We start from the raw sequence: 53,905 nt of genomic DNA on the forward strand, positions 1-53,905 counted from the left end.
TCTTCCCGAGGGGACCGAGATGGTCATGCCCGGCGACAACATAAGCATAGACGTGGCGCTCATAACGCCGATAGCGATGGAAGAGGGCCTGAGGTTCGCGATCCGCGAGGGCGGAAGGACGGTCGGCGCGGGCGTCGTTACCAAGATAACCGAATAACAAGCTCGAAGAATCGGGCCAGGAACAATAAGTTACGGAGTTAAACAGGGTGGACAACCAGAAGATCAGGATAAGGCTTAAGGCGTTCGACCACAGGCTTCTCGACAAGTCCGTGAAGGAAATAGTTGACACCGCGAAGAGGACGGGTGCTACCATAAAGGGTCCCATACCGCTCCCGACCAGGATCAACAGGTTCACGGTCCTCAGGTCCCCGCATGTCGACAAGAAAAGCCGCGAGCAGTTCGAGATCCGCACGCACAAGCGGCTTATGGACATCATGGAGCCCACGCAGACTACGGTCGACGCTCTTATGAAGCTAGACCTTCCGGCTGGCGTGGATGTGGAGATAAAGCTCGAGTAGTCCCCTCCGGGAAAAAACGGCTTAGCCTTTCTTAATACCTTAACGCGCGCAAGCACCCGTTCTACAGGGGGCCTCTGCGGCAGGGAAGCTCAAAATGATCGAAGGAATCGTAGGAAAGAAGATCGGAATGACCCACGTCTACTCCGAAGGGGGCGCGATGGTGCCTGTTACGGTCATAAAGACCGGCAACACCGTCGTGCAGAGAAAGACCAGGGAAAAGGACGGGTACGACGCGGTACAGGTAGGCTTCCTGGAGAAGAAGGAGAAGAGGGCGAGCAAGCCCCTCAAGGGCCACTTCAAGAAGGCCGGCACCCCGTGCTTCTATCACCTCACAGAGCTTAAGGGCGCCGAGCTCGAAGCATACAATCCTGGCACCGTCGTCAACGCAGCCGATGTCTTCAAGCCCGGCGACTGGGTGGACGTATCCGGGAAATCCAAGGGTAAGGGCTTCATGGGCTCCATGAGGCGGCACCACTTCAGGGGCGGCTCCGAGTCCCACGGCTCCATGCACAACAGGGCCCCTGGCTCCATTGGATCGAGTTCTGATCCGTCTCGCGTCTTCAAGGGAATGAAGATGGCCGGCCACATGGGCGCGGCGAACGTCACAGTGCAGAACCTTCAGGTCGTCGCCATAAGGCCCGAGGAGAACGTCATCCTGGTAAAGGGCGCGGTCCCTGGGGCGATCAATGGCGTGGTTGTAGTAAAAAAGGCGCTCAAAAAGAGCAATAAATAGCGTTTTCTTCTTGAGAAGTTCCCAACTTTTGTATATAGTAACTGTTTAACCGAAAATTCAAGGGATTAGGCTGATGAACGTAGAGGTTCTGGACACGAACGGCTCAAAAATCTCCGAGCTGGCCCTTAATGACGAGGTCTTCTCGGGAGAGGTCAAAGAGCACCTCTTTTATGAGGTCGTGAAGATGCAGCTCGCCAACAGGCGCTCGGGCACCGCCTCGACCAAGACCAAGGGAGAGGTAAGCGGCGGCGGCATAAAGCCCTGGAAGCAGAAAGGCACAGGCCGGGCAAGATCGGGCTCGAACAGGTCGCCCGTCTGGAGGCACGGCGGCACCGTATTCGGCCCGCATCCGAGGGACTATTCCTACAAGCTCCCGAAGAAGGTCATGAAAGAGGCCTTGAAGAACGCGCTCCGGCTCAGGCTTCAGGAGGGCAGGCTCAAGGTGCTTTCCAACATAGAGCTTGCCGAGCCGAAGACGAAGACGGCCCTGGACCTCCTTAAGAAGCAGGGGCTTCAGAACGCACTGATCGTCGTCGACGGCCCGAACAGGAACCTCGAGCTCGCGGTAAGGAACCTGAAAGATTTCCAGGTGCAGATGGCGGGCGGGCTTAACGTCTACGACATACTGAGCTATGACAACCTGGTGATGACCAGGGGCGCGCTCGAGAAAGTAGAGGCGTTGGTGCAATGAAAAACCATTATTCCATACTCAAGTCGCCGGTCATAACCGAGAAGAGCACTGCTGCCGCAGCCGACGGAAAGGTCGTCTTCTGGGTGGACGTGAACGCCACCAAGAAGGACATAAAGGAGGCGGTCGAGAGCATATTCAAGGTAAAGGTGCTCGACGTCAACACGCACAGGCTCGCGGGCAAGATAAAGCGCATGGGAAAGTACGCGGGGCAGAGGCCCACCCGGAAGAAGGCGTACTTAAAGTTACGCGAGGGCGACCGGATAGAGATATTCGAGGGCGTTTAAGGGTAGAGGGCTGAGGCCCGAGACCTCTCAAATTAAATCGAGAAGAGAAAGACGATGCCAGTAAAAAAGTACAACCCTACGTCGCCGGCCATGAGAAAGAAGACGACGCTTGTCCACGACGTTGCCAAAAAGAGGCCGGAAAAGGGCCTTACCGCGCCGGTAAAGAAGACGGGCGGCAGGAACAACTTCGGCAGGGTCACGAGCCGCTGGATAGGCGGGGGCCATAAGAGGCTTTACAGGCTGATTGACTTCAAAAGGGACAAGGTCAATATCCCCGCGAAGGTCGCGGCCATAGAGTACGACCCGAACAGGACCGCAAATATCGCTCTTTTGAACTATGCTGACGGCGAGAAGCGCTACATACTCGCGCCGGTAGACCTTAAGGTAGGCGATACGGTAGTAGCGGGCCCGGAGGCTGATATAAAGCCGGGTAACGCCCTGCCGCTCCGCTCTATACCGGTCGGCACCTTCGTCCATAACGTGGAGATGAGGAAGGGCAAGGGCGGACAGCTCGTAAAGAGCGCAGGGTCATATGCGCAGCTTATGGCCAAGGAAGGCGCCTACGCCACCATAAAGCTTCCTTCGAACGAGGTCAGGTACGTCCTTCAGGACTGCTACGCGACCGTGGGCCAGGTCGGCAATATCGACCACGAAAACGTGACCATAGGCAAGGCCGGCAGGTCCCGCTGGCTCGGAAGGAACCCGAAGGTCAGGGGTGTTGCCATGAACCCTGTAGACCATCCGCACGGAGGCGGCGAAGGCAAGAGCAAGGGCGGCAACCACCCGACCAACCCCTGGGGCGTGCCGACCAAGGGATATAAGACCAGGCGGCGGAAGTACACCGATAAGTTTATAATTACCAGGAGGAAATAGCGTTGCGTTCCTTAAAAAAAGGCCCGTTCGTGGACTCGCACCTGATGGAGAAGGTAAACGCGGCTGGCGATGCCAGGCAGCGGAAGGTCATAAAGACCTGGTCAAGGCGTTCCATGATAGTCCCCGAGATGGTGGGTTTCACGATAGCCGTACATAATGGAAAGAAGTTCGTGCCGGTCTTCGTGACCGAGAACATGGTCGGGCACAAGCTCGGGGAGTTCTCCCCGACCCGCACCTTCCACGGCCACTCGGGCGTAAAGAAGGCCAAGGTACCTGGGGCAAAGGGTTAAGCTGGGCTTGGGCCCGGGCAAGCGTTCCGGGGCCGTGGAATCCAAGCTGCAATTCATCGGATTCAGGCCCGAGCTGAACATTCAAAAAAGGCAATAGGGAGCCGGTAATAGAAATGGAAGCCAAGGCAGTTCTCAGATACTTGAAGACCTCACCGCAGAAGACGCGCCTGGTCATCGACCTTATAAGGGGCAGGAAGATCGACGAGGCGCTTACGCTCCTCGGCCACAGCGACAAGGCCGTGAGCAGGGACCTCATCAAGCTCGTAAAGAGCGCGATGGCGAACGCCGAGAACACCAAGAACCTGAACGTGGACAAGCTCTACGTCAAGGCGGCTTATGTCGACGGCGGGCCGGTATTGAAGCGCACTCACGCGAAGGCGATGGGCAGGGGCTCCCTCATAAGGCGAAGGACGAGCCACGTAACCGTGGTCCTCGGAGAGGCATAAAGGGCCGCGAATAAGGGCGGCGATATTATTCCGAATCGAAGAACTTAGAACGGAGGTCTTTTTTTGGGTCAGAAGGTACATCCAATAGGATTCAGGCTCGGTATTTCCAAGGGCTGGAACTCGAGATGGTACGGCGAGAAGAACTACGCCGCCTTCGTGCACGAGGACCTGGCCCTCAGGAAGTTCGTCAAGAAGAAGCTCTTCCACGCCGGCATATCCTCGATAGACATCGAGAGGACCGCGAACCGGGTGAAGGTCATCATAAGGACCGCAAGGCCTGGCATAGTCATCGGCAAGCGCGGCTCCGAGATAGACGTAATGAAGAAGCAGCTCGCGAAGCTGACGGGCAGGGACGTTGACCTTGACATAGTCGAGGTGAGAAAGCCCGATACTGACGCGCAGCTCGTTGCCGAAAACGTCGCCCTGCAGCTCGAAAGAAGGGTCTCGTTCAGGAGGGCGATGAAGAAGGCCGTTACGACGTCGCTCCGGATGGGCGCGAAGGGCATAAAGATAATGTGCGCCGGCAGGCTCGGCGGCGCCGAGATTGCAAGGAGCGAATGGTACAGGGAGGGGAGGGTGCCTCTCCACACCCTGAGGGCGGATATAGATTACGGCCAGGCCGAGGCGCTCACCACTTACGGGATTATAGGCGTCAAGGTGCTCGTTTACAAGGGCGAGGTCCCGGTACAGAGGGCGGCAGCCGAAGAGGCCGCAGCAACTAAAGGGTAGGTTTCAGCCATGTTGATGCCGAAAAAGGTAAAATTCAGGAAACAGCAGAGGGGCAAAAGAAGGGGTCTTGCCTCGAGGGGAGCAGAGCTCGCGTTCGGGAACTTCGGGCTCCAGTCCACCGACTGCGGGTGGCTTTCCACCAGGCAGATAGAGGCAGCCAGGATCGCCATGACCCGTTTCATCAAGAGGGGCGGCAAAATCTGGATAAGGGTCTTCCCGGACAAGCCCATCACCAAGAAGCCTGCCGAGACCAGGATGGGCAGCGGAAAGGGCGCGCCCGAGGACTGGGTGGCAGTAATAAAGCCCGGACGCGTGCTCTACGAGATGGAGGGCGTGACCGAGGCGGTGGCCAGGGAGGCCTTCAGGCTTGCATCGCACAAGATATCGCTTGGCACCAAGTTCATCAAAAGGGAAGAGATATGAAACCGGCAGAACTGAGGGAAATGACGCTGGAGGACGCCAGGGCCAAGGAAGGGGAGCTTACGAAGGAGCTCTTCAGCCTGCGTATGCGCCATGCCACCAACCAGCTTGAGAACCCGCTGAGGCTACGCGCCCTCAGGAGGGATATTGCCAGGGTGAAGACCGTCCTGGCTGAGAAGGAGAGGGGGGCAAAGAAATAGATGGCTTCTGAAGCAAAGACTCCTCATAAGAAGACGCTAGTCGGGAGCGTTATGACAAGCGGCAAGATGGACAAGACGGTCGTCGTCTCCATCGAGAGGCTCGCGAAACACCCCTTCTACGGCAAGTACGTAAAGAGGCGCGTAAAGTACACGGCCCATGACGAGAAGAACGAATGCGGCGCAGGCGACAAGGTCGTGATCGTCGAGACCAGGCCGCTCAGCAAGACCAAGAGATGGCGCGTTAAAGAAATCCTGGAGAAGGCAAAATGATACAGATCAGGTCAATCCTCGGGGTTGCCGACAATTCGGGGGCCAAGAAGGTCTCCTGCATAAAGGTAATCGGCGCGTCCAACAAGCTCATCGCCAACATCGGGGACGTCATCATCGCCAACGTCAAGGAAGCGGTATTCGACGCGAAGGTCAAGAAGGGCGAGGTGGTGAGGGCCGTCGTCGTCCGTACCAGGAAAGAGACCAGGAGGCCTGACGGTTCCTACATAAGGTTCGACGAGAATTCCTGCGTCATTATAAACAAGGAAAACGAGCCGGTAGGCACCAGGATTTTCGGTCCTGTCGCCAGGGAGCTCCGCGCAAAGAAGTTCATGAAGATAGTCTCGCTCGCGCCCGAGGTCCTGTAAAAAGAGGCGCCCTAATCCAGACAAGGTTGGTTGAAACATGGCATTGAAGATCAGGAAAGACGACCAGATAATGGTCATAGCCGGCAAGGAGAGGGGCAAGACCGGCAAGGTGCTCAGGGTTGACCCCGACAAGGCAAAGGTCTATGTCGAGAAGCTCAACGTGGTGAAACGCCACCAGAAGCCCTCGCCAAAGTACAAGCACGGCGGCATAATCGAGAAAGAGGCCCCCATACACGTCTCGAACGTGATGATACTCTGCGAGAAGTGCAAGGGGCCGGTCAGGGCCGGCAAGAGGCTCGAAGGGGACCGCAGGGTGAGGTATTGCAAAAAGTGCGGTGAGGTGCTGGATAAATGATCCCGAGACTCAAGGAGAAGTTCGATAAAGAGGTCGTCCCCGCGATGATGAAGGAGTTCAGCTACTCCAACGTCATGCAGGTGCCGAAGCTCGAGAAGATAGTGCTCAACATAGGCCTCGGCGAGGCCGTGAAGGAGATAAAGATCATCGACGCGGCCTCCCGCGACCTCGCGGCCATAACCGGCCAGAAGCCGGTCGTTACGAAGGCCAAGAAGTCGATAGCCACCTACAAGCTCAGGGCCGGGATGCCTATCGGCTGCATGGTAACGCTCCGGGGCGCGAAGATGTTCGAGTTCTTCGACCGTCTCGTGAGCTTTGCGGCGCCCCGGATAAGGGACTTCAAGGGCATGCCCGACAAGTCCTTCGACGGCAGGGGCAACTACACCATCGGCGTCAAGGAGCAGATAATATTCCCTGAGATAGAGTACGACAAGATAGACAAGATCAGGGGACTCAACATAACCATCAACACCACAGCCAAGAGCGACGAGGAGGCCAAGGCCCTCCTCAGGCACCTGGGAATGCCTTTCAGGAGCTGAGGCTCGGTTCTAAACGGAGGTTTTTAATTGGCTAAGAAGTCACTCATCGCCAAGGCCAAGAGGAAGCAGAAGTTCAAGGTCAGGGAGTACAACCGCTGCCCGATATGCGGCAGGTCGAGGGCCTACTACAGGAAGTTTAACATGTGCAGGCTGTGCCTCAGGAAGATGGCCCTCAAGGGCGACCTCCCCGGCGTGGTCAAGGCCAGCTGGTAATAATTCAGACACGGAGAAACTCAAGATGTCTATGACAGACCCGATCGCGGACATGCTCACCAGGCTCAGGAACGCGATCCAGGCGAAGCACCAGGAAGTCGTGATACCCTCCTCAGGCGTGAAACTCGAGATCGCTAAGATCCTCAAGGAAGAGGGCTACATAAAGGACGTGTCCTCCTTCAAGGAGGGGGTCAGGAACTTCCTGAAGATTCAGCTTAAGTGGAATGCCTCCAAAAGGAGCTCCATATCCTCCATCAGGAGGACGAGCAAGCCCGGCCTCAGGAAGTACGTGGGCAAGGACGAGATCCCCAGGGTATTGAACGGGCTTGGCATTGCGATAGTCTCCACCTCCAAGGGCGTTATGACCGACAGGAAAGCCCGCGAGCTCGGAGTGGGCGGCGAGGTACTCTGCACGGTCCATTAATCTCCGGCGCAGGTGCGGTTAGAAACGGCTGGGAAAAAGGAATACACGGCGCCGGGCTTAACGGGTGAGGCCGGGACCACAAAATACCCCGCTGTCAAGCGCGTATAGAAGAAGCACAGTACAGCGCACTATAAAGAGAAGGACGCTCAGTATGTCAAGGATAGGTAAGCAAACGATAGCCGTTCCGGCAAATGTAAAGATCTCTCTCGAAGGGAAAAAGGTCAAGGTGACCGGCCCGCAGGGCGCACTCGAGATCTCGGTGAGAGACGAGATAACCGTAGAACTCAAGGACTCCCAGATTACCGTGAAGAGGGCGGACGACTCCAGGACCGCCAAGTCGCTCCACGGGCTTACGAGGACTCTCATAGCCAACATGGTAAAGGGCACCTCGGAGGGCTTCCAGAAGAGGCTCGACATAGTCGGCGTAGGTTACAAGGCCGAGGTGCAGGGAAACTTCCTTAATATGGCGCTCGGCTATTCGCACCCTGTGAAATATGAGCTCCCCAAGGGCATAAGCGCCGCGGTTGAAAAGCAGACTGGCGTCACCATAAAGGGCGCGGACAAGCAGCTTGTCGGCCAGGTCGCGGCGGACATAAGGGCGTTCAGGAAACCCGAGCCGTACAAGGGCAAGGGCATAAAGTATGCGGACGAGGTAATACGGAGAAAGGCCGGCAAGGCTGGCAAAGCCGGGGGTAAATAAGAGAGATGAGCGGCAGGATAGAAAAGCAGAGCGGCTTTGAGAGAAGGAAGGCGCGCGTAAGGAAGAAAATTAGGGGCACCGAAGAGCGCCCGCGCTTGAACGTACGCAGGTCCAACAAGCACATATACGCGCAGGTCATAGACGACGCCGCCGGTAAGACGGTAGTCGCGGCATCGACTAAGATGAAGGACTTCGACGGGGCAGGCTCGAAGAAGGTTGATGCGGCCAAGAAGGTCGGCCAGGCCATCGCCAGGCTCGCCCTCGAAAAAGGCATCGAAAAGGTAGTCTTCGACAGGTCGGGCTACATATACCACGGCAGGATCAAGGCGCTCGCGGAGGGCGCAAGGGAAGGCGGGCTCAAGTTTTAGACCGTTCAAGATAAAAGCGCAGATTTGGGGTTTCCTCCAAACCAGAACCAGCAAGGAGGCTTTTTTTTGGAGAAGATAGACGTAAACGCCCTCGAGCTTAAAGACAAGCTCGTATACCTCAACAGGGTCGCCAAGGTCGTCAAGGGCGGAAAGAGGTTCAGCTTCAACGCCATAGTCGTCGTAGGCGACGGCAAAGGATACGTGGGGATAGGCCTGGGCAAGGCAAACGAAGTGCCCGAGGCCATACGGAAGGCGATAGAGCAGGGCAAGAAATCGCTCATCCGCGTACCCATAGTAGATGACGGCACCATACCTTACGAGGTGATGGGCGCTTTCGGGGCTGGCAGGGTCTTCCTCCGGCCGGCCTCGCCCGGCACCGGCATAATAGCCGGCGGCGGCGTGCGCGCGGTCGTCGAGTCGGTCGGCATAACGAACGTGCTCACGAAGTGTATCGGAACCAACAACCCGCATAACGTCGTCAAGGCTACGATGAACGCGCTCTCGCAGCTCAGGAGCCCTGAAAACATCGCGGAGCTTCGCGGCAAGCAGCTCCAAGAGGTAAAGTGACATGGCAGGCAAGATAAAGGTTACTCTGAAGAAAAGGCCGGCTACCGAACGGCTCCGGGTGATACTCAAGGGAATGGGTCTCAAGAGGACCAACAGCACAAGGGTGCTCGAGGACACCCCCGCTATAAGGGGCATGGTCGACAAGGTCTCTCATATAGTGTGCGTTAAAGAGGACTGACCTGTCGCTCTCGCATCAATGCCGGATTTCAAGCCCGGCGGATTTAAATCGGACCACAAGAGGAACCTAAAATGCTCAACAGGCTCAAGGCGCCCAAAGGCGCCAACCAGAAGAAGACCAGGCGCGGACGCGGCGAAGGCAGCGGCCTCGGCAAGACCTCGGGAAAGGGCGGCAAGGGCCAGACCGCGAGGACCGGCGGGAACGTGAAGCCGGGTTTCGAGGGCGGCCAGATGCCGCTCCAGAGGAGGCTCCCCAAGAGGGGCTTCACAAACATATTCAAGACCGAGTACCAGATCGTGAACGTCGGCTCCATTGCCGAGGCGTTCAAGGCCGGAGAGACTGCCGACCCGGCAGCCATGCTGGAGAAGGGCCTTTTGAAGAGGAAGCTCCCGCTCAAGGTCCTCGGCGAGGGCGAGATAAAGACCGCGATCACCGTGAAGGCATCGAGCTTCAGCAAGTCCGCCATCGAGAAGATAAAGGCAGCGGGCGGGAGTGCGGAGGTAATCTGATTTGGCGGCAATCACTCCGAACATAAGCAAGGTACCGGAGCTCAACCGCCGCATACTCATAACTTTAGCGATGCTGGCCGTCTTCCGGATAGGGGTCTTCATCCCTACGCCCGGTGTGGACAGCGAGGCGCTGGCCGGGTTTTTCAGGGCCACGAGCGGCACCCTACTCGATTTCGCCACCATGTTCACCGGGGGCGCGCTCGAGCGCTTTTCCATTTTCGCGCTGGGCATAATGCCCTACATAAGCGCCTCCATCATCATCCAGCTCCTGACGGCCGTTGTCCCGCACCTTGAGAAGCTCCAGAAAGAGGGCGAGCCCGGCAAAAAGGTCATAACCCAGTACACGCGCTACTCGACCATCGGCCTGAGCATAATCCAGAGCCTAATGATAGCCGTGGGACTGGAGTCGATGAGGGGACCGGCCGGGGAGCAGATCGTGCTCAACCCGGGCTGGGATTTCAGGCTCCTCACTATGATCACCCTGACCACCGGGACATCGTTCCTCATGTGGCTGGGCGAGCAGATTACCGAAAGAGGGGTCGGTAACGGCATATCCCTCATCATATTCGTCGGCATAGTGGCCAACATGCCCTCGGCCCTGTACAACACGATACTCCTTGTGCGGGCCGGGGAGATGAGCCTTTTTGTCATACTCTTCCTGCTGCTCCTCATGGTGGCTGTGGTCGCCTTTATCGTCTTCATGGAGACTGGGCAGAGGAGGATACCGATACAGTACCCGAAGAGGGTGGTTGGCCGGAAGGTCATGGGCGGGGGCACGCAGCATTTGCCGCTCAAGGTTAACACCTCAGGCGTCATACCGCCCATATTCGCGTCCTCGATAATAGTATTCCCGGCAACGGTCGCGAGCTTCATCGAGGTGCCGTACCTGGGCTGGGTCGCCAACAGCATGAACCCGGACGGGTTTCTTTACAACGTCCTGTATGTCGCGCTCATTATATTTTTCACGTACTTCTACACCGCTATACAGTTCAACCCGAAGGATGTTGCGGAGAACCTGAAGAAGTACGGCGGTTTCGTCCCTGGAATAAGGCCGGGGGCGAACACGGCGGATTACCTGGACACGGTACTTACGAGGCTCACGTTCTGGGGGGCGCTATATCTCTCGGCCGTTTGCGTGTTACCCTCGTTCCTGGTCATTGAGTTCAACGCGCCCTTTTACTTCGGAGGCACGGCCCTTCTCATAGTCGTCGGCGTCGCGATGGACACAGCCCAGCAGATAGAGTCGCACCTCCTTGCAAGGAGTTACGAGGGGCTCCTTAAAAAGGGAAAAATCAAGGGCAGGGGCCTTTAGCATGAATATCATTTTGTTGGGGGCCCCGGGCGCTGGCAAGGGCACGCAGGGCAAGAGCCTTTCAGAACGGTTCGGGATACCGCAGATATCGACCGGCGATATCCTCCGCGCAAACGTTAGGAACAAAACGCAGCTCGGCCTTCAGGCCAGGGAATACATGGACAGGGGCGCGCTCGTCCCCGACGAGATAGTCGTCGGAATGGTCGTGGACCGAATCAAGGAGGACGACGCAAGGAGCGGTTCCATACTGGACGGTTTTCCCCGGAATATCGCGCAGGCCAGGGCGCTTGAGGCGACACTCGATTCGCTCGGCAAGAAGATAGACGCCGTTATAGGCATGGAGGTAGACAGGAAAGAGCTCGTAAGGAGGCTTTCCGGACGGCGCGTCTGCAGGAAGTGCGGCGCGAGCTACCATGTCATATTCAACCCGCCGGTCAATATCGGCATGTGCGATTCCTGCGGCTCCGAGATCTACCAGCGTGACGACGACAAGGAAGAGACGATAGAGGCCAGGCTCAAGGTCTACGAAGAGGAGACCCTGCCGCTCGTGCGTTATTATACCGAAAAGGGCCTTTACAGGGGCATAAGCGGGAAGGGGCCGGTTGACCAGATCACAGAGGCAATCGTGAGCGCCATTGAGCAGGGAAGCGATAATAATAAAGTCTCCTGATGAGGTCCGGACCATGCGGGATGCCGGCCGGATTGTGGCCGAGGTCCTCGAGGTCCTGAAAGAGAAGGTCAGGCCAGGGGCAACCACCCTGGACCTTGATAAGATAGCGGAAGAAGAGACCAGGAAGAGAAGGGCCGTACCCGCCTTCAAGGGCTACAAGGGATATCCTCACACGCTCTGCACCTCGGTTAACGAGCAGGTAGTGCACGGGATGCCCTCCAAAAGGGTGCTTTTCGAGGGCGACATCCTTAGTATCGATTTCGGTGTTCTCTTCAAGGGTTTTTACGGGGACTCCGCGGTTACGCTACCGGTCGGGAAAGTCTCAGATGAGGCGAGCCGCCTCATGATGGTGACCGAAGAGGCTCTCGGAAAGGCCATTGATGCTGCCCGCCCCGGAAACAGGCTCGGCGACGTATCAGCGGCGGTCCAGACGCACGTTGAGGCGCACGGTTTTTCTGTCGTAAGGGAGTTCGTCGGGCACGGCATCGGCAGGGAGTTGCATGAGCCCCCCCAGGTGCCGAACTTCGGCATACCGGGCCGCGGGATAAAGCTAAAGGCCGGCATGGTCTTCGCAATCGAGCCGATGATAAACATCGGGGGCTGGGCCGTAAAGGTCCTGAACGACGGATGGACGGCGGTAACAGCGGACGGGAGCCTGTCCGCTCATTTCGAGCATATGGTGGCCGTGACGGAGAGCGGGCCGCAAGTGCTCTCCAGTTTATAGCAGGAACGAGGGGGAATGGCAAAGGAAGAACCGATACAGGTAGAGGGGACAGTCATCGAGACCCTGCCGAACGCGATGTTCAGGGTGGAGCTCGAGAACGGGCACAAGGTCCTCGCGCATGTCTCGGGGAAGATGAGGATGCATTTCATAAAGATACTGCCCGGAGACAAGGTCACGGTAGAGCTTTCTCCCTACGACCTCACCAGGGGCAGGATTACATACAGGGCCAAGTAGTTAAACAAAGCGAGGATTGAGATGAAGGTAAGAAGCTCGGTAAAAAAAATTTGCGCCAAGTGCAAGATCATAAAAAGGAGCGGTGTAGTCCGCGTGGTCTGCACAAACCCCAAGCATAAACAGAGGCAGGGCTAAGGCCCTTCTGCGTTTTTCTTTCAAAGGAGGAAGAAGTTGGCAAGGATCGCGGGTGTAGACCTTAAAAAGAATAAAAGGATAGATGTGGCGCTGACCCAGATCTACGGCATAGGCCAGGCCTCTTCGAGGAAGATACTCGAGAGGGCCGGGGTCGAGTCCTCGATAAAGGTCCAGGACCTCACCGAGGCCCAGGTCGCGACCATAAGGAAGGTCATAGACGGAGAGTTCAAGGTGGAGGGCGATCTCAGGAAAGAGGTCTCCATGCACGTCAAGATGCTCACAGACATGGGTTCCTACAGGGGGATACGCCACAGGAAAAACCTTCCGGTACACGGCCAGAGGACCCACACGAACGCCCGTACAAGGAAGGGCCCGAGGAAGGGTGTGGTAGCCGCAAGGAAGACCGAATAGTGCCCCTGAAATAATACTGGATTTCAATACTGATTCCGGGGCATAATATCTGTTTGCGGTTGCCCTCGGGCCGTACATAATAAGCCAGCGTGACGGAAGCGAACCGGCCGTCGCTGAATGCCCATAAGTCGATAATATTTTTGAATAGCCAGTTTCGGAGGAGTTAAATGGCAAAGGCCAAAAAGGAAAAAAGGTCCGTATCCAGGGGGGTCGCCCACATAAAGTCCACCTTCAACAACACGATCGTGACCATCACCGACCCCGCAGGGAACGTGATCGCATGGTCGAGCTGCGGCGGGCAGGGCTTCAAGGGCTCGAGGAAGGGCACCCCGTTCGCCGCCCAGGTTGCGGCCGAAACGGCGGCCAGGAAGGCGATGGACAGCGGCGTCAAGACCGTCGAGGTCTTCATAAACGGCCCCGGCGCCGGCAGGGAAGCGGCGCTCCGTGCGCTCCAGGCTGCCGGGTTCAGCATAAGCCTCATAAGGGACGTAACGCCGCTTCCGCACAACGGTTGCAGGCCCCCGAAGAGGCGCAGGGTATAAAAGAAAAAAAGAATTTTGCATATTCGGCGTAAACGCGCCGAGACAATGGAGGATGCAAGTTGGCAAGGTATACTGAATCTGTTTGCAAGATCTGCAGGCGCGAGGGGATGAAGCTCTTCTTCAAGGCCGAGCGCTGCTACACCGACAAGTGCGCTTTCGAGAGAAGGAGCTATGCGCCGGGTCAGCACGGCCAGGCCAGGAGCAAGGTCTCCGAGTACGCACTGCAGCTCCGCGAGAAGCAGAAGGTCAAAAGGGTATACGGACTCATGGAGTCCCAGTTCAGGACGACTTTCAAGGACGCTGACAGGTCCAAGGGCATCACGGGCGAGAACCTGATATCGCTTCTCGAGAGCAGGCTCGACAACGTCGTATACAGGCTCGGGATTGGCGGCTCAAGGAGCGAGGCCAGGATGATGGTGACCCACGGCTACTTCCGCGTGAACGGCAGGAAGGTGGACATCCCGTCCTACAGGGTCAGGCAGAACGATATAATTGAAGTCACGGAGAAGAGGAAGAAGGAAGCCAGGATCGCCGATAACCTCAAGGCGGCCGAGAGCAGGCATGGGATACCGGAGTGGCTTTCGCTCGACAAGGACAACCTCAAGGCCACGGTGACGAGGCCCCCGAGGAGGGAAGACACTACGCTTCCGATGCACGAGCAGCTCATAGTCGAGCTCTACTCCAAATAATCAGTCCTTAAGACCTGCCGCCGGCGGAGTCTCCGCCGGCGGAAACCCATTTTTTCAGGTCACTACAATTTAAAAAAGGATGGGTAAACCATGCAGAAAAACTGGCGTGAACTTATCAAACCGAAGAAGTTGGAGGTAGAGAAAGACACGCTTACCCCGACATACGGTAAATTCGTCGCCGAGCCGCTGGAGAGGGGCTTCGGCGTGACGATAGGCAACGCCCTCAGGAGGATACTCCTTTCCTCGCTACAGGGCGCGGCGATAACATCAGTAAAGATAGACGGCGTACTTCACGAGTTCTCCTCGATCCCCGGGGTCAAGGAGGACGTTTCCGATATAATACTGAATCTCAAGCAGGTAAAGCTCAAGCTCCACGGCGAGGGGCCCAAGACCCTGAGGATGAAGTCCAACGGCGAAGGGGTGCTCACGGCCGGGGACATTATAACAGATCCAACGATAGAGGTACTGAACCCCTCGCAGCACATAGCCACCGTCTCCAAGGACGCGAAGTTCGACTGCGAACTGGCCGTAAACACCGGGAAGGGATATGTCCCCTCAGAGAGGAACAAGCTCCCCGAGATGCCGATAGGGACCATCCCCATCGACTCGGTATTCCAGCCGGTGAGCAGGGTAAATTTCAACGTGACCCACGCAAGGGTAGGGCAGAGGACCGATTATGACAAGCTCGTCCTTGAGGTCTGGACGACCGGCGCCATAGACCCGCAGAGCGCGGTCGCCGTGGCGGCAAAGGTGCTCAAGGACCAGCTTAGCGTCTTTATAACCTTCGAGGAGACCGAGGAGGCCCCGTCCGAAAGGGGAGAGGGCAAGCCACAGTTTAATGACAACCTGTTCAAGACCGTGGATGAGCTCGAGCTCTCCGTGAGGTCGGCCAACTGCCTCAAGAACGCCGACATAAAATACATCGGCGAAATGGTCCAGAAGACCGAGCAGGAGATGCTCCGCACCAAGAATTTCGGCAGGAAGTCTCTGAACGAGATAAAGGAAATACTCCGCGGCATGGAGCTGGATTTCGGCATGAAGATCGAGAACTTCCCGTCGAGAAAAGAGCTCGACGCCATGCACTCGGAACACAAGGAAACCGCCTAAGGGGATTGAGTAATGAGACATAACAGGGACGAAAAGAGGTTCGACAGGAGCTTCAGCCACCTGAAGAGCATGCTCGCCAACATGACGAACGACCTCGTCATGCACGGGAGGATAAAGACCACAACCCCAAAGGCAAAGGTCTTGAGGCGCTATGCCGAGAGGATGATAACGCTCGGTAAGAACGGCAGCCTCGCTTCGAGGAGAAGGGCCATGGCCTTCATGAGGAGCAAGGTGGCGGTCGATAAGCTCTTCTCGGACGTCGCCCCGCAGTACAAGGAGCGGAACGGCGGCTACACGAGGATCTTGAAGCTGGGCAACCGTCCCGGCGACAACGCCCCGATGTCTTTTATCGAGCTCGTGGAGGGGGCCGCGGCAGCAGCCGAGGCGCAGCAGCCGGCAAAGGCGGCGAAGAAGACGACAGTAAGGAAGGCAAAGGCTCCGGCCAAGCCGAAGGCGGCTTCAGGCGAGAAGAAGGCAGCCGCAAAGAAAGCGGCCCCGGCCAAGGCGGCGGAAGGCGCAGACGCTCCCGCAGCCAAACCCAGGGCAAGGAAATCTCCTGCCAAAAAGGCCGAGAAGAAAGAAGAGTAAGCGCGAGGGACGGGGCTAAAGCCCCGTCTCCTTTTTTTTCGGCATTTGATTTCACGCCGAATTCATCTATAATTGTGTTAACAAATCCGGGGTGCCCGGCATCCCGGGAGACATAAGGACCGCAGCCCTGTCTTACCGCCCGCCGGCCCAGACCGGCAAAAAATCCGCAGGAACCGGAGGTGTGTATGTCGAAGTCCATGACCAAGTCGCAGATAGAGGACCATCTCGCAAGGGAGACGGGCGTTCCCAAGAAATCGGTCAAGGATGTGCTGACCAAGATGGCGGAACTGGCGTACAGCGAAGCCAAGAACCAGTTCACCGTGCCCGGCTTGGGGAAACTGGTGCTGGTCGACAGGCCTGCCAGGACCGGCAGGAACCCGAGGACCGGCGAAGAGATACAGATACCGGCCAAAAAGGCCGTGAAGTTCAGGCTCTCGAAGGCATGCAAGGACGAGGTGCTTAAGAGGGCTACGGAATAGGTCTTTCCCCCGCTAATATAGGTATTATCTGAGGACATTATCTCCCTGGAGGACCCTCCAGGGAGATTTTTTTTTGCCAACAAGCTTTTCGCGGAAAACGCGCGGACCGGGCGTGGTCCCTCTAGCCGCGTCCGCAAATGCGCCAAATCGGGAGGCGCTCAGTTCTCGGAGCTCTTGTACCTGTACGACCAGACGATGTTGTCCCTGAAGACGAGCTCGAGGATGGTCACGGACTCCCTGCTCTTCGCCTCGTTCTCCACTATGCCGCCCATGTATGCCGGGACCTTCTTCTCCTTGAACCTGTAGATCATCCGCTCTTCATTGTTCTCGAAGCTGACTTCCGTAGGCGTGCCAAACGCGCCTATGACGGCCTGTCTTGTGGTGGAGCCGGCCTTGATCTCCAGCACCTTCGCCTTGTCTATCTTCGTCCCCTCTGTCTTCGTGACATTCATGCACCCGGCGAGGAGAACCGCCGCGGCGAGCATCAGTAGTTTTTTCATTTCGTTACCATTCCTCCTTCAGGTTCCTCTTTCCGTGCCTCGCCGACCCCGTCCCTTGTCCTGTTCTTTACGCGGTACATTGCGTTGTCGGCCTCGTGTATCAGGTCCTCTTTGGTGGCTGCGTCCTCGGGGAACGAGGCGACGCCGAAACTTGCGGTGAGCTGAAGATTGAGCCCCTCTTCCATAAGGAACACGTGCTCCCTGATCATTTTCCTGAGCTTCTCGGCTACCGTGACTGCGCTCTTTTTAGGCGTGCCCGGCATCATGATGATGAACTCGTCGCCGCCGTACCTGCACGCCATGTCCACATTCCGGACCATAGAGAGTATGAGCTGGGCGATCTCCTGGAGGAGCTTGCTGCCCCTCAGGTGCCCGTGCGTGTCGTTCACTTCCTTGAAGTAGTCGAGGTCGAAGAATATCATCGAGAGGTCGTATTTGAAGCGGCGCGCCCTCTCGACCTCGTACTCGAGCCTCGAGTGAAGGAACCTCGAGTTGTACAGCCTCGTTAGGTCGTCTGTAATGGTGAGTTCCTGGACGCGGTTGAAGAAGATGGCGTTTTCGATGGCAATTGCTGAATAGTCGGCGAGTGTCGTCAATATGAGGAGGTCGTCCTCTGAGAAGCCGGCCTCGTACTCCACCTTGTTTATGAGCTCTATGACCCCCAGGCACTTGCCGCGGGTCACAAGCGGCACGCAGACTATCGACTGCGTGGTGAAGTTTGACATCTCGTCCGCCTTCTTCGAGAAGCGCGGATCTTTCCCGACGTCCGGAACGAGCAACGGCTTTCTCTCCCTCGCGACCCATCCGGCCACGCCCTCTCCGAGCTTTAGCCTCAGGTCCTTTATCCTCTCAGAGCCCTTGCCTACGACTATCTCGAACTTGAGCTCATTTGTAGACTCGTCAAGGAGGAGGAGGGACCAGTTCTTGGGATGGAGGAGCTCGCTAATCTTCTCCATGACGCTATTAAGGACCTCTTTAAGGTCCAGCGAGGAGGTGAGCGCCTTCCCGAGATCGGTAAAGACGGCAAGCTGGAGCCTTTTCTGTTCAAGCTCCCTTGCTTCCCTTGAATTCAGGTCGCATTTTCCGGGGGTTTCCATTGCGGAAATATAGCCTATCGAACCGGGGAAATCAAGGACGGAAGGGGGGCTGTGCAAGCCCCTTTAAAAGCGCCCGGATGCGTTTTGCAATCGGGCCGGGCCTGCCGTCTCCGATCATGCTTCCGGACGCCTTTATAAGGGGTATCGCGTCTATTATGGAGTTGGTTATGAAGGCCTCGTCAAAGGAGGAGATATCCCCGGCTTTTATTGGCGCTTCCCTGACCGGGATGGAGTGCCTACGGGCGAGCCTTATTACATTCTCCCTTGTGACCCCGGCCAGCACGCCGGTAGAGGGCTTTGCCGAAAGAGGAGAGGTTATGAGCCTTCCATTTTTTACCAGGAAGACATTGGACGAGCTCCCTTCCGTGAGGAGACCGTCCTTTACGAATATGGCCTCGAATGCCCCCTCTTTTTCGGCCCTCATCCTGGCAAGCACGCTAGGTAAATAGTTGAGGGACTTAACACCCGGAAGCGGAGGCGCTATGTCCTCTACGAATATGGCGCTTACGCCCCTCTTGGCGACGCGCTCGACCCATATGGAATCGAGCGGCTTGACTATTATGATGCGAGTGGGCTTAAGGCCCCTTGAGGGGAGGTGGCTTGCCCTGTCAGGCCCTCTCGTAAGCATGAGCTTCACATAGGACTCTCCTTTGACGAGCCCGTTTTTTTTAAGCAGCGCCTCGATTGCCCCGTCCATTATGACTTTTTCGAAAGCCTTCAAGCCGCTTGATGGAAGGCCCAGGAAGCGGGCCCCGGCCCTGAGCCTCATCATGTGCTCCCTGAGGAAAAGGGGCCTGCCGTCTTTGGCCTTGAGCGTCTCGTACAGGCCGTCACCGTACGAGAGGCCCCTGTCGAATACCGATACCGCCGCCTTCTCTTCAGGAAGGACCTTCCCGTCAATGTAGACCCATAGCCTCATTCCGTCCCCTCCTTAAGCCCCAGCGCGTCCAGAAAGTCCCTGGCCTTGAGCAGGGTTTCCATGTATTCGTCCATCGGGTCCGAGTCCGCGACTATGCCGCCGCCCACTGAAAGGTGAAGCACCCCGTCCATGCATACCGCCGTCCTTATGGCAATCGATATCTCCGCGCCGCCGTTCAAGCCGAACCAGCCGATGCCGCCCGTGTAGACGGAGCGCCTCGACCTTTCAAGCTCGTCGATGACCTCCATTGCCCGTATCTTCGGGGCGCCCGTTATGGAGCCGCCGGGGAACATGGCTTTCAATGCCGCTGCCGGTCCGATGCCGTCCTTAAGCCTTCCCCTCACGGTCGAGACCATATGGTGCAGGTGCGGGTAGCTTTCGACCTCCGCAAACGAGCTTACTTCTACTGTACCTGGGACGGAAATGCTGCCGAGGTCGTTCCGTTCGAGGTCCACTATCATCACATGCTCGGAGGCCTCCTTCGCGCTGGCCTTTAGCTCTTTTATGAGCCCCGCATCCTCGGCCTCGTTCTTTCCGCGCCTTCTGGTCCCTTTTATGGGGCGCGTCTCGGCAGATCCGTCCTTTACGCGGAGAAGGCACTCAGGGGAGTTGGAGACTATCTGGAAGCTCCCGAAATCCATGAGCGCGGCGTAGGGCGCGGGATGCCTCTCTGAGAGCAAAAGGAAAAGGGAAAGAGGGTCTCCTGCCCATTCGAAGGATAGCCTCTGAGAGAGGTTTATCTGGTAGATGTCTCCTGCTCTTATGTATTCCTTTGCCCGCCCGATCGCCTTGACGTATTCCTCGACCGGGACCTCCGATCGCATCCCCCGGGCTTTTTCGACATTCCTCCACGGCACGGTTTTCGCCCCGGCCAGCAGCATCCGCCTGAACTCATTAAAGCCTTTTTCCACGCCGGATGCAGAGACCAGGAACCCGCTCCCCTTTCCATGGTCGTACACGAAAACAGGGTCGTAGAAACCCGCGATGCAGTCCGGTATGCCGGGGCCGTCCTTTTTGGCAAAGGCCCTTTCCGGCTCTATAAGGCCCTTGAGGTCGTATGAGAAGTAGGCCGCTATACCGCCATTGAAAGGGAAGGGGTCATTTCCGCCTGTTCTTACTTCCTCCTTGAGGACGGCTGATATGGCCTCGAACGGGTCTGCGTAAGCCCCGGGCCTGCCGTCTACGGAGGTGACGGAGTTCTCAGTCCTTATGACTCTTTTCGGCCCCGCGCCGATAAATGAGTAACCCGGTCCACGGGGGTTCCGGATTATGAACGCGTTCCCGAGCCCTTTTAAACTCAGGTAAGCGCCTTCAGGCCCGAGACCCGGAATCTCATCTATCATCATGCCTTTCATAAGTGACTCAGGATATATTTTTTCAATCTGCCGGTCAAGGCCCCCTTTTAATTGAGTGAAATGAAAGAACGATTGTAGTATATTCGTAAGGAAATTGGACGAATCAAGTGGTTTCCTTAAGGGAAGGCATGGCGCGGAGAAAAACAAGGGAGATACGGGTCGGAAGCGTAAGGGTCGGGGGCGATGCCCCGATAACCGTACAATCGATGACTTGCACGGATACCGCCGACGTGCGCTCGACCGTAGCCCAGATAAAGGCTCTCGAGGCCGCCGGCTGCGAGATAGCGCGGGTGGCGGTCCCTGATATGATTGCTGCCGGGGCAATCGCGGAAATAAAGAAGTCCATTTCCATCCCGCTTGTCGTGGACATCCATTTCGACTGGCGGCTCGCCCTGGCTTCCCTTGAAAGCGGCGCCGACTGCCTGAGGATAAACCCCGGCAACATCGGCTCGGAGGCAAGGACAAGGGAGGTAGTAAAGGCCGCTAAGGAACGGGGCGTTCCGATAAGGATAGGCGTGAACGCGGGCTCGCTCGAAAAGGACATCCTCTCGAAATACGGGCATCCGGTTCCGGAGGCGCTCGTCGAGAGCGCGATCCGCCATATCCGGATACTCGAGGACATGGACTTCAGCGCGATAAAGGTGTCACTAAAGGCCTCAAGCGTGCCGCTTACGGTGGATAGCTACCGGCTCCTCGCGGAGAAGGTGGACTATCCCTTTCACATAGGCATAACCGAGGCCGGCACCCCATTTGCCGGGAGCATCAAATCCGCCGCAGGGCTCGGCATACTCCTCTCAGAGGGAATTGGCGACACGCTCAGGGTCTCGCTTACGGGCGATCCGGTGGACGAGGTAAGGGCAGGGTGGGAGATTTTGAAGGCCCTTGAGATACGCGAGCGCGGGGTCCGTATCATATCCTGCCCCACATGCGCCCGGCTCAAGTTCGACAGCATAGGCATCGCTGGAGAGGTTGAAAAGCGGCTCTCAAAGGTAACGGAATCGATAAAGGTCGCCATAATGGGCTGTGTCGTGAACGGCCCCGGAGAGGCCGTTGAGGCCGATATCGGAATAGCCGGGGGCGACGGCTCAGGGATGCTCTATGTGAAGGGCAGGCAGGTCGGCAAGGTCGCGGAGAAGGACATTGTCGAGAGGGTGGTCGCGGAGGTAAACCAGCTTATCCACGAAAGAAGGACCTGAGAGGGACCAAAAATCGGCCATCTAATCCATTTATAAAATTCCCAAATGAAACCCTTCACCCTACACGAAAGACTCATCAACGATACCTTCGAGATAACCCGCCTGAGGCTCTCCATGGCGCTTCTCATGAACGACTCGTCCTTCCCCTGGGTCATACTCGTCCCCATGAGCGAGGGCGTAAGGGAGCTTCACGACCTTACGGCAGCGGACAGGGCTATCCTTGTTGAAGAGATAGCCGCAGCATCGAGGGCGATTGAGAAGCTATGCAAGCCGGACAAGATAAATATCGGCGCGCTCGGGAATATCGTCCCGCAGCTCCATATCCATGTGATAGGGAGAAATAAGGACGACCGGGCATGGCCCGGCCCTGTCTGGGGAAGCGGCGCTCCGGAGCCTTACTCAAAAGACGCGCTCAATTGCGCGCTCGCCTCGCTTAAAAAGGCCTTCCAGGACGAACTCGCTAATTTCTGAAAAACCAACGGGGAATGGCCCGCATCAGAGTCGGAGATGAAGGCAGGGCCTCCAGTCCGGGTCTCCGAGCCCGGCAGACTCGTTTTTCACATCCACGTGCTCTAGCCGGAACTTCCGGTCCCCAAGAAGCGGCCATATCGGGTATTCCCACATGTCCCCCGCCCCCGGCATAAGCCCCAGGTCAGTGCAGTCCTGCCTGAGTATTATCCCGGCCGCCTCGATGTATTTCCACTTGAGTTCCGGCCTCGCCCTGAAATAAATATCCACCCTGTCGGCCGTAAGAACCGAGAAGCCGTTATACGGGAGGAGCGGACGCTGGTAATTGAAAAGGAGCCAGGGTAGCGAGGTGAGAAAGAGCAGGGACGCAGCGATAAACGGAACGGCTTCTCTCTTCGTAAAAGAAAAGAGCATGCCTACGAGGGGCGAGGCGGCCACGAAAAGCGGCAGGTGGAGGCGGCTGTGCCAGGGTTGCCATCTTAAAAGGAGCGAAAAAAGGAGGAACCCCGAGACGATACATAGCGAATAGACCAGCGCCGTTTTTTTACGCGCCAGCCGCTTCCCGATGAACGGCAATGAGGCGAGCGCGGCGATTATCAATAGAATGTGCGCCGGGTTCCCGTCAAGGTCCTCGTGAAGCTCGGTCCCAATGCGGAAGGCCGTCCCGCCCCAGGTGGTAGCCTTGTCTTGCGGGTCCAATTCCAGTAAGCGGTGCATGGAGACTACCGCGCCCTCCACCGCCCGGTTCGCGCTCTGGAAAGGGAGGCCCATGTGGATGGCCGCGTTCCGGAGCCCGTTAGAAGCTAGCGTCCCTGCTGAAAACCTTGAGTTGGTGTAGGTGAATTCCTGGCTCTCTGATTCGGCGCCGGGGCCCAAGGGGCTGCCGAATACCGCCTGGTTCCTCACATAGTGCCCCGCGTTTATGAGTAGCACGAGCGCGGCTATCACGGCCGCTGGCCCCACGAATGTTTTCCTCTGCCTTGACGCGCCTTCCAGTACGAACCAGACGAGGAAAGGGAAGGCGTATATATACGCGGTGCCCTTGGTAAGGATTGCGAGCCCCAGGGCCGCGCCCGAAATGAATGCCTTCCGGGTCCCGCCCTCTCTTGCAAAGAGCGCCCCCCAGTAGAAGAAGGAGACGAGCCAGAACGAAAGCGCGTAGTCGTTCTGGGTGCTGGTCGACTGGAGTATGCCCATGGGAAGGGTAGCTGCCGCAAGCGCCGAGAACGCCTGGCCCCTGGCCCCAAGCCCGAGCGTTTTCGCGATGAGCGAGACCCCGATGAGCGAACCGAGCATCGCGCCCCACTGGACGAGGTTCGCGAGGTTGTCGCTCCCGCCCAGGGCGATTACATGCGCTATTGCGAGCTCTGCCCCGGGGCTTAAGTGTATCTGCCTCAGCACATTCGTCGGATAATGATGGACGGACCCGTTCTGGAGCCAGTGCGCCACCCGGCTCATGTGATAGGTCATGGAGTCCCAGTTGTTCGGGGGCGAGGCGAGCGCGATAATGAGAGTAATAGCTGCGATAAGAGAGATGCAGGAAATCGCGTATACCCCGGCTTTGCCGGCCGGGGCGGTTTCTTCCGCCCCGCGTTCCTTTTTAACGCGCGGACCGAAAAAGGCCGGGACAATGGAAACGGCGGCAAAGGCCCCCCATGAGGCCGCTATCCAGAAAGAATTGAAGGCGCTGAAAAGGCTCAGGACCTCGCTCGATGCCGCGAGCATCAGGCCCCAGACGACGGACGCCCCGAGGAATGCCGCCCTCGCATCCGAGCCTTTCCTGCGGAACCCGAGAAAGATGAAAAGCCAGCAGGCCGCCGGCAATATGAGGAGGGCCGATTTCATGGATGCCCGGTAAGCTATCACCTAAGGCCATCCATTGTCAAACAGGCCCTTTCAATCCGGCTTCGGCCTTCTTGACAACCGCAATGCCGGGAATAGACTGAAATAAGAGGCGAATTTCGTTCTTCTTTGCTTTAAGAAGGAGGTGCGCATGAAAGCGCTCGTATATTACGGCCCGGGAAAGAGGGCATGGGAAGAGAGGCCGAAACCTGTCCTGAGGGAAGACAAGGACGCCATAGTCAGGGTCACGAGGACCACTATCTGCGGCACGGACCTACACATATTGAAGGGAGACGTGCCGGAAGTCGAAAACGGGAGGATTCTCGGGCACGAGGGCATAGGCGTCGTCGAAGATACCGGTAGCGGAGTAAGGAACTTCAAGAAAGGGGACAGGGTGCTCATATCCTGCATCACCTCGGACGGCACCTGCGAATACTGCAAGAAAGGCATGTACTCGCATTGCGAAAAAGGCGGGTGGATACTCGGCCACACCATAGACGGCACCCAGGCCGAGTTCGTGAGGATACCCCACGCGGACAATAGCCTTTACAGGATACCCGAGGGCATGAACGAGGACGCGCTGGTGATGCTGTCGGACGTCTTCCCGACCGGCTTTGAGTGCGGCGTTCTTAACGGGGAGATAAAACCGGGCGACACTGTGGCCGTCATAGGCGCGGGCCCGATAGGCCTTGCGGCCCTCCTCACGTCCAAGTTCTACTCTCCTGCCAGGATAATCATGGTCGATACCGACGCCGGGAGGCTCGCGTCGGCAAAGGAGCTAGGCGCTACCGACACGGTATTGTCTGACGGAAAGGCTGCGGAGAGGATTATGGAGCTTACGGACGGCAGGGGAGTGGACGTCGCTATTGAAGCGGTCGGCGTGCCCTCTACCTTCGAGCTCTGCGAATCGATAATAGCCCCGGGCGGCCATATCGCAAGCATAGGCGTCTTCGGCGAGCCGGTAGACCTCCATATGGAGAGGCTCTGGTCGCGGAACATAACCCTGACGACAAGGCTCGTGGACACGGTGACGACACCCATGCTACTTAAGAGCGTGCAGTCCGGGACCCTCCATCCGGAAAAGCTCGTCACGCACCGCTTCAAGCTCGACGAGATAATGAAGGCTTACGACACCTTTTCGCACGCAAGGGAGGAGAAGGCCCTGAAGGTCGTGCTTGAAAGCTGAAGGGCCGCTCGAACTAGCAGGCTGCTGAAAAAGTCCATCTGCGTCGTTGTCTTCGTCGCTTGACACTCCGGCGTACACGAAAAGTACGCCTCATTCCTCGCTCCTCGACGCCTCGCATCTGGAGCTTTTTGAGCAGCCTGAATAAAAACGGAGTTTTTCAGCAAGCTGTTATTTATCGGCGTATCGAAAGACCCAGGTTCAAGCCGGCCTGAAATCCTTCCAAAAGGCCCCCTTCTGCTGTAAAATGAAACCCATTACTGAACGGAGTCGATAAATGCTCAAGGTAAGCGGGCTTGCCAAATCGTATGGCGGGCAGGTCCTTTTCGAGGACGTCAATTTCACTGTTTCACCCGGCGAAAAGGTCGGCATTGTAGGGAGGAACGGCCACGGCAAAACCACCCTTTTTAAGATAATTCTGGGGGAAGTCGACCCGGACGAGGGCGGCGTCTCCTATCCGGGGCACTTCAGGATAGGCCACCTATCGCAGAGGCTGAGTTTCCAGAAGCCGACCGTCCTGCAGGAGGCCGCCTCAGGGCTCCCCAAGAACGAGGACTGGATCGACGAGACCTACAAGGCGGAGACGGTCCTTGCCGGCTTGGGGCTAAGAGAGGAGCTTTTCGAGGCGAGCCCCCATGCTCTTTCGGGCGGCTACCAGGTGAGGCTCAACCTCGCGAAGGTGCTGGTCTCCGAGCCGGACGTGCTTTTGCTTGACGAGCCCACTAATTACCTGGACATACTCTCGATGAGGTGGCTCAAGCGGTTTCTGCGTGACTGGAACGGCGCGCTTATGATGATAACCCACGACCGGGACTTCATGGACGGCGTGACCACCCACACCATGGGCATACACAGGGCGCGCGTAAGGAAGGTCTCGGGCCCGACCGGAAAGCTGTACTCACAGATACTCAGGGAAGAGGAGGTCCACGAGCAGACACGCGAGAACGACGAGCGTAAGAGGAAGGAGACGGAGAAGTTCATCTCGAGGTTCAGGGCCTCCGCGACAAAGGCCAGGGCCGTGCAGTCGAGGATAAAGGCCCTGGAAAAGAAGGAGAGGCTTGAGAAGCTCGCCGATATAAGGGAACTCGACTTCTCCTTTAACGAGGCGCCCTTTCCGGGCAAGTACCTCCTCGAAGCCAAAGACCTCTCGTTCGGCTTCGGCGGCGGCCCGCTACTCGTAAAGGACTTGAGCTTCGCGCTCGCGAAGGGAGACCGCGTCGGCATCATAGGGAAAAACGGCAGGGGTAAGACGACGCTCTTGAACCTCCTTGCCGGCGAGCTCGCGCCGCTTAGCGGCACGGTCGCCAGAAGCCAGAACACCAGGATGGCCTACTTCGGGCAGACGAACATAGACAGGCTCAACCCTCAAAAGACCGTCGAAGAGGAGGTCCTCTCTTCGCACCAGGACTTAAGCCGCGGCGCCGCGAGGAAAATATGCGGGGCCATGATGTTCGAAGGTGACTCCGCCCTGAAGAGGATAGAGGTCCTCTCGGGCGGCGAAAGGGCCAGGGTGCTGTTGAGTAAGCTCCTCGTCAGCCCCGCGAACCTCCTTCTGCTTGACGAGCCCACGAACCACCTTGACATGGAATCGGTCGACTCCCTCATAGAGGCGGTCGACGCGTTCTCAGGAGGGGTGCTTATAGTAACGCACAGCGAGCTCGTGCTTAACTCGCTGGCGACGAGGCTTATAGTCTTCGACGGCGAGGCCGTATCGGTATTCGAGGGCTCCTATGCCGAGTTCCTCGAGAAGGTCGGATGGGAGAGCGAGGCCGTCGAGGAGGTAAAGGCGGTCTCGGCGGCGCGCGGCGAGAGGCCCGTAAACAGGAAAGAGAAGAGGAAGCTCAGGGCCGAGATTGTATCCGAGAAGGGCAGGGTACTCGGCCCTATCGAGAAGAGGATAGCCGAGGTCGAGGGTCTCATCGTCGCGCTCGAGAAGGAGGCCGAGCAGGCAAACCAGTCCCTCCTCCTTGCATCCGAGCGCGGGGACGGAGAGGCGATCTCAGCGCAATCGAGGTCCTATCACGGCGCGCGCCAGAGGATAGACGAGCTCTTTGACGAGCTCGAATCCCTTACTATCGATCACGAGTCCAAGGCAAAGGAGTATGAGAGGCGCCTCCGGGAGACCGAGCTGGAATAATGGGGGGCGCCCGCTTTTATTGGCAAAGGAGTGAGCGGCCAAAAACTTTATAACTCGCTTATCAGTATCGCCGGCCCGATACCATCTGCCGCGTTGAGAACCCGCCGTAACACCTCGCATTTACCCTCCCAGCAATGTTACGAGTCCGTAACATTGCTCTTATGCTGCGATTTTTAATGGAAATTTAATCTTTTTGCGATTAAGGTCTGCTGGCCTGATCTTGAAGTGTTACTTCCTGGTAACATCGGTCTGCCTTCGGCGTCCTGCCCAGTCGCGGTCTTGTCCGTAAATTTATATTTTAAATCAATGGGTTCTGGTGGAAACGCCTGCTCCCAACCCTTTTGGTATGCATATTGCTAAATATGCTGATAGGTGGGCATTTATTGTATTGCGCTCTGGAATGAATCAGTCAGGCCGTTCACACCGGTCAGGGGCGGTCGACAAATCTCGCGAATGCAGGGGGAAAACATGGATATCAGGCCGAATGACCGCTACCCGCCTCCGGGAGACCGGTTTTTAATTGCAGTTGGTCATAAGCCAATAGCAGCCATACCGGAGGAGATATGAAGATACTGTTCTGTCACGACGGCTCTGAAAACGCTCAAAAGGCGCTGGATAAGACCCTGGACCTTTTCAAGCTCGCAAAACCGGAAGTAGTCCTCTTGATGGTCGTCGAGGGGGCCCGCGACGCCAGCATGGAAAACGAGGAGATATTCGAGAAGCAGCGCTCTGATGGGCATGATTTCCTCATGAAGACCGCAAGGTACATAACCGGCAAGGGTTTCGACGTGGACGTCATCCTCGCGAACGGCGATGCCAGGAGGATGATAATCGAGACGTCCAGGAACAAGCAGCCAGACATCATGGTAGTATCAAAGCGCGGCGGCGGCATCCTTGACAACATGGTGCTCGGAAGCGTGAGCGCGTATGTCGTCCGCCACGCCAAGTGCCCGGTCCTCGTACTTCATACATAGGCTCCGTATAAACACCAAGCCGTAGCAGAAGAGAAAAGCAGGAGGTAGCGGATAATGCAAGTATCAGATCTCTTCAAATACAAGAACCCTGAAATAAAGGCGCTGCATCTCACCTGGATAGCGTTCTTCATCTCGTTCTTCGTATGGTTCAACATGGCGCCGCTGGCCACCACCATGATGAAGAGCCTCGGTTGGCTCACTATGAAGGACGTGAAGATCCTGGCAATCTGCAACGTGGCCCTCACCATCCCGGCCCGCCTCATAACCGGCATGGCGCTCGACAAGTTCGGGCCGAGGAGGGTCTTCTCGGTCCTCATGGTCATTATGGCCATACCGGCCCTGGTCTTCGCCTTCGGGAACTCCTTCGCGCAGCTCCTGGCCTCGAGGCTGGTCCTCAGCTCCATAGGCGCGAGCTTCGTCGTCGGCATCCACATGACGGCCCTCTGGTTCAAGCCCAAGGACATAGGCTTTGCCGAGGGCTTCTACGCGGGCTGGGGCAACTTCGGCTCCGCGGGCGCGGCCATGACCCTCCCGTACATCGCGCTTTATCTCTTCGGCGGCGCCGAGGGATGGAGGTACGCCCTTGCCGTGAGCGCCATCATAATGGCGGCCTACGGAGTCTTCTATTGGTTCGCCATCACCGACGGCCCGGCTGGCAGCATACACAGGAAGCCCAGGAAGGTCGCGGCCCTCGAGGTAAGCACCTGGGGCGACATGGTAAAGCTCCTCATATCGACCGTCCCGATGGTCGGCATACTCGTGATACTGGTCTGGAGGATACAGAATTCGGGTTACATGGGCGCGGGCTGGGCGTATGTCTGCTATCTGGTCATTGCCGCTATCGTCATATGGCAGCTTATACAGGTGCTTCTCGTAAACATCCCGATACTCAAGAAGGGCGTGCCCGAGGACGATAAATACCCCTTCAACAGCGTCCTGGCCCTCAACACCACCTACTTCGCGAACTTCGGCGCGGAGCTCGCGGTCGTCTCGATGCTCCCGGCCTTCTTCGAGCAGACCTGGACATTGTCCGCGGCGCAGGCCGGACTCATCGCCTCTTCCTTCGCTTTCGTGAACCTCTTCGCAAGGCCGCTCGGCGGGCTCATATCAGACAGGTTTACGAGCAGGAAAGTGGTCATGATGGTCTACATGTTCGGCATAGCTTGCGGCTTCTTCTTCATGGGCCTCATGGGTTCGTCGTGGCCGCTCGTGCTCGCGGTCATAGTGACCATATGCTGCTCGGTCTTCGTGCAGGGGGCCGAGGGCGCGACCTTCGGCATAATACCCTCCATAAAGAGGCGCCTTACCGGTCAGATATCCGGCATGGCAGGGGCCTACGGCAACGTCGGCGCCGTCTTCTATCTCTTCGTCCTCACCTTCGTTTCCTCGAAGCAGTTCTTCTTCATAATATCAGCCGGCGCTTTCATAAGCTTCGTCTTCTGTCTCGTGTTCCTCAAGGAGCCCGAGGGCGGCTACTCTGAAGAGTACCACCTCTCCTCGGTCGACAAGGAGATAGAGAAGGAGATGGGCGGCCTCGGCCACTAAGGCTCTATTCCGGAACTGCGCGCGGGAGCTATCGGCTCCCGCGCGTTTTGCCGGGTTCCGCGGCGGGCAGTTTTCTCTGGAAGAGCGGAACGGGATTCGGCATAATCCGGCAGTGGCCCCGGGCATCGTTCCGGTCGGAACCTGCGGCTTGGCGGGCCGGCAAGAGTCCGCCTTTTAAAAGAGCCCCGGCGTCCTTCCACCCTGATGCTTTCGGTCAGCCGCAAATACGGACCAGGGAGGGATGATATGAAAATAATGTTCTGCCATGACGGCTCCGAGAGGTCCAAGGCCGCCCTTGAAAAGGCCCTCGGCCTCTTCAAGCACCTGAGCCCCGAGGTCTTCCTCATCACGGTCGTCGAGGAGCCGCTTGACGCGACGAGCCACGACGAGGAGAGCTTCGAGAAATGGCGGGCCACGCGCGAGGAGGACCTGCAGGAGGCGGCCAACCGGGTCGTCGAGCACGGGCTTGACGTTGACGCGATACTCGCGATAGGCGACCCGAGAAAGATGATCATCGAAGCCGCGGAGAACAAGAACCCCGACATCCTGGTCGTGGCGAGGCGGGGCGCCGGCCTTCTGGAAAGCATGGTCCTCGGGAGCGTGAGCTCGTTTCTCGTCCGCCACGCCGAGTGCCCGGTTCTCGTCATCCATTCATGAGGCGCTGATAAACGGGCCTCGATTAACTAAGAGCCGCTGGGACAGCCTTTGAGGGCGGCCATGATTATGAATTCGTATGGGCGCTAACCTTTACAGCCAGTTCGGCTTCAGGGACCTTTTCGATCTCAAGCGGGCCGACACCGTCATACTCCACAAGACCTGGTTCGCCTTCTTCCTTACCTTTTTCGTCTGGTTCAATATGGCCCCGCTCGCTACCACCATTGCGAAAACCTCGGGCCTTACGATGGAGGAGCTTAAGCTCCTTGCCGTCTGCAACGTGGCCCTTGCGGCCCCGGGCCGCTTCATCATGGCGGGCCTTACCGACAGGTTCGGCCCCCGGAAGACCCTTACGCTCATCATGGTCGCCATGTCCGTACCCTGCCTCTCATTCGCCTTCGCCGGCTCATACGGCCAGATGCTCGTCTCAAGGCTCCTCCTGGGCATGGTGGGCACGGGGCTCATGGCCGGCATACACATGACCTCGCTCTGGTTCAGGCCCAGGGACATAGGGTTCGTGCAGGGCGTGGAGGCCGGCCTCGGGAACTGGGGCTCATCCATCGCGGCAATGCTAATGCCGGTTCTGGCCCTTAACGTATTCGGCTCATGGAGGCTCGCCGTGGCCGTGAGCGGGGCCTTGATGCTCATCTATGGGATCTATTTCTGGTTCACCGTATCGGACGGTCCAGACAGCGCGTTCCGCCGGAGCCCCGGCAAGGGCGCGGCCATTGAGGTCTCCTCCTGGGGCGACCTAATAGTGGCGCTCCTATGGACCGCGCCCATAACAGGCGTCCTCGCTCTCCTGGTCTGGAGGGCGGAAGGCATGGGCTACATAGGCGGGGAGATTGCCGCTATCGCGTACGCCCTCATAGCCGCCGCGGTCCTTTACCAGATGGTCCGCATCGTCAGCTTGAACCTCCCCATGCTGAGGAAGGGAGTCCCCGAGAGGGACCGGTACAGGTTCACCGACGTTGGCGCCCTGTGCCTCTCTTATGTCGCCACCTTCGGCGCGGAGGTCGCGGTGATATCCATGCTCCCGGCCTTCCTCCAGTACGGGTTCAGCCTCACGCCGCAGCTTGCGGGCCTACTGGGCGCGGCCTTCGCGTTCCTCAATATCTTCTCGCGGGCGCTCGGGGGATATATCACGGGCAGGATGCCGGCGAAAAGGGGCACCATGCTCGTGTACCTGGCCGGGGTGGCCGTAAGCTTCAGCCTCATGGGGCTCATAACCCCGGAATGGCCGGTAATTTCCGTGCTCGTATTAATGCTGATATGCGCGCTCTTCGTTACCGGAGGGTGCGGCATAACATACGCCATAGTGCCGCTCATAAAAAGGCGCATGACGGGCAGGATATCAGGCTATGTCGGGGCATACGGGAACGCAGGCGCCGTAGTTTTCCTGGTCGCCTACACATTCGTGGATGAAAGCCAGTTCTTTTATTTGATAGGCGCGGCTGCCCTTTCAGCATTCCTTTTCTGCCTCTTTTTCATGAAAGAGCCTGCAGGGGCCTTCTCGAAAGAATACCAGCTTTACTGTGTCGGTAAGCGCTCTGCGGAAGGGGGGCCCGGCCGGGCTTCCGGGGTGAAGTCGCCTTTTGCGGACCGGGGCGCCTGAGGCGTGGAAAAACCAGTCCATTGCAGACGTTTTCTGGATGGACATTGCGGAAATAATGTACTATAATCCGACGCATACGAATAAATTCAAAAAGAGCGAAAAAAGGCTGGACAGGTGTGGCGCATTCTGGTATTTTACGCCTACTCAGCTTCATACAAACACGAAGGTTCTGATGTCCAAGGGCTCGAAGGTCTTTTGCATAGTCCGCGTGCGTCCTGACAGGGGGGACTCTGAACGGTTTTGGAGGACTCAGGGTTGAGTCACAGGATCAGAAAAGAGCTTAAACGCCTCTGCCAGTGTCTCTTCTACGCGGCCGCCGTGAGGGTGCGCCCCGCGGCGACGATGAATTTCGATTCAGGCAAAATGGCCGTCGGCATATCATCCGAGCTCCCCGCCGAAAGCCGCGCGGCCAGGCCGCAGGAGAAGAAGGGCGGGCGCGCGCTTGAAATCGTGGGCATTATCATCGGCTCGCTCCCCATATATCCGGAAGGCTCCAATACGGTAAGCGCTATCGAAGCGTTCGTCTCCAAGCTCAGGGAAGAGGCCGTCGATTTCTGCCAGAGGGAAAATGCCGCCGAGAGGCCGGCCATACCCTGTTTGAGCAGGAACGCGAAGGCGTCAAGGAGCGCCGGCCTCGAAGACCTGAAGGTCATGCTCAATCTCGCCAGAGGCAACCTCGAAGAAGCAATCCCCGCCTCTTAATTTATTCAATCCATGCCGATCCGGAAAGGCCCTGCCTCCGTAACAGGGTCCGCTCCCGGGCCGCGAGGCCCCGGCTGCGGAACAGGACGGAGGAATCCGGAACGGGTACATGGTGGACATACAGGAACAAGACTGTTTTTTCAAAGGCTGCAGAAAAAAACAGAGCAAGCAGAAGCAAAGGAGGTGTAGGGTATGGATTTGAGGAGTTGTAAAAAAATCATGTTAAAAGGACTGCAGCTCGGGTTCGCGCTGAGTCTCGTAGCCGGTGTCGTACCGATGAAGGCGGCCGCTTTCGAGGGCGCCGTTGCGGGCGATGCCGCCGCAGTCGAGAACGCAGAGCCGGGAGATCCTTCCCTCGGTAAGATGTACTTTACCGGCGAGAAGCAGTTCGCTAGCGGCGCCCCGCCGTGCATATCCTGCCACAACGCCGGAGTGGGCTCTCTCGGCGGAGGCGTCCTTGGTCCGGACCTGACCAACGTGTACGCCGACGAATCGAAGAACCCCCTTCTGAACGCGGCATGGATAAACGCCGGGTCCCCGGTAATGGCGCCGGTCTTCAGCAAGAGGAACGTCACTGACGAAGAGGTCTCGCACCTGAGGGCGTTCTTCGCAGAGCAGGCCAATGTCGAGGCAAAACCGGCCCCGACCGGAATCTTCACCATCGTAGGCATAGGCGGTTTCGTAGGAATACTGATTATCTTCAATATAATCTGGAGCGGCAGGTACAGGAACAGGAATAGAGGCACCGCCCACGATGCCCTGTGGAGAAACTACGGCGGAAAAGGAGGGAGGTAATTAGATGGCTACCTGGATTCAAGATGAGATAAACCCCGGTAAAAGGGGTTGGGAAGAATATTACAGGAACCGTTGGCAGTATGACAAGACCGTGAGGTCCACCCACGGCAACAACTGCACCGGCGGCTGCTCCTGGATGGTCTACGTGAAGGACGGCATCATCACTTGGGAGCTGCAGGCCGTAGACTACCCGAAGCTCGAACAGTCCATACCCCCGTACGAGCCCAGGGGCTGCCAGAGGGGCATTTCCGCCTCCTGGTACGTTTACAGCCCGGTCAGGATCAAGTACCCCTACTGCCGCGGCGTGCTCCTCGACGCCTGGAAGGAAGCCAGGGCGAAACACTCCGACCCGGTCGACGCATGGAGGTCCATAGTCGAGAACGCCGAGCTCCACAAGAAGATCAAGTGGTCCAGGGGCAAGGGCGGCTTCCGCAGGTTCGACTGGGACACCGCCGCCGAGATAATCGCCTCGGCCCATATCTACACCATAAAGAAGTACGGCCCGGACAGGATAATCGCCTTCTCCCCCATCCCGGCCATGTCGCAGATAAGCTACGCTGCCGGCGCCCGCTACAACCAGCTCATAGGCGGCGTGCACCTTAGCTTCTATGACTACTACACCGACCTCCCGAACGCCGAGCCCGAGGTATGGGGCGAGCAGACCGACTCCTGCGAGAGCGCGGACTGGTACAACACCGGCTACTGCGTCATAACGGGCGCCAACCCGAACATGACCAGGACGGCGGACTGCCATTTCGTCTCCGAGCTCCGTCACGGCGGCGCCAAGCTCGTCGTGTGCGCGCCCGACTACTCTCAGGTCACGAAGTACGCCGACAACTGGGTGCCCCTTAAGCCCGGCTCGGACTCCAACTTCTGGATGGGCATAAAGCACGTCATCCTTAAGGAGTTCTTCGTAGACAGGAAGGTGCCGTACTTCGAGTCCTATGTAAGGCAGTTCACCGACCTCCCGATGCTCGTCAAGCTCCAGAAGGGCAAGGACGGCTGGGAGCAGGGCAGGTTCCTCCGGGCGTGCGAACTTTCCGAGTACGATGGCGAGGACAACCCCGAGTGGAAGTTCGCCATGTGGGACGAGATCACCAACAAGGCCGTGATAGTCAACGGCTCCATGGGCTACAGGTGGCCCAAGGACCATCACAGCCACGGCAAGTGGAACCTCCTCCTCAGGGAAGCGAAGACCCAGAAGAACATAACCCCCTCGCTCACGCTCCTCGACCACAAAGAGGACGCGATAGAGGTCAACTTCTACGAGGTCGACAAGCCCGAGAAGTACAAGAGGCAGGTGCCCGTAAGGTACGTGCAGACCAAGGAAGGCAAGGTCGCCGTCACGACGGTATTCGACTTGAAGATCGCCCAGTGCGGCGTCGCGAGGAAGGGCCTTTCCGGCGACTACTGCAGGAACTACGACGACGAGAGGGGCTTCTCGCCGGCTTGGCAGGAGAGGTACACCGGCATAGGCCGCGACACCATCATCCAGATAGCCAGGGAGTTCGCCTCCAACGCGGAAGTGACCAAGGGCCGCTCGATGATCATAACCGGGTCGAGCTACAACCACTGGTACCACTCGAACCTCCTCTACAGGACCGCGATGGACGCGCTCATGCTCTGCGGCTGCGTCGGAAGGAACGGCGGAGGCCTCCAGCACTACGTCGGCCAGGAGAAGCTCGCCCCGTTCGATTCCTGGGGCCAGATAGCCCACTCGCTCGACTGGTACAGGCCGCCGAGGCTCATGAACAACCCGAGCTTCTGGTACATCAACACCAACATGTTCAAGTTCGACGGCGCCATAGCGGACTACCACAACGTCCCGGACAAGAACGCGCTCGAGTTCGAGCACACGGTCGACTACAACGTCAGGGCCGTAAGGCTCGGATGGATGCCCTGCTTCCCGCAGTTCAACAAGAGCTCAATAGCCGTCTGCGAGGAGGCCCAGAGGGCCGGCGCGAAGTCCGACGCCGAGATAATCGACTACGTGGTGAAGCAGCTTAAGAGCGGCTCCCTCGAGTTCGCGATGCAGGACCCGGACGCGCCGGAGAACTGGCCGAGGGTGTGGTTCATATGGAGGGCTAACGCGCTCGGCTCTTCCGCCAGGGGACAGGAGTTCTTCTTCAAGTACGTCCTCGGCACCCACAACAACCTCATCGCCGAAGAGGTCGCCAAGCCCCACGTGAAGGAGATGAAGTACAGGGAGTCCCCGCTCGGGAAGCTCGATCTCCTCGTGGACCTCAACATGCGTATGAACACCACGCCGACGTACTGCGACATCGTGCTGCCGACGGCCCACTGGTACGAGAAGGAGGACATCAACACCACGGAGCTTCACTCCTTCGTCCACCCGATGGGCGCGGCCGTGCAGCCGAACTGGGAGGCCAAGAGCGACTGGGAAGCCTTCAAGTTCATGTCGAAGAAGTTCTCCGAGATAGCGAAGAAGCACTTCCAGAAGCCGGTCAAGGACATCATCATGTCCCCGCTCATGCACGACACGCCGGGCGAGATAGCGCAGCCAGCCCTCGGCGGCGTCAAGGACTGGAAGAAGGGCGAGTGCGAGATAATCCCTGGCAAGACGACCCAGAGCTTCACGGTCGTCGAGAGGGACTACGCCAACGTGGACAAGATGTACACGGCCGTAGGACCGCTCCAGAAGGGCAAGTACGGCTTCCACGGCGTAATGCTCGAGGGCAAGGAGCTCTACGAGGATTACCTGAACCAGGAGCACGTCGAGAAGAAGGACGTGAACGGCCAGAAGCTCATCTCCCTCGAGACTGCCAAGGACGCCGCGAACTTCGTCCTCGCCTTCTCCGGCACTACCAACGGAGAGGTCAGCTTCAGGCAGTGGTGGGAAGAGGAGCACCACACCGGCCTCACGAAGGACGACTACCTCGAGGCGAGGAAACAGGCCAGGGCGGTCCATCCGGGAATCAAGTACCTCATCCCCGACGAGAGGTGCCACGGTCTCGCTCACGAGATGGCCAGCGGCAACAGGAACGTCTCGATGACCTACGACGACATAGTGGCGCAGCCCAAGAGGTGGCTCACCAGCCCGCTCTGGACCGGTGACACCAGGAGGGGAAGGGCGTACGGCACCTGGACCATCCAGACCGAGCAGCTCGTGCCCTGGAGGACGCTCACGGGACGTCAGCACTTCTACCTCGACCACCCGGTCTACCTTGACTTCGGCGAGGCACTTTCGACCGCCAAGTACAGGCTGAACCCGGCCAAGATGAACGAGGTCGAGAAGTCCGACAGGACCGACGCGCTCCACCTGAACTACATCACCCCGCACAGTAAGTGGGCCATCCATTCGACCCACTACGACAACCTGAGGATGCTCACCCTGTCCAGGGGCGGAAACTCCATCTGGCTGAACGACAGGGACGCCGAAAGCGTGGGCATCAAGGACAACGACTGGGTAGAGGCCTACAACGACAACGGAGTCTATGTAAGCCGCGCGGTCGTCAGCGCCAGGATCCCCTCGGGCAGCTGCTTCGCCTACCATTCACAGGAAAGGACCGTGAACATTCCGAAGGCGGAGCAGAGGAACAAGATCAGGGGCGGATTCCACAACTCGCTCACCAGGCAGAGGCTCAAACCTCAGCTCCTGACCGGCGGTTACGGGCAGTTCTCCTACGGCTTCAACGCGTGGGGCCCGATCGTCGTCATCAGGGACACGACGGTCTTGGTGAGAAAAATGAGAAACCAGGAGGTGAAGTGGTAATATGGATCTCAGAGCGCAGCTTTCAATGAGCTTTCATATGGATAAATGTATCGGCTGCCACACCTGCAGCGTGTCCTGTAAGAACGTCTGGACATCGCGCAGGGGCGCCGAGTACATGTGGTGGAACAACGTCGAGACCAAGCCCGGCGCCGGCTACCCCCTCACCTGGGAAGACCAGGAGAGGTACAGGGGCGGCTGGGAGGTCTCGGGCGGCAACCTGAGGCTAAAGCTCCTCAAGGGCCCCGGCAAGATAAGGACGCTGGCGAACATATTCTTCCAGCCCAACCTGCCGACGATAGACGACTACTACGAGCCGTTCACCTATGATTATCAGAACCTCTTCAACGCGCCGGCCGGCGATGACCAGCCCGTTGCGAGGCCGAAGTCGCTCATCACCGGCGACTTCATGGAAAAGATAATCATGGGCCCGAACTGGGACGACGACATGGGTGGATCGCCGCTTTACGCGGCGAACGACCCGAACCTCAAGGGGCTTTCGGAGTCGCAGAAGGAGATGCTCACCAAGTTCCACAAGCTCTTCTTCTTCTACCTCCCGAGGATCTGCAACCACTGCCTAAACCCGGCTTGCGTGGCCTCCTGCCCGTCAGGCGCCATCTACAAGAGGGGAGAGGACGGCATAGTCCTTATCGACCAGGACACCTGCCGCGCCTGGAGGTTCTGCGTGAGCGCCTGCCCGTACAAGAAGCCCTACTACAACTGGGCGAACGGGAAGAGCGAGAAGTGTATCTTCTGCTATCCGAGGACCGAGACCGGCCAGCCGAACGCCTGCGCGCACGCGTGCACCGGCAGGATCAGGTTCGTTGGAGTGCTCTTCTATGACGCCGACAGGATAGAGGAAGTCGCGAAGACCCCGGACGAGAGGCTCGTGGACGCGATGAGGGACATAATCCTCGACCCGAACGACCCGAGGGTCATCGAAGAGGCCAAGAAGCAGGGCATCGACGAGAACTGGATAGTCGCAGCCCAGAACTCGCCGGCCTACAACCTCTTCAAGAAGTGGAGGATAGCGCTCCCGAACCATCCGGAGTTCAGGACGGTGCCGATGAACTTCTATCTGCCGCCGCTCTCTCCGGTCCTCCACAGCGCGAAGGCCGACAACGGCGGCCTCTTCGACTCCGAGTCCGTCGAGTTCTTCTACTCGCTGGACAAGATGAGGATACCCGTAAGGTACATGGCGAACCTCCTTTCCGCCGGCAACGAGCAGGTGGTCATCGAGTCGCTGAAGAAGCAGATGGCCGTAAGGCTCTGGGTGCGCCAGCAGAGGGTTGGCGACGTGGGCGAAAGCGCCGCGAAGGCGGCCCTTTCCTCAGTAGGCCTCACGCCTGAGGACGCGTTCGAGATATACAAGCTCGTCTCGCTCGCCACGTTCCAGGAGAGGTTCGTGATACCCGAGACCCACCGCGAGACGCAGTCCACCATCGACCCCAGGACCATGTACGAGAAGAGGGGCACGGTCGGCTTCGGCGCGAAGAAGCAGGAAATCGTATCGAGGCAGTGGTAAAGGGAAGCGATGGCAACGAAGCACCTGTATACGCATCTGGCCGGGCTGCTTGAGTATCCCGGAGAGGATATAAAGCTCAGGACCGAGGAGTGCATCAAGGCTCTCGAAGGGTTTGAGAAATATCCTCCCGAGGCGCTCGATGAGATGAAGAAGTTTCAGAAGGACCTGGAGCACATCCCCCTGGACGACCTCCGGGGGGTGTACTCCTACACCTTCGAGCTCACGAGCGACTTCACGCTGGACATGGGATACCACATCTATGACGGCTTCAGGAGATCAAGCAGCCTTGCCACCATCAAGGGCATGTACGCGCAGAACGGCTTCCCTCTCGATGAGTATTCGAAGGGCGAACTCCCCGACCATCTCCCGGTCATCCTCTACTTTCTCGGCTTCACGGAAAATGAGGAACTCGTAAAGGACTTCCGGGAGAGCTTCCTCGTAAGGGCGATGGAGAAGCTCCAGAAGAACTTCGAGAAGAACAGAAAGAATCTTTACTGGCACCTCATCAATGCCGTCTACAGAATTATAGATAAAGACGTAAAAGGAGGCTAAGAATGGACAACGTCCTATTCGGCGTGATGCCGTACATCCTGTTGATGACGGCTATCGTCGGCGCAATCTGGAGATACAGAACCAACAAGTACTCGTGGTCTTCGCAGTCGTCGCAGTTCCTCGAGAACAAGACCCTCTTTTTCGGGTCGTTCCCCTGGCACTACGGCATAATAGTGGTGCTCCTTGGCCACATAATCGGGTTCTTCATCCCGAAGAGCATCCTTCTCTGGAACGCTGTGCCCTTGAGGCTCTACATACTCGAGCTCACGGCGCTTGCATTCGGCCTTCTTGCTCTCTTCGGCCTCCTCGCCCTCATCTACAGGAGGCTCACGAACAGCAGGGTAAAGGCCGTCACATCCGGGTGGGACGTGCTTGTGCTCATAATCCTTCTTATCCAGGTCCTCACTGGCGTGGGCACCGCCATCCTCTACAGGTGGGGCTCCAACTGGTTCGCAGCCTCGGCCGTGCCGTATCTCTGGTCGATAATCAAGCTGCAGCCCAACGTTGAGTACATTGCGGGCCTGCCCCTCATCACCAAGGCCCACATATTCAACGCCCTTATCTTCTTCGCGCTGATACCGTTCTCGAGGCTCGCTCACTTCGTGGTCATCAATCCCTACAAGTACCTCGTACGGCCCTACCAGGTCGTAAGGTGGTACAGGAGGGGCGGACCGACCGTGAACGTGGTGCAGTACAAGTAACACAGGGGCGGGCGGGCAGAAATGCCCGCCCGCTGTTTTAGAAGGCCGTGCAAGCACTTTTGTGATAATACCTTTTTCTGCTTCGTTTTCTTCTGTTCTGAAATTCGATAAAGGAGAATCTGCATGTCGAAAATAACAAGATGGGAGCCGGAAAACGAACAGTTCTGGCGCGAAACAGGCAGCAAGATCGGATGGACTACCTGCAGCGTAACGACCTTTTCGCTGATATTCTCGTTCGCAACGTGGTTCGTCATGAGCGCCGTGGTCGTCAGGCTTCCGAACATAGGCTTCAAGTTCACCACAATGGAGCTCTTCTGGCTCGCGGCCATACCGGGCCTCGCGTCCGGTATTCTCAGGCTGATACACTCTTTCTTCATTCCGGTTTTCGGTACAAGGCCGGTCGTAAGCATCGCGACGATAATAAAGCTGCTTCCGATGGTATGGCTCGGCTTCGCGGTGCAGGACCTCAACACGTCCTGGACGACCTTCATGATAATCGGTTTCCTTAGCGGCATGGGCGGCGGCGACTTCTCCTCTTATATGCCGTCGACCAGCATATTCTTCCCCAAAAGGCTCCAGGGCCTCTCGCTGGGTATACAGGCCGGCATCGGGAACTTCGGTGTCAGCGTCGTTCAGTTCGTAACGCCCTGGATAGTGGGTTTCTCCCTAATCGGCGGCGCCTATGGCGCACCCCAGCTCTTCACTAAAATAGACGTGATCAAGGACGTTGCGGTCACGAAGGACGCTTCCGGAGTGGTAACCGATATCGTCTATAAGAACCCGGCATTTGCAAGCGCGGTTCTGGTAACAAAGAACGAAAGCGGAATGGTAAGCGACGTCGTGGTCCAGGAGACCGCAGCCACCAAGAACATGCAGGTCGATATCAAGAGGAACGACGCGGGAGTCGTAACCGACCTGACCCTTAAGAGGGTTATAAAGAAGGACATGTGGATCCAGAACGCCGCGTTCTGGTATGTCCCGTTCCTTATTCTTGCCTTCATCCTGAGCGTCATTTTCCTCAAGAGCATAGACCCGACCGCGCTCGGAATCAAGGGCAGCCCCTTCAAGAAGATGGGCGAGATATTCAGCTCGAAATACAGGGCGCGCGTGCATAACTGGAACTGCACCATAACCTACGTCGGATCATTCGGTTCGTTCGCCGGCTATGCCGCCGCCTTCCCGATGATGATCAAGGTCATCTACGGCGGCTTCGACGGAGCGCCGGACCCGCTCAAGTACGCCTTCTTCGGTCCCCTTATCGGCGGCCTTTCCCGCGCCATCACAGGCGGTTTCTTCGACAAGATAGGCGGAAGCAAGGGCATGTTCTGGTGCTTCCTCGGCATGATCGGCGGCTGCTTGGCCCTCATTTTCGGCGGCTATCTTACGCCTACCGGGCTTGAGAAGTTCCCGATGTTCGTCTGGATAATGCTCTGGATATTCCTTATGACGGGTATCAATAACGCCGCGACCTTCAGGCAGTACCCGATAGTCTTCGCGTACTCGCCGACCCAGGGCGCGCAGATCATCGGCTGGACCGCGGCATGGGCGGCCTTCGGCCCGTTCATCGTCACCAGCCTTGTCGGCATGTCCATAACCAAGACCGGCAGCGCCGTTACCTACTTCTGGGGCGCTATAGCCTATTACCTCTACTGCTTCATCATTAACTGGTGGTACTACACCAGGAAGGGCGCGGAGAGGTACGACTGGGGCAGCATGGGCGGCACCTGGTGGGATAAGGCCAAGAGCACCTGGCAGTAAGCTGACTAGCCCTGGCCAGTTCTCAGCCGCTGTTCGGCTGGACCGGGCCGGACGGCAGTTACGAGCATGGGGGAGGGTGTATTCCTCCCCCATGCTTTTTTCTGTTAAGACACCGCTAATTGCCTCGGTCTTGCCTAAGATTTAGTCCTCTGGTTATAAGGGAATGTGGTAACATAAGTATGAAAAGGAGGTAAGGAAGTGAGTTCTCTCGATTGGGCTCTGACTATCGGAGGCATCGCCTACGGGGTCCTCCTGATATTTGCGACTTTCATAAACAACAAGACGCTTGCAGCATTCAGGCTGGATGCCCTTTTCATGCGCACCCCCTCGGAGTCGACCAGGGGCATAAACCTTTTGGCAGGCCTCGCGCTTATCGGCTATAACGTCTATACAATATTCTGGTAAAACCGCTCCAGGCTGCTCTTCATAACAACGGGGTTTCCGGAATAAAAACTCCCGGCCTCTAACACTTGGAATGCCTTTGGCTGTAATCCCGTTCCCCATTCATCCATAGCTAATTTCGCCCGTTTGACGCCAGAGGACCGCTCCGATATAATTCCATCGGGGTTATTTTACCCATTAATTTCAAAAACGGAGGCTGCCATGAGCAAGTACGACAGGCTGGACCGTTTCGGGGTGATGGTCATCGACAAGAGCGAATACGAGCGCAAACAGGCATATGTGGTCAAAAACTGCAAATGCCCGGGCTGTCCCACCTATGTCGCGGGCGACGCCATGCCCGGATACTGTTTCCCTACGATAGGAACAAGCGACAGCATCAAATCGGAGAAGGATTGCATCTGCGGCATCTGCCCGGTATACAAGGAATACGAGCTCAACCATACTTTTTACTGTACGAGGTGCTCCCAGGTCTGCCAGGGGCTCAAGATCGAAGGCGCCGCGGCCCACGGGAACTGAACCTGTCCCGGAACATTTCCCTCAGGTCCTGATTCCCCGGCCTCCCGTTCCGGGGACCGGAGGGACATGGGCCGTCTTTGCATCATTGCGTCAATTATCCGGCAGCCGGTTTGACGCGCTCACCCACTTCCTATTGCCCTGATTTTTCGGGATTTTAGCGGATTTGAAGGGCATTAAATTCCCTTTTAGTATGGACAAGCCCGCTCGGGTTGTAGTAAGATATAATACACCCAAATAACAGGGAAAAATCAATACTGAGGAGAGTTGTTAAATGGAGATCACCACCCCGGAACAGGCTAGCGCAGCTATCAAGAAGTGGCTTGAGGACAACCATCACGACGTAAAGGAAATAAAAGACGAGAACGCAGTATTCCATTTCGAGATAGATTATCCGCTCGGCTCCATGAAGAAGCAGAGGGTGCTCCAGCCCAAGGAGTTCCCCGGCCTTATCGTGGTCCTGAACGGAGTGAGCATAGCGAACGAGCACATGGAGAAGCTGAAGTGCATGAACCCCAACGACAGGGAAGCCTTCTACGGGGAGATAAGGAAGGACCTCCTCTTCCTCCAGAACAGCTACGACCTCAATATAGACGAGGCCGGAGTGGCGAAGCAGGTGCAGTTCTCCTATGAGTTCTACTACGACGCGCTCACGAAGACCAAGCTCTACGACGCGCTCCTACTTAACCACAGGACACTTCTTTACATCATAACGAAGTTCAACGATGAGTTCGGAATGCCCGTAATGCCCTCAAAAGGCGACGTAGGGCACGCCTGAGCCTGAACGGGGTTCCCCGAGACCCGGAGGTCCGAATGGTTCCGCAGATGCTTGAGATAAAATACGAGTGCCAGCACAAGTCCTGTTACGTGAACTGCAGGGAAGGCATCATATGCCTTGAAGAGGAGCTCTTCAACCAGCTTTCGGCCGCTTTCCCGGAAGAGGGCATCTTCAGGAGCCCGAAGGGCGCCTGCAGGATGGGCTTTTCGCAGCCGTTCAAGGTCTTAAGAATGCAGAGGCTCGGCGAGGGGCCGATAGAGGACGCTCCCTCGGCGCTGGACCCCTCGGATAATCCCCTCCTCATCCTGGTCGAGGAGCACAAGGCCATAAACAGGAGCCTCGAAAAGGTCGAGGAGCACATAAAGAAGCGCGACCTGGACGCCCTCTGGGTTTCCACTAAGGAGCTGGAGAACGACCTGGTGCTCCACTCCGGCATCAAGGAGGAGGAGGTCCTCTTCGGCATGAGCAAGGGGCTCCTGCCTTTCGGCGAGACCCTGGTGGACATAATAAAGGAGGAGCACAGGGAGATAATCTCGCTTCTCCATAACTTCAGGGAGGCGCTCGAGATAAACGAGCTGAACGACGGCATCATCGACTCCGTGATAGTGAGCCTCAGGGGGCATATAAGGAAAGAGGACCAGGAGTTCTTCGAGATCGTCGATAAGTGCCTGAACGACGAGATAAGGCCAAAGATAACCCTGGCCATGCGCGAGGTCGAGAGTAAGTTCGTTCGCGAAGAGGCGGGGGCCAGGAAGATGAATCCGAAGAGGGCCGCCATACAGGCCCAGTACGACGAGCAGGTCTCGGTGGTGAGGGAGGCGGGCTGCGATACCTGCTGCAACCACTGACGTCGGGCAAGCTCTAAAAACTGATCTTTTCCCCGGACTCTGTGTCAGGCCGGGAATAAAAATGCTCACATATTGTCATATATGCTCCGCTTTTTATTCCCGGCCTTCCTTGATTTGGTGAAAAATCTCCAATTTTTAGAGTTTGCCATTGACTGAAATGGCATGGGCTTAAGGGGCAGCGATTTTTATCGCTGCCCCTTTTTTGTTGAGACCGCGCTAGAGCGGTATATGGATATAGACCACGTACAGCCACATGCAGATGAGAGAGGCTCCGAGCCAGCTTACGTATTTGAAGGCCCTCCGGCTCTTTGCGTGGACTATCTTGTGCTTGAGGAACATGATGAAGAACGCGAGGGTCCAGCCGGATACGGACCAGAGGCTCAGGCCGAAGGTCGCGAAGGACATGACCGCGAGCACAAGGAGTATCCCGAACGAGATAAACCCGTTTCCTTTGTGTATCTTCTTCTCCACCTTGCCCTTGCCTTTCACCATCTGGAGCCCGCTTATGAAGCTCGTTGTAGCGAGGACCATCCCGATGCTCGCCAGGAGCGTTGAGATGTTCGTGAAAGCTTCGAACAGTTCGAAAATTTCTTCCATGCCCTTATTCCTTGTATACGGCCTTCAGGATGTTCTTCTGGGCCAGATATGAGACTATCCCTAAATATATAAGCACTATCGGGAGTATCAGGAAGAGGTTGGGGAGGGTAGTATTCTCTTCCAGCTCGTTGCCTTTCGACTCGCTCACCACTATGCCGTAGGTGTTCCTCAGGGTCTTGTTCCCGGTTATCCTGTTGTTGTTCGAGGAAAAGACCATGATGCCGTCCCACGTATTCAGGTTGACCTCGTTTCCTGATATCTCGTTCCCGTTCGAATAGCTTATGAAAAAACCCTTGTCCTTGTTGAGGGTCGAGCTGTTCGACACGACCCTGTTTTCATCCGACTTTTCCATGTAAAGCCCGTACTGGGCGTTGGAGCTGGATTCGTTCCAGCTGACTACCGAGCGGCTCGTGCCCGAGAGCATTATGCCGGTCCCGTTTTTGGTGAAGACGTTCCCGGTTACGGTCACATTGGAAGACCCGGAAACGAGTATGCCTGCGGCTTTCGAACCTGTGCCGGAGACCCCTGCGATGGTCACATCCGATGTGCCGGATACCTTTATGGCGGGAAGGTCCGGCCTCTCAGCCTGGATAAGAACGGCTGCCGGGCCGTTACTGGAGCTGAGTGTGAGGGGTTTCATTATTTCGACGTTCTCGATGTATACGCCGTCTTTGACGACTACGGCGTCGGACGGCGCCGCAGCGTCCACGGCCTCCTGTATGGATCTGTAGTCGCCAGGGACATGCAGAGTGGCGGCCTGCATTGGGGCCGGCAGTAGGAACAGGATAGTCAGAAAAAAGGCAAGGAATGGCTTTGTCATATACCTGGACATAAGCAAAGAATTCCGCCTGCACGGCGGGAAGCAGTGTTTACTGGAGATTCATAGCGTCAATATACCGTGGAATATATCAGAAACCCTGAGGGAAGTCTATTGGATTTGCTCGGGGCGCGGGGGTTTGACTATATGAAAATTAGAGGACGCCAGCAAAGTCCAGCATCTGATAAAAGTGCTATTCCGCCGCGCTCGGAAGGGCGGGCGCACAGCCGAGTATCCAACCGTTATCCCTGGCGCTGAAGTGGCGGTTGTCCCCTATAATAAGATGGTCGTGCACTATCAGGTCCACGGCAAGGGAGGCCCTGTCGAGTTCCCTTATGAGGTGCCTGTCCTCGGCGGACGGAGCCGGATTGCCGCTCGGATGGTTGTGGGCGAAAACCGCCGAGCGCGCGTTATGCAGAAAGGCGCGCTCGATCACCTTTCTCGGATATATGGCGGTCCTGTTGACTGTCCCTTCGTGGAGCGTTTCGATTGCAAGGACCTCGTTTTTCGAATTCATGTATATCGCCACGAACTTCTCGACCTTTTCGCCGAAAAGGCGGAGTTTTAGATAGTCAAGGACGTCCTTTTTGCACCTTATCGCGTCCCTTCCGGCGACTTTTTCCTTCAAGAGGCCTGACGCGATGCTCCTTGCAGCCAGTATCAGGAACGCCGGTTTCTCCTCTATCCCGCCTATTTCGATAAGCTGCTTGAAGGATGCGCCGAAGACCCCCAGAGGGCCGCCCATCTTTTTCATAATGGATTCTGCCTTGGCCCTAGGGTCGCCTCCGGTGCCGGCGAGCCTGAAGATGACCTCGAGTATTTCGTCGTTTCTGAGGTCCTCGGAGTTCGTTTTCAGTTTCATGAGTATATTTTTCATCTCTCAGGATGCCTTGCCGCGGCGCTCTCGATTCCGGAACTGCAATGGCCGGTTGATAATAAAGCACGGTCTTCATAAAGAAGCTCAGGGGATGTCCTTTGCCTTCCGGACGCCTTTCACCCGCTTTCCGGAGAGTATGGAGACAAGCTCGTCAAGGGTCCTGAAAACCCGCTTTTTTCCGCGCAAGCTGTCCTCGATGATGCCTACGGCCTCGGAAGGGTTCTTCCTGTCCTGGCGGTAGATCCGGATTACGAATATCTTTTCCGTGTCTCTCATTAAGAGGATTATAGGATTTTCAGGTTACGGATTGATTACAGATTGAGGCAGGCGGAAAAAAATATTAGAGGGCAGGCCTTAAATCAAGAGGAAGTCATGTACGGCAGAGCCGGGGTAAGTTCACAAACCCATGCGGAACTGCTCAAAAAGAAAGGAGCCATGGCTTTTGCCATGGCTCCTTTTTCCTGGTGGAGCAGAGGGGGATCGAACCCCTGACCTCAAGACTGCCAGCCTTGCGCTCTCCCAGCTGAGCTACTGCCCCAAACTTTGTTTTTCCTCGAAGACAGATATATATAAATAACACTCCGGCAATTCACTGTCAATCGAAAATTCGCGCGGCGGCATCGTGATGAAACCAGGAAGGAGCATGATGAACAGGTTCGAGAAATTACATTTCTCCTCATTTTTTAGCTTGCAATGGTTTGAAAAAAATTGTATGAATACTAAACCGCACATGAGGTATGACCCGCTTGGAGCTCTATGCGGCGTTATATTCAAACTTTCAAAACACAATAGGAGGTTCAGATGGGAAAGCCGTTAACCAAGTCTCAGATCGCTGATTCAATCTCCAAAAAAGTCGGTGTGACGAAAAAGCTCGCAAGCGAGATGATCAACACCCTCGCGCAGCTTTCCTACAAAGAGGCCAAGAACTCCTTCACTATACCCGGAATAGGCAAGCTCGTTCTCGTGAAGAGGAAGGCAAGGACCGGCAGGAACCCCCAGACCGGCGCTGCCATAAAGATACCGGCCAAGAGGGTCGTGAAGTTCAGGGTGGCCAAGGCCTGCAAGGACGCGGTGCTCGGCGCAAAGTAAGCCTCTCGCAAACCTCTACGAATGGAAAAGCCCCCTTACAGGGGGCTTTTTTATTTTGCGGTTAAGGAGCTTCACAAAATTTATACGATAGCCTTTGTATTACGACTGCCCAGCGCCTTGCCATAAGGCAGGCCCATTTTTATCCCAACACAGCTATTTCCTCTTATTTTCCCTCTTGTAATCCGGGATTTTATTCTGATATGATTTCAAGGTTATGAAATGCCCATTTTGCGGTTTCCTTGAGGACAAGGTCATAGATTCCCGCCTTTCACAGGACGGCAGCACCACCCGGAGGCGGAGGGAGTGCCTTAGCTGCGCCAAGAGGTTCACGACCTATGAAAGGGTCGAGGAGGCGCTCCCGCTCGTCGCAAAGAAGGACGGCAGGCGCGAGATATTCGACCGGACAAAGATACTGAACGGCATAATGAAGGCCTGCGAGAAGAGGCCCGTAAGCCTCGATGAGATAGAGAAGGCGGTCGCCCGGCTCGAGACCAGGTTCATAGATTCCGGCGAGAGGGAGATCCCGAGCTCGTCTATCGGCGAGGCCGTGATGGAGGAATTGAAGGGGCTCGACGAGGTCGCATACGTGAGGTTCGCCTCGGTCTACAGGGACTTCAGGGACATAAACGAGTTCATGCATGAATTGAAGGACCTCCTTGAAGTGAAGAAAAGGACCTGATGGCGCGGCATGAGGATTTCATGCGCGCTGCGCTCAAATTCGCCCGCAAGGGACTCGGCAGGACCAGCCCCAACCCCGCGGTCGGCGCTGTAATAGTAAGGAGCGGCCGGATAATCTCCTCAGGCTGGCACCGGAAGGCAGGCCTGCCCCATGCCGAGATAGAGGCCCTTTCAGGGGCCGCAGGGGACCTCAAAAATGCCGTCATGTACGTGACGCTCGAGCCCTGTTGCCATTACGGCAGGACCCCGCCCTGCACCGAGGCCCTGATACGCTCAGGCGTAAGGAAGGTGGTCATAGGGGCGCTCGACCCCAATCCGCAAGTGAGCGGAAAAGGGGCGAGGAGCTTAAGGAAGGCCGGCATAGAGGTCGTCTCCGGCGTCCTCGAAGAGGAATGCATGGCCGTTAACGAAGCCTACACGAGCTATATCCGCAGCCGCACTCCGTTCGTAACGCTGAAGCTCGCGTCCTCCCTCGACGGCCGCATAGCAACCTCCACAGGCGAGTCCAGATGGATAACGGGGCCGCTTGCCCGTAAGCGCGTCCATAGCCTCCGTTCCGTGAACGACGCTGTAATGGTCGGGAGAAGGACTGTAGAGAGGGACGACCCGGAGCTTACGGTAAGGCTCGCGAAGGGAAGGGACCCGATAAGGGTGGTCCTCGATAGCAACCTTCTCACCCCGTCCACGGCAAGCGTCTATAATGGCGTAAAGGAGGGCAAGGCCCGGCTCATATTCTTTGTGACTTCCAGGGCCTCGTCTTTGCGGATTAAAAAGGCCCGGGAGAACGGGGCTCAAGTGGTAAGGGTCGCAGCCTCAGGAAAAGGGGTTTCCGTAAAGAACGTCCTCCGGGAGCTCGGAAAACGGGAGATAACGAGCGTGCTGGTCGAGGGCGGCGGCGAGCTTGCCTCCTCGCTCATACAGGCAGGCCTGGTCGATAAGTATGTCCTTTTCTACGGCCCTGTCATCATAGGCGGCGACGGGAAGCCCTCGGTCGCTTCAATCGGGCTGAAAGGGCTTGCAAAGGCCCCCAGGCTCGAGAGGGTGACTGCCAAGGCCATTGACGGCGGCGTTGTCGTCGAAGGATATCCGGCCTGGAAAGAGGGGTAGGGTATATGTTCACTGGTATCATAGAAGACGTAGGCACGGTTAAACATATTGAAAAAAAAGGGCCTTTTGGTAGAATAACGGTTGAGACCGCGCTCCCCTTGAACGAGCTGAGGGAAGGGGATTCCATCTCGGTAGACGGGGCCTGCCTCACGGCGGCCGGTTTTTCCGGGAATGCTTTCAGCGCCGACGTAAGCGAAGAGACACTTCGGGTGACCACGCTGGGCGGGCTTATCGCCGGAAGCAAGGTCAATATCGAGAGGGCTTTGACGCTTACAAGGCCGCTTGGCGGCCACCTCGTTACAGGCCACATCGACGGGGTCGGGTCTATCAAAAAAATGGCCCGGAGCGGCGATTACCTGGATCTCGAAATAGCTGTCCCGCCGGAGCTAATGGCCCAGGTCGTAAAGAAAGGCTCCATATCAATCGACGGCATAAGCTTGACAATAGCCGACCTCGGCCCGGGATGCGTGAGGATAGCGATAATCCCGCATACGCTAGTCAAAACGACCCTGCTTTCAAAGCGAGAGGGTTCGAGAGTAAATATTGAGACCGACATCATAGGCAAGTACGTAGAGAAGTTTTTCAACAAAAAAGAGAGCCGCATAACCGAGGAGTTCCTTTCGGAGCACGGATTCGGCACGAAGGTCTGACACATGTCGATAAAGAGGATAGAAGAGGCTTTAAAAGCCATAAGGGAAGGCAGGATGGTCATCCTCGTCGACGACGAGGACAGGGAGAACGAGGGCGACCTCTGCATGGCCGCCGAGATGATAACGCCCGAGGCCGTGAACTTCATGGCCAGGCACGCGCGCGGCCTCATCTGCGTGACGTTAACCGAGGAGAGGGCCGACCTCCTCGCCCTTCCGCCCATGGTGGACGACAACACATCCCTTTTCAGGACCGCCTTCACGGTTTCAGTCGATGCGAGGGACAACGTAACTACCGGCATTTCCGCGTCAGACAGGGCGAAAACCATATTGGCCTGCGTTGACGACAACGCCGGGCCCGGCGACCTTGTCCGCCCCGGGCACATATTCCCCTTGAGGGCAAAAACGGGCGGCGTGCTCGTCCGGACCGGCCAGACAGAGGGCTCGGTCGACCTCTCCCGCCTTGCGGGCCTTAAGCCAGCTGGCGTCATCTGCGAGATAATGAACGAGGACGGCACAATGGCCCGGATGAAGGACCTGGAGGCCTTCGCGAAAGAGCACGGGCTCATGATCGTCACCATAGCCGACATAATCGAATACAGGCTCAAGCGCGACAGGCTCGTTACCCGCGCGGCGGAGGCGACAGTCCCCACCAGGCACGCCGGCGAGTGGACTGCGGTCGTCTACACTAACGACGTCGATACTCACGAGCACCTGGCCCTCGTAAAGGGGGAGATAACGCCGGATGAGCCCGTCCTTGTGCGCGTCCATTCCGAGTGCCTCACGGGCGACGTCTTCGGGAGCGAGCGGTGCGACTGCGGCGAGCAGCTTAAGAGCGCCATGAAGATGATAGAGAAGGAGGGTAAAGGCATCCTTCTCTATATGCACCAGGAAGGCAGGGGCATCGGCCTCGTAAACAAGATAAAGGCCTACGCGCTCCAGGACAAGGGGCTCGATACGGTCGAGGCCAACGAGAAGCTCGGATTCAAGGCGGATTTGAGGGACTACGGCCTGGGCGCGCAGATACTCCGGGACCTCGGCGTGGGGAAGATGCGGATACTCACGAACAACCCGAAGAAGATAAAGGGGCTCGAAGGCTTCGGACTGGAGATAGTCGAGAGGGTCCCCATAGAGTCGGTGCCGCACAGCAGGAACGTCAAGTACCTAAGGGTCAAGAAGGACAAGCTCGGGCACCTCATATCCAACCTCGACGCCGAAGCCGAGGTCGAGGCAGGCGCCGGGGCAGGTCCGTCAGAGCCCTTCAAGTAATCCATCCAAATATGCGTTGATACCGGGCGAGGTCCGGTGTATATTAACAGGCTTCAAAGAACTCCCTTAAGGAGGGTCTATGCCGAGGGTAATAGAGGGGAACCTGAGCGCCAAGGGGCTCAAGGTCGCCGTGGTCCTGGGAAGGTTCAACGATTTCATAAGCGAAAGGCTCCTTGACGGCGCTGTAGACACGCTCCTCCGTAGCGGCGCATCCGATAGCGACATAGACGTCGTCAAGGTGCCGGGCTCTTTCGAGATGCCGGTAGCGGCCAAGACCCTCGCCTCGAGCGGCCGCTATGACGCCATACTATGCCTCGGCTGCGTCATCAGGGGCGCTACCCCCCATTTCGACTATGTCGCAGGCGAGGCGGCAAAGGGCATCGCAAAGGTGGCCCTGGATTTCGAAACACCCGTCGCCTTCGGCGTCGTCACCGCCGACAACCTCGAACAGGCCATAGAACGGGCCGGCACCAAATCCGGGAACAAGGGCAGGGACGCGGCGCTCACGGCCATCGAGATGGCCAACCTCTTGAAGACCATCGGGAAAAGGAAGTAAGCGCCCCGGATGAGCGTAAGGCGAAAGGCGCGGGAGACCGCCCTTCAGATACTCTATAAGACCGACATCTCGGAGGGCAGGGCCGGAGAGGACCTGCTTGAGTTTGACTCCCTTGTCGCGGGCACCGAGGCAAGGCGGTACTGCGAAACCCTCGTAAGCGGCATAGCCGCGAAACGGGACGAGATCGACTACGTAATCGAAAAGCATTCCGAAAACTGGACCGTCGAGCGCATGGCCGTTGTGGACAGGAATATCCTCCGGATCGCGGTCTACGAGCTCATGTACTCCGAAGACGTGCCTTATAAGGTCGCCATAGACGAGGCGGTCGAGCTCGCTAAACTCTACGGCACCGAGGAGTCAGGGGCCTTCATAAACGGCATAGTAGACAAGGTACGGAAAAGCCTGGGGAAAAAGCCGCCCGGAGCTTAAAGCCCCTGAGGGGGCTTTTTTAATGGCATTTGACAGGATATTTACGGGCAGTATAATACTTTAGTGAGGAGCCGTATTCCGTGAAAGTTCAGTTGTTGGATCTGGCCGCGCAGTACCGTAAGATAAGAAAAGAGGTGCTCCGGGAAGTAAAGGCAGTCTGCGACTCTCAGCATTACGTGCTCGGGAAGCATGTCTCGGGGCTTGAATCGGAAATAGCCGCGTACTGCGGCGCGAAGTTCGCGGTGGGCGTGGCCTCCGGGACAGAGGCGTTGCTCCTGGCCCTCATGGCCGCCGGAGTAAAGGCGGGCGACCTGGTCGCCACGACCCCTTTCACGTTCTTCGCGACAGCCGGGTCGATAGCGAGGCTCGGGGCAATCCCGGTCTTTGTGGACATAGACCCGGAGACCTACAATATAGACACCGGGAAGTTCGAGGCGCTCCTTAAAAAGCGCGGGAAGGGCATAAAGGCCGTTATACCGGTCCATCTCTATGGGCAGTGCGCGGACATGGACCCGATAATGAAGGCCGCCCGGAAGCACGGGGTGGCTGTCATAGAGGACGCGGCGCAGTCCATAGGCGCGGAATACAAGGGAAAGAGGGCGGGCTCAATAGGCCACATGGGATGCCTCTCCTTCTACCCCACGAAGAACCTCGGGTGCTTCGGCGACGGCGGCATGGTCACGACGAACGACGCGAAGCTCGCCGAGAGGCTTAAGATGCTACGAGTCCACGGGAGCCGCGTCCGGTACTACCACGACGAAGTCGGCCTCAATAGCAGGCTCGACGAGATACAGGCGGCGGTCCTCCGGGTGAAACTCAAGTACCTCGATTCATGGGCCGGGGGAAGGGCGAAAAACGCTGAACGCTATGACAGGCTTTTCGGAAGAGCGGCGATAAAGGGCGTATTGAGCACGCCGTTTATCCAGGAAGGCAACCGCTCGGTCTACAACCAGTACGTCATAAGGGTCAAGAAAAGAGACGAGCTCAGGGTCCATCTTTCCGCCGCAGGCATAGGGAGCGAGATATACTATCCGCTTCCGCTCCATCTCCAGAAGTGCTTCAAGGGGCTCGGATACAAGAGAGGCGACTTCCCAGTATCCGAGGCGGCGGCAAAAGAGGTGCTTGCGCTCCCCATATATCCCGAGCTTACGCTGCCTCAGCAGAAGAATGTAGTAGCCGCGATAGCGGGGTTTTACGGCCAGGGGAATCGTAAATAAGGAGGAAGCCGTTGAAAAGGATACTCGTTACCGGCGGCGCCGGGTTCATAGGCTCGCACCTCTGCGAGAGGCTCCTCAGGGACGGAAACGAGGTCATCTGCCTTGATAACTTCTTCACGGGCAGGAAGGAGAACATCTCGCACCTCCTTGACAATCCCGGTTTCGAGGTCATCCGCCACGACGTCATCGAGCCCGTTCTCCTTGAGGTAGACCAGATATATAACCTCGCCTGCCCGGCCTCGCCGGTCCACTACCAGTACAACCCCGTAA

Annotated in this window: 70 protein-coding genes and 1 tRNA gene (1 of these 71 cut by a window edge); 61 read left to right on the forward strand and 10 right to left on the reverse strand. The window is 57.3% G+C overall.

Annotated features, from left to right (window positions below; all coding sequences use genetic code 11):
* From tuf to K8I01_08970, 33 genes are all read left to right on the forward strand, one after another.
* Positions 1-157 (forward strand): elongation factor Tu (tuf, locus tag K8I01_08810; GenBank protein ID MBZ0220514.1); only part of this gene is annotated, 157 nt, incomplete at its 5' end.
* 49 nt (positions 158-206) lie between these two features.
* Positions 207-518 carry a 30S ribosomal protein S10 gene (rpsJ, locus tag K8I01_08815; protein MBZ0220515.1) on the forward strand — a complete coding sequence of 104 codons (312 nt, stop codon included), beginning with the start codon at positions 207-209 and terminating at the stop codon, positions 516-518.
* Positions 519-612: 94 nt separating this feature from the next.
* Entirely contained in the window at positions 613-1,251 is a 639-nt protein-coding gene (gene rplC, locus K8I01_08820) for a 50S ribosomal protein L3 (GenBank protein ID MBZ0220516.1), read from the forward strand.
* A 73-nt stretch (positions 1,252-1,324) separates the two neighbouring features.
* On the forward strand, positions 1,325-1,942 hold the full coding sequence (rplD, locus tag K8I01_08825; GenBank protein ID MBZ0220517.1) for a 50S ribosomal protein L4: 618 nt from the start codon (positions 1,325-1,327) through the stop codon (positions 1,940-1,942).
* Positions 1,939-2,226 (forward strand): 50S ribosomal protein L23, encoded by a 288-nt coding sequence (locus tag K8I01_08830; GenBank protein MBZ0220518.1) that lies wholly within the window; start codon positions 1,939-1,941, stop codon positions 2,224-2,226. Before rplD ends, K8I01_08830 begins: the two co-directional genes overlap by 4 nt.
* A 54-nt stretch (positions 2,227-2,280) precedes the next feature.
* On the forward strand, positions 2,281-3,099 hold the full coding sequence (rplB, locus tag K8I01_08835) for a 50S ribosomal protein L2 (GenBank protein ID MBZ0220519.1): 819 nt from the start codon (positions 2,281-2,283) through the stop codon (positions 3,097-3,099).
* A 44-nt stretch (positions 3,100-3,143) separates the two neighbouring features.
* Positions 3,144-3,389, forward strand: coding sequence for a 30S ribosomal protein S19 (gene rpsS, locus K8I01_08840; protein ID MBZ0220520.1), 246 nt, complete (start codon positions 3,144-3,146; stop codon positions 3,387-3,389).
* A gap of 113 nt (positions 3,390-3,502) precedes the next feature.
* Positions 3,503-3,835, forward strand: a complete 333-nt coding sequence (gene rplV / locus K8I01_08845; protein ID MBZ0220521.1) for a 50S ribosomal protein L22 — start codon at positions 3,503-3,505, stop codon at positions 3,833-3,835.
* Between the two features lie 63 nt (positions 3,836-3,898).
* Positions 3,899-4,564 (forward strand): 30S ribosomal protein S3, encoded by a 666-nt coding sequence (gene rpsC, locus K8I01_08850; GenBank protein MBZ0220522.1) that lies wholly within the window; start codon positions 3,899-3,901, stop codon positions 4,562-4,564.
* A gap of 9 nt (positions 4,565-4,573) precedes the next feature.
* Positions 4,574-4,987 carry a 50S ribosomal protein L16 gene (rplP, locus tag K8I01_08855; GenBank protein MBZ0220523.1) on the forward strand — a complete coding sequence of 138 codons (414 nt, stop codon included), beginning with the start codon at positions 4,574-4,576 and terminating at the stop codon, positions 4,985-4,987.
* A complete protein-coding gene (rpmC, locus tag K8I01_08860; protein MBZ0220524.1) occupies positions 4,984-5,184 on the forward strand; it encodes a 50S ribosomal protein L29 in 201 nt (66 codons plus the stop codon). Before rplP ends, rpmC begins: the two co-directional genes overlap by 4 nt.
* The gene (gene rpsQ / locus K8I01_08865; GenBank protein MBZ0220525.1) at positions 5,185-5,454 is read left to right on the forward strand and encodes a 30S ribosomal protein S17; all 270 of its coding nucleotides are present in this window, start codon (positions 5,185-5,187) and stop codon (positions 5,452-5,454) included.
* A complete protein-coding gene (rplN, locus tag K8I01_08870) occupies positions 5,451-5,819 on the forward strand; it encodes a 50S ribosomal protein L14 (GenBank protein ID MBZ0220526.1) in 369 nt (122 codons plus the stop codon). Before rpsQ ends, rplN begins: the two co-directional genes overlap by 4 nt.
* A 37-nt stretch (positions 5,820-5,856) precedes the next feature.
* The gene (gene rplX / locus K8I01_08875; protein MBZ0220527.1) at positions 5,857-6,174 is read left to right on the forward strand and encodes a 50S ribosomal protein L24; all 318 of its coding nucleotides are present in this window, start codon (positions 5,857-5,859) and stop codon (positions 6,172-6,174) included.
* The gene (gene rplE, locus K8I01_08880; GenBank protein ID MBZ0220528.1) at positions 6,171-6,713 is read left to right on the forward strand and encodes a 50S ribosomal protein L5; all 543 of its coding nucleotides are present in this window, start codon (positions 6,171-6,173) and stop codon (positions 6,711-6,713) included. Before rplX ends, rplE begins: the two co-directional genes overlap by 4 nt.
* Positions 6,714-6,740: 27 nt before the next feature.
* Positions 6,741-6,926 carry a type Z 30S ribosomal protein S14 gene (locus tag K8I01_08885; protein ID MBZ0220529.1) on the forward strand — a complete coding sequence of 62 codons (186 nt, stop codon included), beginning with the start codon at positions 6,741-6,743 and terminating at the stop codon, positions 6,924-6,926.
* 25 nt (positions 6,927-6,951) lie between these two features.
* Positions 6,952-7,350 carry a 30S ribosomal protein S8 gene (gene rpsH, locus K8I01_08890; protein MBZ0220530.1) on the forward strand — a complete coding sequence of 133 codons (399 nt, stop codon included), beginning with the start codon at positions 6,952-6,954 and terminating at the stop codon, positions 7,348-7,350.
* A 151-nt stretch (positions 7,351-7,501) separates the two neighbouring features.
* Complete coding sequence (gene rplF, locus K8I01_08895) at positions 7,502-8,050, forward strand: 50S ribosomal protein L6 (GenBank protein MBZ0220531.1); 549 nt, start codon at positions 7,502-7,504, stop codon at positions 8,048-8,050.
* A 5-nt stretch (positions 8,051-8,055) separates the two neighbouring features.
* Complete coding sequence (gene rplR, locus K8I01_08900; GenBank protein ID MBZ0220532.1) at positions 8,056-8,418, forward strand: 50S ribosomal protein L18; 363 nt, start codon at positions 8,056-8,058, stop codon at positions 8,416-8,418.
* Positions 8,419-8,484: 66 nt separating this feature from the next.
* Complete coding sequence (gene rpsE, locus K8I01_08905; protein MBZ0220533.1) at positions 8,485-8,985, forward strand: 30S ribosomal protein S5; 501 nt, start codon at positions 8,485-8,487, stop codon at positions 8,983-8,985.
* A 1-nt stretch (position 8,986) separates the two neighbouring features.
* A complete protein-coding gene (gene rpmD / locus K8I01_08910) occupies positions 8,987-9,163 on the forward strand; it encodes a 50S ribosomal protein L30 (GenBank protein MBZ0220534.1) in 177 nt (58 codons plus the stop codon).
* 71 nt (positions 9,164-9,234) lie between these two features.
* A complete protein-coding gene (rplO, locus tag K8I01_08915) occupies positions 9,235-9,672 on the forward strand; it encodes a 50S ribosomal protein L15 (protein MBZ0220535.1) in 438 nt (145 codons plus the stop codon).
* A gap of 70 nt (positions 9,673-9,742) precedes the next feature.
* Positions 9,743-10,984 carry a preprotein translocase subunit SecY gene (gene secY, locus K8I01_08920; protein ID MBZ0220536.1) on the forward strand — a complete coding sequence of 414 codons (1,242 nt, stop codon included), beginning with the start codon at positions 9,743-9,745 and terminating at the stop codon, positions 10,982-10,984.
* 1 nt (position 10,985) lies between these two features.
* Positions 10,986-11,654 carry an adenylate kinase gene (locus K8I01_08925; protein MBZ0220537.1) on the forward strand — a complete coding sequence of 223 codons (669 nt, stop codon included), beginning with the start codon at positions 10,986-10,988 and terminating at the stop codon, positions 11,652-11,654.
* A gap of 13 nt (positions 11,655-11,667) precedes the next feature.
* Positions 11,668-12,378: a type I methionyl aminopeptidase gene (gene map / locus K8I01_08930; GenBank protein ID MBZ0220538.1), complete on the forward strand. Its 711-nt coding sequence runs from the start codon at positions 11,668-11,670 to the stop codon at positions 12,376-12,378.
* A 15-nt stretch (positions 12,379-12,393) separates the two neighbouring features.
* Positions 12,394-12,612, forward strand: a complete 219-nt coding sequence (gene infA, locus K8I01_08935) for a translation initiation factor IF-1 (protein ID MBZ0220539.1) — start codon at positions 12,394-12,396, stop codon at positions 12,610-12,612.
* A gap of 21 nt (positions 12,613-12,633) precedes the next feature.
* Positions 12,634-12,747 carry a 50S ribosomal protein L36 gene (gene rpmJ / locus K8I01_08940; GenBank protein MBZ0220540.1) on the forward strand — a complete coding sequence of 38 codons (114 nt, stop codon included), beginning with the start codon at positions 12,634-12,636 and terminating at the stop codon, positions 12,745-12,747.
* Positions 12,748-12,783: 36 nt separating this feature from the next.
* A complete protein-coding gene (gene rpsM / locus K8I01_08945) occupies positions 12,784-13,158 on the forward strand; it encodes a 30S ribosomal protein S13 (protein ID MBZ0220541.1) in 375 nt (124 codons plus the stop codon).
* 167 nt (positions 13,159-13,325) lie between these two features.
* Positions 13,326-13,700, forward strand: coding sequence for a 30S ribosomal protein S11 (gene rpsK, locus K8I01_08950; GenBank protein ID MBZ0220542.1), 375 nt, complete (start codon positions 13,326-13,328; stop codon positions 13,698-13,700).
* Positions 13,701-13,759: 59 nt separating this feature from the next.
* Positions 13,760-14,389, forward strand: coding sequence for a 30S ribosomal protein S4 (gene rpsD, locus K8I01_08955; GenBank protein MBZ0220543.1), 630 nt, complete (start codon positions 13,760-13,762; stop codon positions 14,387-14,389).
* Between the two features lie 90 nt (positions 14,390-14,479).
* Complete coding sequence (locus K8I01_08960) at positions 14,480-15,496, forward strand: DNA-directed RNA polymerase subunit alpha (protein ID MBZ0220544.1); 1,017 nt, start codon at positions 14,480-14,482, stop codon at positions 15,494-15,496.
* Positions 15,497-15,508: 12 nt separating this feature from the next.
* On the forward strand, positions 15,509-16,084 hold the full coding sequence (rplQ, locus tag K8I01_08965) for a 50S ribosomal protein L17 (GenBank protein MBZ0220545.1): 576 nt from the start codon (positions 15,509-15,511) through the stop codon (positions 16,082-16,084).
* Between the two features lie 185 nt (positions 16,085-16,269).
* Positions 16,270-16,563: an HU family DNA-binding protein gene (locus K8I01_08970; protein MBZ0220546.1), complete on the forward strand. Its 294-nt coding sequence runs from the start codon at positions 16,270-16,272 to the stop codon at positions 16,561-16,563.
* A 158-nt stretch (positions 16,564-16,721) separates the two neighbouring features.
* Here K8I01_08970 and K8I01_08975 read toward each other — a convergent pair whose 3' ends face one another.
* The 4 genes from K8I01_08975 to pabB are packed head-to-tail and all read right to left on the reverse strand — an operon-like array spanning position 16,722 to position 20,434.
* Positions 16,722-17,063 (reverse strand): hypothetical protein, encoded by a 342-nt coding sequence (locus K8I01_08975; protein ID MBZ0220547.1) that lies wholly within the window; start codon positions 17,061-17,063, stop codon positions 16,722-16,724.
* Positions 17,060-18,160 (reverse strand): sensor domain-containing diguanylate cyclase, encoded by a 1,101-nt coding sequence (locus tag K8I01_08980; GenBank protein ID MBZ0220548.1) that lies wholly within the window; start codon positions 18,158-18,160, stop codon positions 17,060-17,062. The genes K8I01_08975 and K8I01_08980 overlap by 4 nt, the downstream gene beginning before the upstream one ends.
* A 31-nt stretch (positions 18,161-18,191) precedes the next feature.
* Positions 18,192-19,079 (reverse strand): aminotransferase class IV, encoded by an 888-nt coding sequence (locus K8I01_08985; protein MBZ0220549.1) that lies wholly within the window; start codon positions 19,077-19,079, stop codon positions 18,192-18,194.
* On the reverse strand, positions 19,076-20,434 hold the full coding sequence (pabB, locus tag K8I01_08990) for an aminodeoxychorismate synthase component I (protein ID MBZ0220550.1): 1,359 nt from the start codon (positions 20,432-20,434) through the stop codon (positions 19,076-19,078). The genes K8I01_08985 and pabB overlap by 4 nt, the downstream gene beginning before the upstream one ends.
* Before the next feature lie 128 nt (positions 20,435-20,562).
* Between pabB and ispG the strand changes: the two genes are divergently transcribed.
* Both ispG and K8I01_09000 read left to right on the forward strand, forming a co-directional pair.
* The gene (ispG, locus tag K8I01_08995) at positions 20,563-21,630 is read left to right on the forward strand and encodes a flavodoxin-dependent (E)-4-hydroxy-3-methylbut-2-enyl-diphosphate synthase (GenBank protein MBZ0220551.1); all 1,068 of its coding nucleotides are present in this window, start codon (positions 20,563-20,565) and stop codon (positions 21,628-21,630) included.
* Between the two features lie 45 nt (positions 21,631-21,675).
* Positions 21,676-22,101, forward strand: a complete 426-nt coding sequence (locus K8I01_09000) for an HIT family protein (GenBank protein ID MBZ0220552.1) — start codon at positions 21,676-21,678, stop codon at positions 22,099-22,101.
* Between the two features lie 24 nt (positions 22,102-22,125).
* Here K8I01_09000 and K8I01_09005 read toward each other — a convergent pair whose 3' ends face one another.
* Positions 22,126-23,964 carry a glycosyltransferase family 39 protein gene (locus K8I01_09005; protein MBZ0220553.1) on the reverse strand — a complete coding sequence of 613 codons (1,839 nt, stop codon included), beginning with the start codon at positions 23,962-23,964 and terminating at the stop codon, positions 22,126-22,128.
* Between the two features lie 127 nt (positions 23,965-24,091).
* On the opposite strand from K8I01_09005, the gene K8I01_09010 reads away from it, so the two are divergent.
* From K8I01_09010 to K8I01_09090, 17 genes are all read left to right on the forward strand, one after another.
* Positions 24,092-25,126 (forward strand): zinc-dependent alcohol dehydrogenase family protein, encoded by a 1,035-nt coding sequence (locus K8I01_09010; protein ID MBZ0220554.1) that lies wholly within the window; start codon positions 24,092-24,094, stop codon positions 25,124-25,126.
* A gap of 274 nt (positions 25,127-25,400) precedes the next feature.
* A complete protein-coding gene (locus K8I01_09015; protein ID MBZ0220555.1) occupies positions 25,401-27,260 on the forward strand; it encodes an ATP-binding cassette domain-containing protein in 1,860 nt (619 codons plus the stop codon).
* A gap of 563 nt (positions 27,261-27,823) precedes the next feature.
* On the forward strand, positions 27,824-28,234 hold the full coding sequence (locus K8I01_09020; GenBank protein MBZ0220556.1) for a universal stress protein: 411 nt from the start codon (positions 27,824-27,826) through the stop codon (positions 28,232-28,234).
* Between the two features lie 54 nt (positions 28,235-28,288).
* Positions 28,289-29,779 (forward strand): MFS transporter, encoded by a 1,491-nt coding sequence (locus K8I01_09025; GenBank protein ID MBZ0220557.1) that lies wholly within the window; start codon positions 28,289-28,291, stop codon positions 29,777-29,779.
* Positions 29,780-30,025: 246 nt separating this feature from the next.
* Positions 30,026-30,436 (forward strand): universal stress protein, encoded by a 411-nt coding sequence (locus K8I01_09030; GenBank protein MBZ0220558.1) that lies wholly within the window; start codon positions 30,026-30,028, stop codon positions 30,434-30,436.
* A 76-nt stretch (positions 30,437-30,512) separates the two neighbouring features.
* Positions 30,513-32,048, forward strand: coding sequence for an MFS transporter (locus tag K8I01_09035; GenBank protein ID MBZ0220559.1), 1,536 nt, complete (start codon positions 30,513-30,515; stop codon positions 32,046-32,048).
* Between the two features lie 255 nt (positions 32,049-32,303).
* Positions 32,304-32,750 carry a hypothetical protein gene (locus K8I01_09040; GenBank protein ID MBZ0220560.1) on the forward strand — a complete coding sequence of 149 codons (447 nt, stop codon included), beginning with the start codon at positions 32,304-32,306 and terminating at the stop codon, positions 32,748-32,750.
* Between the two features lie 219 nt (positions 32,751-32,969).
* Positions 32,970-33,545, forward strand: a complete 576-nt coding sequence (locus K8I01_09045; protein MBZ0220561.1) for a hypothetical protein — start codon at positions 32,970-32,972, stop codon at positions 33,543-33,545.
* 4 nt (positions 33,546-33,549) lie between these two features.
* Positions 33,550-37,278 carry a nitrate reductase subunit alpha gene (locus K8I01_09050; GenBank protein ID MBZ0220562.1) on the forward strand — a complete coding sequence of 1,243 codons (3,729 nt, stop codon included), beginning with the start codon at positions 33,550-33,552 and terminating at the stop codon, positions 37,276-37,278.
* Position 37,279: 1 nt separating this feature from the next.
* Positions 37,280-38,800, forward strand: a complete 1,521-nt coding sequence (gene narH / locus K8I01_09055; GenBank protein ID MBZ0220563.1) for a nitrate reductase subunit beta — start codon at positions 37,280-37,282, stop codon at positions 38,798-38,800.
* A gap of 9 nt (positions 38,801-38,809) precedes the next feature.
* Positions 38,810-39,352, forward strand: coding sequence for a hypothetical protein (locus tag K8I01_09060; protein ID MBZ0220564.1), 543 nt, complete (start codon positions 38,810-38,812; stop codon positions 39,350-39,352).
* Between the two features lie 2 nt (positions 39,353-39,354).
* The gene (narI, locus tag K8I01_09065; protein MBZ0220565.1) at positions 39,355-40,053 is read left to right on the forward strand and encodes a respiratory nitrate reductase subunit gamma; all 699 of its coding nucleotides are present in this window, start codon (positions 39,355-39,357) and stop codon (positions 40,051-40,053) included.
* A 123-nt stretch (positions 40,054-40,176) separates the two neighbouring features.
* Entirely contained in the window at positions 40,177-41,811 is a 1,635-nt protein-coding gene (locus K8I01_09070; protein ID MBZ0220566.1) for an MFS transporter, read from the forward strand.
* Between the two features lie 198 nt (positions 41,812-42,009).
* A complete protein-coding gene (locus K8I01_09075; GenBank protein MBZ0220567.1) occupies positions 42,010-42,216 on the forward strand; it encodes a hypothetical protein in 207 nt (68 codons plus the stop codon).
* Positions 42,217-42,450: 234 nt separating this feature from the next.
* A complete protein-coding gene (locus tag K8I01_09080) occupies positions 42,451-42,729 on the forward strand; it encodes a DUF2769 domain-containing protein (protein ID MBZ0220568.1) in 279 nt (92 codons plus the stop codon).
* A 271-nt stretch (positions 42,730-43,000) separates the two neighbouring features.
* Entirely contained in the window at positions 43,001-43,504 is a 504-nt protein-coding gene (locus tag K8I01_09085) for a DUF2299 family protein (protein MBZ0220569.1), read from the forward strand.
* Between the two features lie 35 nt (positions 43,505-43,539).
* Positions 43,540-44,352, forward strand: a complete 813-nt coding sequence (locus tag K8I01_09090) for a hemerythrin domain-containing protein (protein MBZ0220570.1) — start codon at positions 43,540-43,542, stop codon at positions 44,350-44,352.
* Positions 44,353-44,568: 216 nt separating this feature from the next.
* On the opposite strand, the gene K8I01_09095 is transcribed toward K8I01_09090, so the two are convergent.
* The 5 genes from K8I01_09095 to K8I01_09115 all read right to left on the reverse strand — a co-directional run bounded on the left by K8I01_09095 (position 44,569) and on the right by K8I01_09115 (position 47,181).
* Positions 44,569-44,949 carry a hypothetical protein gene (locus K8I01_09095; protein MBZ0220571.1) on the reverse strand — a complete coding sequence of 127 codons (381 nt, stop codon included), beginning with the start codon at positions 44,947-44,949 and terminating at the stop codon, positions 44,569-44,571.
* A 4-nt stretch (positions 44,950-44,953) separates the two neighbouring features.
* A complete protein-coding gene (locus tag K8I01_09100) occupies positions 44,954-45,781 on the reverse strand; it encodes a right-handed parallel beta-helix repeat-containing protein (protein MBZ0220572.1) in 828 nt (275 codons plus the stop codon).
* A gap of 178 nt (positions 45,782-45,959) precedes the next feature.
* Complete coding sequence (gene radC / locus K8I01_09105) at positions 45,960-46,643, reverse strand: DNA repair protein RadC (protein ID MBZ0220573.1); 684 nt, start codon at positions 46,641-46,643, stop codon at positions 45,960-45,962.
* Between the two features lie 84 nt (positions 46,644-46,727).
* Entirely contained in the window at positions 46,728-46,919 is a 192-nt protein-coding gene (locus K8I01_09110) for a hypothetical protein (protein MBZ0220574.1), read from the reverse strand.
* A 186-nt stretch (positions 46,920-47,105) separates the two neighbouring features.
* A tRNA-Ala gene (locus tag K8I01_09115) sits at positions 47,106-47,181 on the reverse strand.
* A 263-nt stretch (positions 47,182-47,444) separates the two neighbouring features.
* On the opposite strand from K8I01_09115, the gene K8I01_09120 reads away from it, so the two are divergent.
* The 9 genes from K8I01_09120 to K8I01_09160 form a co-directional block, all read left to right on the forward strand.
* Entirely contained in the window at positions 47,445-47,732 is a 288-nt protein-coding gene (locus tag K8I01_09120; GenBank protein MBZ0220575.1) for an HU family DNA-binding protein, read from the forward strand.
* A 214-nt stretch (positions 47,733-47,946) separates the two neighbouring features.
* Entirely contained in the window at positions 47,947-48,411 is a 465-nt protein-coding gene (gene nrdR / locus K8I01_09125) for a transcriptional regulator NrdR (GenBank protein MBZ0220576.1), read from the forward strand.
* Entirely contained in the window at positions 48,411-49,517 is a 1,107-nt protein-coding gene (gene ribD, locus K8I01_09130; GenBank protein MBZ0220577.1) for a bifunctional diaminohydroxyphosphoribosylaminopyrimidine deaminase/5-amino-6-(5-phosphoribosylamino)uracil reductase RibD, read from the forward strand. Before nrdR ends, ribD begins: the two co-directional genes overlap by 1 nt.
* A 5-nt stretch (positions 49,518-49,522) precedes the next feature.
* Positions 49,523-50,167 carry a riboflavin synthase gene (locus K8I01_09135; GenBank protein MBZ0220578.1) on the forward strand — a complete coding sequence of 215 codons (645 nt, stop codon included), beginning with the start codon at positions 49,523-49,525 and terminating at the stop codon, positions 50,165-50,167.
* A gap of 3 nt (positions 50,168-50,170) precedes the next feature.
* Positions 50,171-51,433 carry a bifunctional 3,4-dihydroxy-2-butanone-4-phosphate synthase/GTP cyclohydrolase II gene (locus K8I01_09140; GenBank protein MBZ0220579.1) on the forward strand — a complete coding sequence of 421 codons (1,263 nt, stop codon included), beginning with the start codon at positions 50,171-50,173 and terminating at the stop codon, positions 51,431-51,433.
* Positions 51,434-51,512: 79 nt separating this feature from the next.
* Complete coding sequence (ribE, locus tag K8I01_09145) at positions 51,513-51,989, forward strand: 6,7-dimethyl-8-ribityllumazine synthase (GenBank protein ID MBZ0220580.1); 477 nt, start codon at positions 51,513-51,515, stop codon at positions 51,987-51,989.
* A 9-nt stretch (positions 51,990-51,998) separates the two neighbouring features.
* Positions 51,999-52,418 (forward strand): transcription antitermination factor NusB, encoded by a 420-nt coding sequence (gene nusB, locus K8I01_09150; GenBank protein MBZ0220581.1) that lies wholly within the window; start codon positions 51,999-52,001, stop codon positions 52,416-52,418.
* 80 nt (positions 52,419-52,498) lie between these two features.
* On the forward strand, positions 52,499-53,635 hold the full coding sequence (locus K8I01_09155; GenBank protein ID MBZ0220582.1) for a DegT/DnrJ/EryC1/StrS family aminotransferase: 1,137 nt from the start codon (positions 52,499-52,501) through the stop codon (positions 53,633-53,635).
* 11 nt (positions 53,636-53,646) lie between these two features.
* Positions 53,647-53,905, forward strand: partial view of an SDR family oxidoreductase gene (locus K8I01_09160; protein MBZ0220583.1) — the start only. 698 nt of this gene lie beyond the right edge of the window; the window shows 259 of its 957 coding nt (coding positions 1-259); its start codon is at positions 53,647-53,649; its stop codon lies off the right edge, out of view.

The organism is Deltaproteobacteria bacterium (genome assembly GCA_019912665.1).
Taxonomy (GTDB): Bacteria; Desulfobacterota; GWC2-55-46; order GWC2-55-46; family GWC2-55-46; genus UBA5799.

Excerpts from the sequence above, each read along its gene's own strand:
- rplC (MBZ0220516.1), top strand. The coding sequence starts at position 613 with ATGATCGAAGGAATCGTAGGAAAGAAGATCGGAATGACCCACGTCTAC.
- rplD (MBZ0220517.1), top strand. The coding sequence starts at position 1,325 with ATGAACGTAGAGGTTCTGGACACGAACGGCTCAAAAATCTCCGAGCTG.
- K8I01_08830 (MBZ0220518.1), top strand. The coding sequence starts at position 1,939 with ATGAAAAACCATTATTCCATACTCAAGTCGCCGGTCATAACCGAGAAG.
- rplB (MBZ0220519.1), top strand. The coding sequence starts at position 2,281 with ATGCCAGTAAAAAAGTACAACCCTACGTCGCCGGCCATGAGAAAGAAG.
- rpsS (MBZ0220520.1), top strand. The coding sequence starts at position 3,144 with ATGGAGAAGGTAAACGCGGCTGGCGATGCCAGGCAGCGGAAGGTCATA.
- rplV (MBZ0220521.1), top strand. The coding sequence starts at position 3,503 with ATGGAAGCCAAGGCAGTTCTCAGATACTTGAAGACCTCACCGCAGAAG.
- rplP (MBZ0220523.1), top strand. The coding sequence starts at position 4,574 with ATGTTGATGCCGAAAAAGGTAAAATTCAGGAAACAGCAGAGGGGCAAA.
- rpmC (MBZ0220524.1), top strand. The coding sequence starts at position 4,984 with ATGAAACCGGCAGAACTGAGGGAAATGACGCTGGAGGACGCCAGGGCC.
- rpsQ (MBZ0220525.1), top strand. The coding sequence starts at position 5,185 with ATGGCTTCTGAAGCAAAGACTCCTCATAAGAAGACGCTAGTCGGGAGC.
- rplN (MBZ0220526.1), top strand. The coding sequence starts at position 5,451 with ATGATACAGATCAGGTCAATCCTCGGGGTTGCCGACAATTCGGGGGCC.
- rplX (MBZ0220527.1), top strand. The coding sequence starts at position 5,857 with ATGGCATTGAAGATCAGGAAAGACGACCAGATAATGGTCATAGCCGGC.
- rplE (MBZ0220528.1), top strand. The coding sequence starts at position 6,171 with ATGATCCCGAGACTCAAGGAGAAGTTCGATAAAGAGGTCGTCCCCGCG.
- rpsH (MBZ0220530.1), top strand. The coding sequence starts at position 6,952 with ATGTCTATGACAGACCCGATCGCGGACATGCTCACCAGGCTCAGGAAC.
- rplF (MBZ0220531.1), top strand. The coding sequence starts at position 7,502 with ATGTCAAGGATAGGTAAGCAAACGATAGCCGTTCCGGCAAATGTAAAG.
- rplR (MBZ0220532.1), top strand. The coding sequence starts at position 8,056 with ATGAGCGGCAGGATAGAAAAGCAGAGCGGCTTTGAGAGAAGGAAGGCG.
- rpmD (MBZ0220534.1), top strand. The coding sequence starts at position 8,987 with ATGGCAGGCAAGATAAAGGTTACTCTGAAGAAAAGGCCGGCTACCGAA.
- rplO (MBZ0220535.1), top strand. The coding sequence starts at position 9,235 with ATGCTCAACAGGCTCAAGGCGCCCAAAGGCGCCAACCAGAAGAAGACC.
- secY (MBZ0220536.1), top strand. The coding sequence starts at position 9,743 with ATGCTGGCCGTCTTCCGGATAGGGGTCTTCATCCCTACGCCCGGTGTG.
- K8I01_08925 (MBZ0220537.1), top strand. The coding sequence starts at position 10,986 with ATGAATATCATTTTGTTGGGGGCCCCGGGCGCTGGCAAGGGCACGCAG.
- map (MBZ0220538.1), top strand. The coding sequence starts at position 11,668 with ATGCGGGATGCCGGCCGGATTGTGGCCGAGGTCCTCGAGGTCCTGAAA.
- infA (MBZ0220539.1), top strand. The coding sequence starts at position 12,394 with ATGGCAAAGGAAGAACCGATACAGGTAGAGGGGACAGTCATCGAGACC.
- rpmJ (MBZ0220540.1), top strand. The coding sequence starts at position 12,634 with ATGAAGGTAAGAAGCTCGGTAAAAAAAATTTGCGCCAAGTGCAAGATC.
- rpsK (MBZ0220542.1), top strand. The coding sequence starts at position 13,326 with ATGGCAAAGGCCAAAAAGGAAAAAAGGTCCGTATCCAGGGGGGTCGCC.
- K8I01_08960 (MBZ0220544.1), top strand. The coding sequence starts at position 14,480 with ATGCAGAAAAACTGGCGTGAACTTATCAAACCGAAGAAGTTGGAGGTA.
- rplQ (MBZ0220545.1), top strand. The coding sequence starts at position 15,509 with ATGAGACATAACAGGGACGAAAAGAGGTTCGACAGGAGCTTCAGCCAC.
- K8I01_08970 (MBZ0220546.1), top strand. The coding sequence starts at position 16,270 with ATGTCGAAGTCCATGACCAAGTCGCAGATAGAGGACCATCTCGCAAGG.
- K8I01_08975 (MBZ0220547.1), bottom strand. The coding sequence starts at position 17,063 with ATGAAAAAACTACTGATGCTCGCCGCGGCGGTTCTCCTCGCCGGGTGC.
- K8I01_08980 (MBZ0220548.1), bottom strand. The coding sequence starts at position 18,160 with ATGGAAACCCCCGGAAAATGCGACCTGAATTCAAGGGAAGCAAGGGAG.
- K8I01_08985 (MBZ0220549.1), bottom strand. The coding sequence starts at position 19,079 with ATGAGGCTATGGGTCTACATTGACGGGAAGGTCCTTCCTGAAGAGAAG.
- pabB (MBZ0220550.1), bottom strand. The coding sequence starts at position 20,434 with ATGAAAGGCATGATGATAGATGAGATTCCGGGTCTCGGGCCTGAAGGC.
- ispG (MBZ0220551.1), top strand. The coding sequence starts at position 20,563 with ATGGCGCGGAGAAAAACAAGGGAGATACGGGTCGGAAGCGTAAGGGTC.
- K8I01_09000 (MBZ0220552.1), top strand. The coding sequence starts at position 21,676 with ATGAAACCCTTCACCCTACACGAAAGACTCATCAACGATACCTTCGAG.
- K8I01_09010 (MBZ0220554.1), top strand. The coding sequence starts at position 24,092 with ATGAAAGCGCTCGTATATTACGGCCCGGGAAAGAGGGCATGGGAAGAG.
- K8I01_09015 (MBZ0220555.1), top strand. The coding sequence starts at position 25,401 with ATGCTCAAGGTAAGCGGGCTTGCCAAATCGTATGGCGGGCAGGTCCTT.
- K8I01_09020 (MBZ0220556.1), top strand. The coding sequence starts at position 27,824 with ATGAAGATACTGTTCTGTCACGACGGCTCTGAAAACGCTCAAAAGGCG.
- K8I01_09025 (MBZ0220557.1), top strand. The coding sequence starts at position 28,289 with ATGCAAGTATCAGATCTCTTCAAATACAAGAACCCTGAAATAAAGGCG.
- K8I01_09030 (MBZ0220558.1), top strand. The coding sequence starts at position 30,026 with ATGAAAATAATGTTCTGCCATGACGGCTCCGAGAGGTCCAAGGCCGCC.
- K8I01_09035 (MBZ0220559.1), top strand. The coding sequence starts at position 30,513 with ATGGGCGCTAACCTTTACAGCCAGTTCGGCTTCAGGGACCTTTTCGAT.
- K8I01_09045 (MBZ0220561.1), top strand. The coding sequence starts at position 32,970 with ATGTTAAAAGGACTGCAGCTCGGGTTCGCGCTGAGTCTCGTAGCCGGT.
- K8I01_09050 (MBZ0220562.1), top strand. The coding sequence starts at position 33,550 with ATGGCTACCTGGATTCAAGATGAGATAAACCCCGGTAAAAGGGGTTGG.
- narH (MBZ0220563.1), top strand. The coding sequence starts at position 37,280 with ATGGATCTCAGAGCGCAGCTTTCAATGAGCTTTCATATGGATAAATGT.
- K8I01_09060 (MBZ0220564.1), top strand. The coding sequence starts at position 38,810 with ATGGCAACGAAGCACCTGTATACGCATCTGGCCGGGCTGCTTGAGTAT.
- narI (MBZ0220565.1), top strand. The coding sequence starts at position 39,355 with ATGGACAACGTCCTATTCGGCGTGATGCCGTACATCCTGTTGATGACG.
- K8I01_09070 (MBZ0220566.1), top strand. The coding sequence starts at position 40,177 with ATGTCGAAAATAACAAGATGGGAGCCGGAAAACGAACAGTTCTGGCGC.
- K8I01_09080 (MBZ0220568.1), top strand. The coding sequence starts at position 42,451 with ATGGTCATCGACAAGAGCGAATACGAGCGCAAACAGGCATATGTGGTC.
- K8I01_09085 (MBZ0220569.1), top strand. The coding sequence starts at position 43,001 with ATGGAGATCACCACCCCGGAACAGGCTAGCGCAGCTATCAAGAAGTGG.
- K8I01_09090 (MBZ0220570.1), top strand. The coding sequence starts at position 43,540 with ATGGTTCCGCAGATGCTTGAGATAAAATACGAGTGCCAGCACAAGTCC.
- K8I01_09095 (MBZ0220571.1), bottom strand. The coding sequence starts at position 44,949 with ATGGAAGAAATTTTCGAACTGTTCGAAGCTTTCACGAACATCTCAACG.
- K8I01_09100 (MBZ0220572.1), bottom strand. The coding sequence starts at position 45,781 with ATGTCCAGGTATATGACAAAGCCATTCCTTGCCTTTTTTCTGACTATC.
- radC (MBZ0220573.1), bottom strand. The coding sequence starts at position 46,643 with ATGAAAAATATACTCATGAAACTGAAAACGAACTCCGAGGACCTCAGA.
- K8I01_09110 (MBZ0220574.1), bottom strand. The coding sequence starts at position 46,919 with ATGAGAGACACGGAAAAGATATTCGTAATCCGGATCTACCGCCAGGAC.
- K8I01_09120 (MBZ0220575.1), top strand. The coding sequence starts at position 47,445 with ATGGGAAAGCCGTTAACCAAGTCTCAGATCGCTGATTCAATCTCCAAA.
- nrdR (MBZ0220576.1), top strand. The coding sequence starts at position 47,947 with ATGAAATGCCCATTTTGCGGTTTCCTTGAGGACAAGGTCATAGATTCC.
- ribD (MBZ0220577.1), top strand. The coding sequence starts at position 48,411 with ATGGCGCGGCATGAGGATTTCATGCGCGCTGCGCTCAAATTCGCCCGC.
- K8I01_09135 (MBZ0220578.1), top strand. The coding sequence starts at position 49,523 with ATGTTCACTGGTATCATAGAAGACGTAGGCACGGTTAAACATATTGAA.
- K8I01_09140 (MBZ0220579.1), top strand. The coding sequence starts at position 50,171 with ATGTCGATAAAGAGGATAGAAGAGGCTTTAAAAGCCATAAGGGAAGGC.
- ribE (MBZ0220580.1), top strand. The coding sequence starts at position 51,513 with ATGCCGAGGGTAATAGAGGGGAACCTGAGCGCCAAGGGGCTCAAGGTC.
- nusB (MBZ0220581.1), top strand. The coding sequence starts at position 51,999 with ATGAGCGTAAGGCGAAAGGCGCGGGAGACCGCCCTTCAGATACTCTAT.